Origin of the sequence: Microvirga sp. VF16, assembly GCF_016864375.1 — a bacterium.
Lineage (GTDB): Bacteria > Pseudomonadota > Alphaproteobacteria > Rhizobiales > Beijerinckiaceae > Microvirga.
The window spans coordinates 113582-169307 of record NZ_CP069358.1 but is presented as its reverse complement, the minus strand read 5'-3'; the positions used below and the strand labels follow the sequence as shown (position 1 = coordinate 169307).

56 protein-coding genes and 1 tRNA gene (1 of these 57 only partly in view) are annotated in these 55726 nt (G+C 61.0%); 33 read left to right on the top strand and 24 right to left on the bottom strand.

All coding sequences use genetic code 11. The annotated features are described in order from the left end of the window. Positions 1–12: 12 nt before the first annotated feature. Both JO965_RS43705 and JO965_RS43700 read right to left on the bottom strand, forming a co-directional pair. Positions 13–2715: a CoA-binding protein gene (locus tag JO965_RS43705; RefSeq protein ID WP_203447820.1), complete on the bottom strand. Its 2703-nt coding sequence runs from the start codon at positions 2713–2715 to the stop codon at positions 13–15. Between the two features lie 35 nt (positions 2716–2750). After that, positions 2751–4037, bottom strand: coding sequence for an ATP citrate lyase citrate-binding domain-containing protein (locus JO965_RS43700; protein ID WP_203447819.1), 1287 nt, complete (start codon positions 4035–4037; stop codon positions 2751–2753). Between the two features lie 219 nt (positions 4038–4256). Here JO965_RS43700 and JO965_RS43695 point away from each other — a divergent pair, with 219 nt between their 5' ends. The 3 genes from JO965_RS43695 to JO965_RS43685 all read left to right on the top strand — a co-directional run bounded on the left by JO965_RS43695 (position 4257) and on the right by JO965_RS43685 (position 7410). Beyond that, complete coding sequence (locus JO965_RS43695) at positions 4257–4922, top strand: response regulator transcription factor (protein WP_203447818.1); 666 nt, start codon at positions 4257–4259, stop codon at positions 4920–4922. After that, a complete protein-coding gene (locus JO965_RS43690; protein ID WP_203447817.1) occupies positions 4919–6322 on the top strand; it encodes a sensor histidine kinase in 1404 nt (467 codons plus the stop codon). Before JO965_RS43695 ends, JO965_RS43690 begins: the two co-directional genes overlap by 4 nt. Before the next feature lie 149 nt (positions 6323–6471). Then, entirely contained in the window at positions 6472–7410 is a 939-nt protein-coding gene (locus tag JO965_RS43685) for an ABC transporter substrate-binding protein (RefSeq protein WP_246777312.1), read from the top strand. A 17-nt stretch (positions 7411–7427) separates the two neighbouring features. On the opposite strand, the gene JO965_RS43680 is transcribed toward JO965_RS43685, so the two are convergent. The 3 genes from JO965_RS43680 to JO965_RS43670 form a co-directional block, all read right to left on the bottom strand. Continuing rightward, positions 7428–7805, bottom strand: coding sequence for an acyl-CoA thioesterase (locus JO965_RS43680; RefSeq protein ID WP_203447906.1), 378 nt, complete (start codon positions 7803–7805; stop codon positions 7428–7430). A 102-nt stretch (positions 7806–7907) separates the two neighbouring features. Continuing rightward, a complete protein-coding gene (locus JO965_RS43675) occupies positions 7908–9407 on the bottom strand; it encodes a tripartite tricarboxylate transporter permease (protein WP_203447816.1) in 1500 nt (499 codons plus the stop codon). Between the two features lie 8 nt (positions 9408–9415). Continuing rightward, a complete protein-coding gene (locus JO965_RS43670; protein WP_246777311.1) occupies positions 9416–9916 on the bottom strand; it encodes a tripartite tricarboxylate transporter TctB family protein in 501 nt (166 codons plus the stop codon). Positions 9917–10878: 962 nt separating this feature from the next. Between JO965_RS43670 and JO965_RS43665 the strand changes: the two genes are divergently transcribed. The 6 genes from JO965_RS43665 to JO965_RS43640 all read left to right on the top strand — a co-directional run bounded on the left by JO965_RS43665 (position 10879) and on the right by JO965_RS43640 (position 16747). Then, the gene (locus JO965_RS43665) at positions 10879–11205 is read left to right on the top strand and encodes an ATPase inhibitor subunit zeta (RefSeq protein ID WP_203447815.1); all 327 of its coding nucleotides are present in this window, start codon (positions 10879–10881) and stop codon (positions 11203–11205) included. A 237-nt stretch (positions 11206–11442) separates the two neighbouring features. After that, positions 11443–12615 (top strand): acetyl-CoA C-acetyltransferase, encoded by a 1173-nt coding sequence (locus JO965_RS43660; RefSeq protein ID WP_203447814.1) that lies wholly within the window; start codon positions 11443–11445, stop codon positions 12613–12615. 92 nt (positions 12616–12707) lie between these two features. Next, positions 12708–13433, top strand: coding sequence for an acetoacetyl-CoA reductase (gene phbB / locus JO965_RS43655; RefSeq protein WP_203447813.1), 726 nt, complete (start codon positions 12708–12710; stop codon positions 13431–13433). Positions 13434–13595: 162 nt separating this feature from the next. After that, positions 13596–14567: a tripartite tricarboxylate transporter substrate binding protein gene (locus tag JO965_RS43650; protein ID WP_203447812.1), complete on the top strand. Its 972-nt coding sequence runs from the start codon at positions 13596–13598 to the stop codon at positions 14565–14567. Positions 14568–14894: 327 nt separating this feature from the next. Next, entirely contained in the window at positions 14895–15374 is a 480-nt protein-coding gene (locus JO965_RS43645) for a nuclear transport factor 2 family protein (protein WP_203447811.1), read from the top strand. A 674-nt stretch (positions 15375–16048) separates the two neighbouring features. Next, positions 16049–16747: an IS6 family transposase gene (locus JO965_RS43640; protein WP_203447810.1), complete on the top strand. Its 699-nt coding sequence runs from the start codon at positions 16049–16051 to the stop codon at positions 16745–16747. A gap of 351 nt (positions 16748–17098) precedes the next feature. Here JO965_RS43640 and JO965_RS43635 read toward each other — a convergent pair whose 3' ends face one another. Both JO965_RS43635 and JO965_RS43630 read right to left on the bottom strand, forming a co-directional pair. Then, on the bottom strand, positions 17099–17356 hold the full coding sequence (locus JO965_RS43635) for a hypothetical protein (protein WP_203447809.1): 258 nt from the start codon (positions 17354–17356) through the stop codon (positions 17099–17101). Between the two features lie 151 nt (positions 17357–17507). Beyond that, entirely contained in the window at positions 17508–17876 is a 369-nt protein-coding gene (locus JO965_RS43630; protein WP_203447808.1) for a phasin family protein, read from the bottom strand. Positions 17877–18252: 376 nt separating this feature from the next. Between JO965_RS43630 and JO965_RS43625 the strand changes: the two genes are divergently transcribed. From JO965_RS43625 to JO965_RS43605, 6 genes are all read left to right on the top strand, one after another. Beyond that, complete coding sequence (locus JO965_RS43625; protein ID WP_203447807.1) at positions 18253–19203, top strand: phasin family protein; 951 nt, start codon at positions 18253–18255, stop codon at positions 19201–19203. A 142-nt stretch (positions 19204–19345) separates the two neighbouring features. Further along, positions 19346–19421, top strand: a tRNA-Arg gene (locus JO965_RS43620). Positions 19422–19492: 71 nt separating this feature from the next. Next, complete coding sequence (locus JO965_RS43615; protein WP_246777310.1) at positions 19493–19711, top strand: hypothetical protein; 219 nt, start codon at positions 19493–19495, stop codon at positions 19709–19711. Beyond that, positions 19708–19983, top strand: coding sequence for a hypothetical protein (locus JO965_RS43610; RefSeq protein ID WP_203447806.1), 276 nt, complete (start codon positions 19708–19710; stop codon positions 19981–19983). Before JO965_RS43615 ends, JO965_RS43610 begins: the two co-directional genes overlap by 4 nt. A 275-nt stretch (positions 19984–20258) precedes the next feature. After that, positions 20259–20387, top strand: coding sequence for a hypothetical protein (locus JO965_RS49125; RefSeq protein ID WP_256451958.1), 129 nt, complete (start codon positions 20259–20261; stop codon positions 20385–20387). Between the two features lie 551 nt (positions 20388–20938). Further along, complete coding sequence (locus tag JO965_RS43605; protein WP_203447805.1) at positions 20939–21352, top strand: hypothetical protein; 414 nt, start codon at positions 20939–20941, stop codon at positions 21350–21352. A 42-nt stretch (positions 21353–21394) separates the two neighbouring features. Here the strand turns inward: JO965_RS43605 and JO965_RS43600 are convergent, their stop codons facing one another. After that, positions 21395–22318: a sensor domain-containing diguanylate cyclase gene (locus JO965_RS43600; RefSeq protein ID WP_246777309.1), complete on the bottom strand. Its 924-nt coding sequence runs from the start codon at positions 22316–22318 to the stop codon at positions 21395–21397. Positions 22319–22741: 423 nt separating this feature from the next. Between JO965_RS43600 and JO965_RS43595 the strand changes: the two genes are divergently transcribed. From JO965_RS43595 to JO965_RS43585, 3 genes are all read left to right on the top strand, one after another. Continuing rightward, entirely contained in the window at positions 22742–23791 is a 1050-nt protein-coding gene (locus JO965_RS43595; protein ID WP_246777308.1) for a DMT family transporter, read from the top strand. Between the two features lie 540 nt (positions 23792–24331). Next, the gene (locus JO965_RS43590; protein ID WP_203447804.1) at positions 24332–25117 is read left to right on the top strand and encodes a Crp/Fnr family transcriptional regulator; all 786 of its coding nucleotides are present in this window, start codon (positions 24332–24334) and stop codon (positions 25115–25117) included. A gap of 94 nt (positions 25118–25211) precedes the next feature. Next, positions 25212–25430 (top strand): dodecin, encoded by a 219-nt coding sequence (locus tag JO965_RS43585; RefSeq protein WP_203447803.1) that lies wholly within the window; start codon positions 25212–25214, stop codon positions 25428–25430. Positions 25431–25474: 44 nt separating this feature from the next. Here JO965_RS43585 and JO965_RS43580 read toward each other — a convergent pair whose 3' ends face one another. The 5 genes from JO965_RS43580 to JO965_RS43560 form a co-directional block, all read right to left on the bottom strand. Further along, positions 25475–25741 (bottom strand): hypothetical protein, encoded by a 267-nt coding sequence (locus JO965_RS43580; RefSeq protein ID WP_203447802.1) that lies wholly within the window; start codon positions 25739–25741, stop codon positions 25475–25477. Positions 25742–25809: 68 nt separating this feature from the next. Next, the gene (locus JO965_RS43575) at positions 25810–26304 is read right to left on the bottom strand and encodes a c-type cytochrome (protein ID WP_203447801.1); all 495 of its coding nucleotides are present in this window, start codon (positions 26302–26304) and stop codon (positions 25810–25812) included. A gap of 127 nt (positions 26305–26431) precedes the next feature. Continuing rightward, positions 26432–26872 (bottom strand): hypothetical protein, encoded by a 441-nt coding sequence (locus JO965_RS43570; protein WP_203447800.1) that lies wholly within the window; start codon positions 26870–26872, stop codon positions 26432–26434. 1515 nt (positions 26873–28387) lie between these two features. Then, positions 28388–29053, bottom strand: a complete 666-nt coding sequence (locus tag JO965_RS43565; RefSeq protein WP_203447799.1) for a ParA family protein — start codon at positions 29051–29053, stop codon at positions 28388–28390. Positions 29054–29934: 881 nt separating this feature from the next. After that, positions 29935–30201, bottom strand: coding sequence for a hypothetical protein (locus JO965_RS43560; protein WP_246777307.1), 267 nt, complete (start codon positions 30199–30201; stop codon positions 29935–29937). A 293-nt stretch (positions 30202–30494) separates the two neighbouring features. Between JO965_RS43560 and JO965_RS43555 the strand changes: the two genes are divergently transcribed. Continuing rightward, a complete protein-coding gene (locus tag JO965_RS43555; protein ID WP_203447798.1) occupies positions 30495–31109 on the top strand; it encodes a polysaccharide lyase in 615 nt (204 codons plus the stop codon). Positions 31110–31190: 81 nt separating this feature from the next. Continuing rightward, positions 31191–31877 (top strand): IS6 family transposase, encoded by a 687-nt coding sequence (locus JO965_RS43550; protein WP_203447900.1) that lies wholly within the window; start codon positions 31191–31193, stop codon positions 31875–31877. Positions 31878–32056: 179 nt separating this feature from the next. Here the strand turns inward: JO965_RS43550 and JO965_RS43545 are convergent, their stop codons facing one another. The 6 genes from JO965_RS43545 to JO965_RS43520 form a co-directional block, all read right to left on the bottom strand. Beyond that, positions 32057–33028 (bottom strand): succinylglutamate desuccinylase/aspartoacylase family protein, encoded by a 972-nt coding sequence (locus JO965_RS43545; RefSeq protein ID WP_203447797.1) that lies wholly within the window; start codon positions 33026–33028, stop codon positions 32057–32059. Positions 33029–33120: 92 nt separating this feature from the next. Continuing rightward, positions 33121–34332, bottom strand: coding sequence for an FAD-binding oxidoreductase (locus JO965_RS43540; protein ID WP_203447796.1), 1212 nt, complete (start codon positions 34330–34332; stop codon positions 33121–33123). After that, entirely contained in the window at positions 34329–35453 is a 1125-nt protein-coding gene (locus tag JO965_RS43535) for an ABC transporter ATP-binding protein (RefSeq protein ID WP_203447795.1), read from the bottom strand. The genes JO965_RS43540 and JO965_RS43535 overlap by 4 nt, the downstream gene beginning before the upstream one ends. Then, on the bottom strand, positions 35434–37428 hold the full coding sequence (locus JO965_RS43530) for a dipeptide/oligopeptide/nickel ABC transporter permease/ATP-binding protein (protein ID WP_203447794.1): 1995 nt from the start codon (positions 37426–37428) through the stop codon (positions 35434–35436). Before JO965_RS43530 ends, JO965_RS43535 begins: the two co-directional genes overlap by 20 nt. A gap of 7 nt (positions 37429–37435) precedes the next feature. After that, on the bottom strand, positions 37436–38362 hold the full coding sequence (locus JO965_RS43525) for an ABC transporter permease (protein ID WP_203447793.1): 927 nt from the start codon (positions 38360–38362) through the stop codon (positions 37436–37438). Positions 38363–38389: 27 nt separating this feature from the next. Next, on the bottom strand, positions 38390–39922 hold the full coding sequence (locus tag JO965_RS43520) for an ABC transporter substrate-binding protein (RefSeq protein WP_203447792.1): 1533 nt from the start codon (positions 39920–39922) through the stop codon (positions 38390–38392). A 199-nt stretch (positions 39923–40121) separates the two neighbouring features. On the opposite strand from JO965_RS43520, the gene JO965_RS43515 reads away from it, so the two are divergent. Next, positions 40122–41033: a LysR substrate-binding domain-containing protein gene (locus JO965_RS43515; RefSeq protein WP_203447791.1), complete on the top strand. Its 912-nt coding sequence runs from the start codon at positions 40122–40124 to the stop codon at positions 41031–41033. Positions 41034–41175: 142 nt separating this feature from the next. Here JO965_RS43515 and JO965_RS43510 read toward each other — a convergent pair whose 3' ends face one another. Beyond that, entirely contained in the window at positions 41176–42129 is a 954-nt protein-coding gene (locus tag JO965_RS43510; RefSeq protein ID WP_203447790.1) for a LysR substrate-binding domain-containing protein, read from the bottom strand. A 165-nt stretch (positions 42130–42294) separates the two neighbouring features. Here JO965_RS43510 and JO965_RS43505 point away from each other — a divergent pair, with 165 nt between their 5' ends. From JO965_RS43505 to JO965_RS43455, 11 genes are all read left to right on the top strand, one after another. After that, a complete protein-coding gene (locus JO965_RS43505; RefSeq protein WP_203447789.1) occupies positions 42295–43332 on the top strand; it encodes an ABC transporter substrate-binding protein in 1038 nt (345 codons plus the stop codon). Positions 43333–43418: 86 nt separating this feature from the next. Beyond that, positions 43419–44471: an ABC transporter ATP-binding protein gene (locus JO965_RS43500; RefSeq protein ID WP_203447788.1), complete on the top strand. Its 1053-nt coding sequence runs from the start codon at positions 43419–43421 to the stop codon at positions 44469–44471. Between the two features lie 14 nt (positions 44472–44485). Next, positions 44486–45391 carry an ABC transporter permease gene (locus JO965_RS43495; protein ID WP_203447899.1) on the top strand — a complete coding sequence of 302 codons (906 nt, stop codon included), beginning with the start codon at positions 44486–44488 and terminating at the stop codon, positions 45389–45391. After that, the gene (locus JO965_RS43490) at positions 45388–46194 is read left to right on the top strand and encodes an ABC transporter permease (RefSeq protein ID WP_203447787.1); all 807 of its coding nucleotides are present in this window, start codon (positions 45388–45390) and stop codon (positions 46192–46194) included. The genes JO965_RS43495 and JO965_RS43490 overlap by 4 nt, the downstream gene beginning before the upstream one ends. An 11-nt stretch (positions 46195–46205) precedes the next feature. Then, positions 46206–47342: an FAD-binding oxidoreductase gene (locus JO965_RS43485; RefSeq protein ID WP_203447786.1), complete on the top strand. Its 1137-nt coding sequence runs from the start codon at positions 46206–46208 to the stop codon at positions 47340–47342. A gap of 42 nt (positions 47343–47384) precedes the next feature. Continuing rightward, entirely contained in the window at positions 47385–47681 is a 297-nt protein-coding gene (locus tag JO965_RS43480; RefSeq protein WP_203447785.1) for a (2Fe-2S)-binding protein, read from the top strand. Then, positions 47678–49099: a (2Fe-2S)-binding protein gene (locus tag JO965_RS43475; protein WP_203447784.1), complete on the top strand. Its 1422-nt coding sequence runs from the start codon at positions 47678–47680 to the stop codon at positions 49097–49099. The genes JO965_RS43480 and JO965_RS43475 overlap by 4 nt, the downstream gene beginning before the upstream one ends. Next, a complete protein-coding gene (locus JO965_RS43470) occupies positions 49096–50208 on the top strand; it encodes an FAD-binding oxidoreductase (RefSeq protein ID WP_203447783.1) in 1113 nt (370 codons plus the stop codon). Before JO965_RS43475 ends, JO965_RS43470 begins: the two co-directional genes overlap by 4 nt. Before the next feature lie 25 nt (positions 50209–50233). Then, entirely contained in the window at positions 50234–50578 is a 345-nt protein-coding gene (locus tag JO965_RS43465; RefSeq protein ID WP_114948521.1) for a RidA family protein, read from the top strand. 117 nt (positions 50579–50695) lie between these two features. Further along, positions 50696–51661 carry an IS5 family transposase gene (locus JO965_RS43460; RefSeq protein WP_203447782.1) on the top strand — a complete coding sequence of 322 codons (966 nt, stop codon included), beginning with the start codon at positions 50696–50698 and terminating at the stop codon, positions 51659–51661. A gap of 8 nt (positions 51662–51669) precedes the next feature. After that, positions 51670–52500, top strand: coding sequence for a Gfo/Idh/MocA family protein (locus tag JO965_RS43455; RefSeq protein WP_246777306.1), 831 nt, complete (start codon positions 51670–51672; stop codon positions 52498–52500). 202 nt (positions 52501–52702) lie between these two features. Here JO965_RS43455 and JO965_RS43450 read toward each other — a convergent pair whose 3' ends face one another. Then, the gene (locus tag JO965_RS43450) at positions 52703–52840 is read right to left on the bottom strand and encodes a DUF1127 domain-containing protein (RefSeq protein WP_203447781.1); all 138 of its coding nucleotides are present in this window, start codon (positions 52838–52840) and stop codon (positions 52703–52705) included. A gap of 197 nt (positions 52841–53037) precedes the next feature. Between JO965_RS43450 and JO965_RS43445 the strand changes: the two genes are divergently transcribed. Next, on the top strand, positions 53038–53751 hold the full coding sequence (locus JO965_RS43445; protein WP_203447780.1) for an IS6 family transposase: 714 nt from the start codon (positions 53038–53040) through the stop codon (positions 53749–53751). Positions 53752–53965: 214 nt separating this feature from the next. Here JO965_RS43445 and JO965_RS43440 read toward each other — a convergent pair whose 3' ends face one another. The 3 genes in view from JO965_RS43440 to JO965_RS43430 are tightly spaced (each overlapping or abutting the next) and all read right to left on the bottom strand, a layout consistent with a single transcriptional unit that may run on beyond the window. Beyond that, complete coding sequence (locus JO965_RS43440; protein WP_203447779.1) at positions 53966–54691, bottom strand: amino acid ABC transporter ATP-binding protein; 726 nt, start codon at positions 54689–54691, stop codon at positions 53966–53968. After that, the gene (locus JO965_RS43435) at positions 54669–55328 is read right to left on the bottom strand and encodes an amino acid ABC transporter permease (protein ID WP_203447778.1); all 660 of its coding nucleotides are present in this window, start codon (positions 55326–55328) and stop codon (positions 54669–54671) included. The genes JO965_RS43440 and JO965_RS43435 overlap by 23 nt, the downstream gene beginning before the upstream one ends. Next, positions 55325–55726: the 3' portion of an amino acid ABC transporter permease gene (locus JO965_RS43430; protein ID WP_203447777.1), read on the bottom strand. It continues 270 nt past the right edge of the window; 402 of the gene's 672 nt are visible here — the last part of the coding sequence; its start codon lies off the right edge, out of view — the gene reads right to left on this strand; it ends in the stop codon at positions 55325–55327. Before JO965_RS43430 ends, JO965_RS43435 begins: the two co-directional genes overlap by 4 nt.

Genomic DNA, 55726 nt, shown 5'->3' with positions numbered 1-55726 from the left:
TCTCAGCCACGGTCAGGATACGTACTGGCACTTCGATGCCGCCGTCCGGGTGTCCATGTTCCGGCCGCGGTTCAGGTGGTCGTCGATCTCGGCCGCGCAGCCGAGCATGCGGGCATAGAGGAAGAGCGTGAACGCGCTCGTCTCGAGGCTCTCCTTGCTCAGAGCCCCCTCGCGGTAGGGCTGCCACAGCATCTTCAGCAGCAGGGCCGCGATCACCGCATCGATGTTGACGCAGTAGACGTTGCGGGACACGCCAGTCTCGTACAGGGCCTTGACCAGTTCCTGGTAGTACGCGTGGAAGACGTTGTACTCCTCGCGCCGCTCAAACAGCTCCCGCACGAAGACCTCACGCGGATCGTGGTTCACGGGCTTGTCCTTGAACACCGGGTGGTTCACGCCCGGGATCTTCCGGATGTCGAGGCTGCCGGCCGTCTTCTTGCTCGCTTTGTAGGTGGCGTACTCGGCCGCATAGCGGTGGGCCAGCGCCGGCAGGTCGATGCCGTGATCCGGATCCCCCGGGTCGGCCAGATCGACGTCCTGGAACTGCTCGATCAGGAAGGCGATGCCTTCGTAGCCGTTGCCGCCATGGGCATAGCCGGAGTGGGTCAGGAAGCCGATCAGTGCCTTGTTGAGCTGCACCCGCTCGGGCGTCTCAGGACCGTCGGCCGAGACTGCACCCTTGGCGCCCTGAGCCGAGATGGTGCCAGGCCCGTTCGAGAGCAGCAAACCGACCAGTGTCTGGAAGGCAAACAGGTTGTCGGGAGAGGGCTCGGTGCCGACCAGGGCCGCGAACGCGACTTCGGTCAAGGAGCGGGACCCGATGACCTCCTCATTGGGAATATGACCGAAGGCATCTTCCCGATGCTGGCTGGCATCGGCCGAAGCGCCAATCAGGACGCCGAACAGCCGCAGCCACCAGGGCAGGGTCTCGACCGTCAGCAACGAGATGCGCTTACGCATCAACGGCTCCCACGCCAGCGTCGTGGCCACCGCGGCCAGAACGGCATCGGCTGATGGATGGCCGTTGAGCGTGCGCAGGTAACGCACGAACACCGACTTCACGCCACGGGCCTGCAGGCCGTCAAGCAGGGCTTCGGCCTTGGCGTCGGGGTGATCGGACACGAACAGACCTGCAGCGCCATCGAACTGCACCGAGCTCAGGTCGAAGCTCTCGTCGACGGCGCTCCGCAATCCAGCCTCTGCAAAGTGTTTGACCAGGGCCCGCACGGCCTGGCGTGCCTGGTCGGCAGACCTCGGGCCGAGGATGGTGCAGGCTGCCGCCAGGACCGTGTTGGGAGCATTACCTGCCTCCCGTGCCGCCTGGGCAGCGGCCAGAGCAGGCGTGCCGAACAGGTTGATCTCGGCTCCCACGGCAGCATTGACCAGCTCCCGGTCCTTCTCACTGCCAGGCTCCCGCAGGAGGGACAAGCAGATGTTGGACTCCACCGGAAACTGGGCGGCGTCCAGCATCGATGTGCCGTGCAGGGCCGTGATCTGGGTCTTCGGATCCATCTGCGAGGCGCCGGAGGCATCCTTCATCGCTTGCCGCGGAAACACAGCCCCGATCTGCCGGTTCAGGTGCTCGATCTGCTGGTCGTAGGGGCTTGCCGCCGTGACCACCGGCAGATCAAGCTCCGGCGGCAGCACGATACCCTGGCTTGAGCCGAACCACGGCTTGAGGGCTAGGCTGCCCTCTGGCTCGAAGTCGGGCCGGGCGGCATTGGCCTGCATCACGGCGGTGAGGGCCAGCGGGATATGGGCGATGTTCGTCACCACCGCGCCTTTGGACGAGAAGACCGGGTTTTCCGGCGTGAAGATGTCGTCGACGCCGAACTTGGCCATGAACCACTGTTCCTTGGCCTCTGCATCGTCGTGGCCGCCCGCCATGGCGCCGGCATGGCCGACCGCGCGGGTGAGCTTCGACTTCCAGCGCCCGACCACGCAGGCTACCACCGGCTTGGTGAAGTTGGCGTCGAGCTCGTAGTAGCCACCTGGCTCCGCATAGAGCACAGCGGCCTTGGTGCGGGCGTCGTTGGCCAGCGCAAAGGCGAACTCCGGGGCGGCGTAGTGGATGTACACGTCCTTGCCGCTCGAGATCAGCGTGGTGGTGCCCCAGCCGGCCATGCGCAGGTACGTGGCGATCGTGGTGGTGAAGTTGCCCGAGTTCGAGAAGATCGCGATCGAGCCCTTGCGCAGGGCCTCGGCCGGACTGTCGCCGCCCAAAGCTCCGCCGATGCGGACCTGGTTCCAGGCGTCGGCCACCCCGAGGCTGTTGCCGCCGAAGATGTCGATCCCGTTCTGCTGGCCCATGGCCCGGATCTCGCGCGAGTCGTGCACGGAGAGCTTCTCGGTGACGATGAAGATTTTCTTGAGCTCGGGGTTGACCCGGATCAGCTCGGCGACGCCGTCGCGGGCGCCGGAAGGCGGCAGGTAGATCACACCGCAGTTGAAGCGGTGCCCCGCCTCGAGCCCTTCGCGGACGTTGTTGTAGACCGGCACGTTCCCGACCGGCGTCTCCAGGACTTGGCCGCTGCGGCCTGGCGAGGTGCCGAACACCACGTTGCCGCCCGAGTAGGCATGCCCCACCGGGGTGACATCGCTGGACTCGCCGCCCAGGATGTTGAGCACGCAGACCCGATCATTGCGGGTGGCGATCTGGTCGAGGGAGCTGATGCCCACATGGTACTTGAAGCTGCCGACGCCCTGCTTGAACATTGTGTCTCCTCCAATCTATTCGTGCGTGGGCCGGCTCAGGCAGCAGCCGCCACCGGGATGCGCAGCTTCGCCGCGACCTCATCGCGTCCGCCGGCCTTCATCCAGGCATCCGCGGCACGGGCATGGTTGATGACCTCGCTCATGTCGGAGTCGAAGCCGAACAGCCGATAGGGAACACCGAGCGCCTCGAGCGTGTCGCGCAGGGCGCCCATGCCACGAATGAGGTTGGGCCCGCCGCGACCCGCAACGACGTAGAGGGGTGTCGGGCCATGCTGGCCGAAGTGCTCGCGCAGGGCATCGGCCATGGCGCGGAAGGTCTCGAAGATGTCGGTGTTGTTCGACTTGCCGCCGATGATGAACAGCACGTTCGACTGCTTGAGCCAGTGCTTGAAGCAGATCCGAGCCACCTCCTTCATCTTGGCGTACGGAGGGTTGCCCCCGAAGTCAGACGAGATGATCGCGTCGTCGCCCAGCATTTGGGTGACGAGGGAGTTGGCGCCGCCGCCGAAGGTGGGTGCCAGGATGGTGCCCTGCGGGTTGATGACATAGACGTCGCTCTGGCCCTGGTAGGTGCGAAGCTGGTTGATCTCCAGCTCGAAGTCCGAGTAGTCGACCGCGAACAGGTGGTTGGGCAGGTTGAGCCGCTCCCAGCGCGGGTCGTCCCGGTCGAAGCCGCACTTGAAGTCACAGGCCACCGGGGTCAGGCGCCCGTTCCGGTCCGGGCGCATGCGGATCGGGTTCAGCTCGAGCGTCGTCATGCCGAAGTTGTGGTAGAGCTCCCACAGCTTGGGCAATTGCTGGACGAGAGGGGAGATGATCTGCTTGGGGGCGTTGAGCTCCGAGAGGGCGTTGGCGACCACGAAAGCCTTGAGGCCGGTCAGCGCGTCGAAGGGGATCTGGGCCACGAGGCTCTTGTCGACCTCCTCGATGTCCATGCCGCCATGGTGGGTTAGGGTCATAGTGGGCGCTCGGAAACGGGTCGAGTCCGAGATCGAGAAGTAGACCTCGTGCTCGGCCGGCACGGCACCCTCGAAGGTCACCCCATTGGCCTTAGCCACCGTGGCGCCGACCCGATGCTCGACGAAGTAGAGCCGCTCCTTCTCCGCGAGAGCGGTCTTCAGGTCCGAGGCGCGGCCGAGGAGGCCGGCCTTGCCCTTCTTGCCGACGCCGCCCTTGAACACCGGCTTGATGAACACGCTGCCGCAGCGGTCGATGAGGGCCCGGATCTCCTCCTCGCTGGCGTCAGGGCCGAGCACCTCCGAGGTCGGGAACCCGGCGAACTGAAGCAGCTTGGCTCCGTGGAGCATGCCTGTAATCTGCATTTCATCCTACCTTAGACGGTTGCTCTTGCTCATGGAGGGTCATCGCCGATGGACCAGTTCCCTCGTTAGCCTGTTACAGCCCCGCTTGGCGGCTCATCGTTGGAGCACTTCGGGCGGCCTGTCGGGCGGAACGCACTCGCCTCTTGGCGGCCTCATGCGAGTTGCGTACCCTGTGAACCTGTCATCAACCTGACAGCCGGGAGTTGGTGAGGGACGGAGATGCGGATCCTGCTCGTGGAAGATACCGAGGACGTCGGGGAGGCGATCGTCGCCCGGTTCGAGCGGATCGGCCACACGGTTGATTGGGAGAAGGACGGGGGCGTGGCCGACGAGGTTCTGGAGGTCCAGGCCTATGATCTTCTGATCCTCGATGTGAACCTGCCGGCGCTCGACGGCTTCACAATCCTCAAACGCCTCAGGCAGCGAAAATCGAAAACCCCGGTTCTTGTCCTCACAGCCCGGTCGCAGGTCGACGACCGGGTCGACGCGCTCGATCTCGGGGCGGACGATTACCTGGTGAAGCCGTTCGACTACCGTGAGCTGGAGGCGAGGGCGCGAGCACTCCTCCGGCGCAGTGCTGGCGAGTCCACCAATCAGCTGGTCTGCGGGCAGGTGACCGTCGACCGGGGCTCACGAGCCGTGAGGATCAATGGCACTCCCATCGATCTGACCCGCCGGGAACTGACGCTGCTCGAGATCCTGGCGGCACGGCCGGGCCGGATCTTCGGCAAGGACGAACTTGTCGATCAGCTGTTCGGGTTTGATGACGAGCCCAGCCCGAATGCCGTGGAACAGTATGTCGCCCGGTTGCGAAAGAAACTGGCTGGGTCTGGCGCGGAAATCCGGACATTGCGGGGGCTTGGCTACCAGATCGTATGCCAATGATCAGATCAGGCCCTTCCCTCTACTCCCGCATCATTCTGGTCATTGCCCTTATCTTCGGTGCCGGATCGATCGTGCTGGGAACAGCCGCATGGTTCTATGCCCGAGTTGCGGCTGATGATGCCTATGATCGTCTTTTGGTGGGAGCCGCCCTCCAGATCGCGGAGAGTATCTATGCTCAAGAGGGTACGGTTTCGGTTGATCCTCCGTTTTCCGCGTTCGAAACGCTCTCGCTGTCGGCCAATGATCGCATCTTCTACAAGGTCGTCGCCCCACGCGGAGTTGTTCTAACCGGATACGATGATCTGATCCCTGCAGGATCTTCAGCTGAAACACGAACACCGGTGATCTTCGACGGTGAATACCGGGGTTTCCCCGTCAGGATCGCCACTGTCGGACGCCTCGTCTCGGATCCTGCGACACCGGGATGGGCTCAGGTTGTGGTTGCACAAACCCGTGAGGCTCGTACCAGTCTGGCACGAGATCTGACTTTCAAGGCTTTGCTGCTGGTGTTCGCTATGACCAGCCTTGCCTTCATGGCTGTCCTGTTTGCCGTCCGACGAGCTCTAGCTCCCCTGACACGTGTGGAGCGCGAACTGCGGTCACGGGATCCCAAGGATCTGACTCCGCTCGACCTTGAGATCCCGCGCGAGATCCAGACGCTCGTCACCACCATCAATCGTTTCATGGATCGGCTCTCCGGCCGCATTGCCCTGATGCAACGGTTCATTGCCGATGCCGCTCATCAGATCCGAACGCCTCTGGCAGGATTGGCATCCCAGGTCGATCTCCTCACCGAGGAGTCCAGGCCGGAGCGACGGGAGCAGCAACTCTCCCGGGTCAAGGAACGAACCGCCGAATTGGGGCGCCTGACGAACCAGCTTCTCAACCATGCCATGATTATTCATCGGGCGGAGGTTGCGGAGTTTGACACCATGGATCTGGCCGCCCTTGCCCGTCAGACCCTGATCAGCGCCGTGCCTCTCTCGCTCGATCGCGACGTCGACATCTCCTTCAGTGATCCGCAAGAACCGGTGCTCATCAGGGGCGACGCGGTCAGCTTGCGTGAAGCGCTATCGAACCTGATCCACAACGCCTTGAAGCATGGCGCCGAGACACGTCTGGAGGTTCGGGTTCTTACGGATGGGGATGCTGCTGTCGTCGAGGTTGTTGATGACGGGCCGGGGATTCCGGTTCCGGAATGGCAGCGGGTCCGGGAGCCATTTCATACAAAAAGTACGACTGGTTCCGGCCTGGGCCTCTCGATTGCTGGGGATGTCGTTCGGGCACATGGAGGCGAGCTTCGCTTTCGCAAGCGCTCCGATGATGGATTTGCAGTCATCATGCGCTTCAAGAGACACTATGAGACTCCCATGCCGATCGAGAGCGGAGATGCATCTTGATCAGGGGATTCAAGGCAGCATTGGCTGTAGCTGGCTTTTTGACCAGTCTTTCCATTCACATGGTAGAGGCTGCCGAGAAAGCCGTCTTTTCTGCTCCAAGCGAACAGCAAACAGTCCTGTCAGTTCATGGTGCGACGGACCTTTCCGCCATGGAGCCTTTGATCCGGGACTTTCAGGTGCTCGCACCAAATGTGACGATCGAATACAGTGAGTACGTTACCAATGATCTGTTCGATCAGGCATCAAAGGAATGCAATGCGAAGCAAGGGACCATGGATCTGGTCCTCTCGTCGTCCGTTGATCAGCTGGTTAAACTCGTCAATGACGGCTGTGGCACGAGTTATCGCTCGCCTCTGACCCTTCAGCTGCCATCCTGGACACGCTGGCGCGACGAGATCTTCGGCTTTACGTTCGAACCGGCTGTCATCGTGTTCAACCGCGACCTCGTTCCTCCGGAAGACGTACCGCGCACACGGGTGGAACTTCTCAATCTGCTTCGATCAAAGCCCGAAAAGTACAATGGGAAGATCGGGTCTTACGATATTGCCCAGTCGGGGATCGGCTATCTCTTTGCCTCCTATGATGCTCGAGGCACGGCCATCTTCGGGCGTCTTCTTGAGGCATTCGGACGGGCCGACTTGGTCATGCGGTGCTGTAGCAGCGATCTCCTGGCTGATCTCTCTGCCGGGCGCCTGGCCATCGGGTACAATCTGATCGGGTCCTATGCTGTCGGAGCTCAGAGACGTGGAGCCCACATAGGGATCGTCATTCCCCGGGACTACACCGTTGTTCTCAGCCGGGCGGCCTTCATCCCGCGCTCGTCCAGGAACCCTGCAATTGCCTTTCGATTGTTGGATTACCTGCTCTCCGATCGAGGCCAGAAGAAAAGCCGTGAAGCCTCGTTCTTCTTCAGCTTTGAGGGGACCCTTCCGGAGGAGGTGGACGGACCGCTCTGGTTGGGCACATCCGGACTTCTGCGGCCGATCACCATCGGGCCGGAACTGCTTGCTGTCCAAGATCGCGCCAAGCGCCAGCGTCTTTTGGGTGAATGGCGCCGTTCGACACAACCTGAAAGTGACATACCGTAAATCGCCCCCAGGTTTCATCAGGTCGGCGGGATAGGACGTGGACGGGAGCCGCTATCGATCGCCACGAAAGTAAAGACTGCCTCTGTCACCTTGACCTGCTCGTCGCCATCACGGGAGCGGCGCCAGGCCTCAACCTTGAACTTCATCGAGGTCCGACCAACCGACATCAGATCCGCGTAGACGGAAACCTCGTCTCCGACATGCACCGGACTGTGAAAGGTCATACCGTCGACTGCCACCGTCACGCATCGGCCGCGTGCCCGTCGTGCTGCGGCATTGCCCGCGGCGAGATCCATCTGCGACATCAGCCAGCCGCCAAAGATGTCGCCGGCCGGGTTCGTGTCGGAGGGCATTGCAATCGTCCGGATCACGGCCTCACGGACTGTCGACGTCATATCTTCCACGGGCTTGACCTCCTGCATTCCAGACGCTTCCGATCGTGACACGACCCAAACAGGATCCCCGGCTCCTGGGGAGTCGGGGATGTGACCTTTAGATCAGTCTTCGACCGCCTTAAAGCGCCCAAGTCCCTTGAGAACGAAGGGGGCCACGAGAGCGATCAACGCGATGACGAGGAGCGTCGCCGAAATCGGGCTCTGGAGCAGTACCATCGGGTCGCCGAGGCTGATCGAGAGGGCACGTCTGAGTTGGCTCTCGGCTACAGGACCCAGGATCAAGCCGACGACGACCGGAGCGATGGGGAAGTCGAACCGCCGCATCAGGAAACCGAGCACGCCGAAGATCGTCAGCATGATGAGCTCCACCGGCGACGGATTGGCCGCGATGGTGCCCATGGTGGCGAAGACCAGAATGCCCGCATAGAGCCAGGGCTGCGGAATCTTCAGGAGACGGACCCAGAGGCCGACCAGCGGCAGATTCAGCACCAGCAGCATGACGTTGGCGATGAACAGGCTGGCGATCAGGCCCCAGACCAGTTTCGGCTGGTCGGCGAAGAGCAGCGGACCTGGGTTGAGGCCGTATTGCTGGAAGCCCGCCAGCATCATGGCCGCCGTGGCCGAGGTGGGGAGGCCGAGCGTCAGCAGGGGCACGAGGGTGCCGGCGGCCGCCGCATTGTTGGCCGCTTCGGGGCCTGCCACGCCCTCAATGGCGCCCTTGCCGAATTCCTCCGGATGATTCGTCAGACGCTTCTCGGTCGAATAGGACAGGAAGGTCGGAATCTCTGCGCCACCGGCCGGAAGCGCACCGATGGGGAAGCCGAAGGCGGTTCCGCGCAGCCAGGGCTTCCACGAACGCTTCCAGTCCTCCTTTGTCATCCAGAGAGAGCCTCGGACGGCCTCGAGCTTCTCCTCGTGAACGTGGCGGCGGGAGGCCACATAGAGCGCCTCGCCCACAGCGAAGAGACCGACCGCCAGGGTCGTCACCTCGATGTTGTCGTAGAGCTCCGGCACGCCGAAGCTCAGGCGCGACTGGCCCGAGAGAATGTCGATGCCCACAAGCCCGAGCATCAGGCCGATGAAGAGGCTGGTAAGGCCTCGGACCGGAGAATCGCCAAAGGTGGCCGAGACGGTGACGAAGGCGACGACCATTAAGGCGAAGTAGTCTTCGGGGCCGAAGCTGACGGCGATGTCCACGAGATAGGGCGCCAGGAAGGTAAGACCGAGCGTGGCGATCGTGCCGGCCACGAAGGAGCCGACGGCAGCAGTGGCGAGCGCGGGACCGCCACGGCCGGACTTGGCCATCAGGTTGCCTTCGAGCGCGGTCGCCATGGAGGCGCTTTCACCCGGCGTGTTGATCAGGATGGCGGTGGTCGAGCCCCCATACATGCCGCCGTAATAGATGCCCGCGAACATGATGATCGAGCCCGTAGGATCGAGCTTGAAGGTGATCGGCAGGAGCAGCGCCACGGTGAGCGCCGGACCGATGCCAGGCAGAACGCCGACTGCCGTGCCGAGAAGGACGCCGATGAGCGCGAACAGCAGGCTCATCGGCTGGACCGCCACGGACAAACCGTGGGCAAGGGACATAAAGGCTTCCATGACAGGCCTCACAACAGACGTTCAAGCGGCCCGGCCGGAAGGGACAGGGCCAGGAGCTTGGCGAAGAGCAGGTAAACGACGACGGCGATCACGGCGCCGATCAGGAGATCGGTTAGGAATGCGCGACGACCGAAGGCCGCTGAGGTCGTGGCGAACAGGATCGCCGTACCGATCATGAAGCCGCCGCCAATGGCGATGAGGATGATCAGGCAGGCGAGCCCACCGAGGATCAGGGCAATCGGCTTCCAGTCGAGGCTGTCCCGGCGCGGGAGATCACCCCTGAAGGCGCTGATCCCGTTGCCGACCGCCAGAAGGGCAAGCCCGGACGAGACGATCACGGGCATGGCTTTCGGGCCGACATCATAGGGGGACAGAAGCTGGAGCTTGGTCATGTCCCACCAGACCAGGCCGGCCAGGGCCAGGAGAATGAGAGCGATGGCGAGGCCCGCGATGTCGATGTGCACGCGGGGCTGTGCTCCGGGCATCGTTATCTGCTGTACGTCTGACATTGGCATCTCCCTGACATCACAAGATCCGAGCGGGCGCTAAGGCTGAAGTGGCGAAAGGGACCGTCGCAGCAACGATCGATGCCTGTGACAGGCTCGGGCGGAAGTTGATCATGGGTCATCCTCCCAGGATGGCTGAGGTTCTCACCGGCTGCTTTGTGCAGTCGCGGGCAACGACCTATGGGATGAACCTGACAGCAACCTGACTAACTTCCGGGACAGGCAGCGCAGGCAAATGCAGGCAGCGCACAGGTTTGGCAGGATTCTCTGATGCGAGAGCCGGATCCGTCTTCGCAGGAAGGGCCCGATCAGACGGGGAGATCTTCAACCGCACTATCGTTGATACCGGGATCTACTTGTGCCTGCAGACTCGGCGGACGACACGAGCGAACGTTTCTGCCCGCAAGGCGCTCTTCAGCGACAAGCTTATAGCTTCCAACAACCTGCGCGGTCCTCGGGCTGTGCCTGAACGGCCAAGCTTTGATGAACCGATTGGGGTTCTGTTCTGCCGGCTTGTCGTCTCCTCGAGCCGTGCCGCGGTGACCGAGTCAAAGAAGCGTTGGATCGGAATGGCTGTATTCCGCCTGATGCCGGCGAGGACTTCGTCCACATCGTCGTCGGTCTGCTTCATCGGTTCACCTGACAATCCTGGAGCTGGATGGGTGCCCGAGCGCTTCCTTGAGCGTATGACCCGCTTGTCGGGTTCTCTTAATAAACAAAAGGCTTAGACCGATCATCGAATGCTTGGTGATCGGGCCAGAACGTCGCCCGTCTTGAAGCTACGACATATGCAACCTGGAGCTGGAGGCAAGCCTTTGAAACGTTGCGCCCACGCATGGCTCACCTGCAAGATTTCGCGGTTTTTGTCAGGTTCATGTCAGGTGAGGCGTGTACAGGCTCGTTGCGTGACACACCGGTTGTCAGGTCCAAGGGGCTGATGGCTGAACCTTTGAGGGAGAGCTTCGATGAATGTGACAGGCACAACGACTTTCAATCAGAGTTCGCCATCCTGGTGTCTCGATGCCGACACTCGTGACAGCGTGATCGCGCGTCGGAACGTTCTCGCCGGCCTCTGGGCTGGTCGCCTCCTTGGTTTGTCGAACGCCGATCTTTCCTCCTATGCCACTGAGGTTCACCAAGCCGACTTCGAGGTCGACGGTGATGATGACATTGTCGGAAAGATCACCCGTGATCTTTCAGCCCGCGGCCTACCTTTCTTCGAACGGCACGTCCGGGACAAGCTCCGCACCTATCACCGTGAAGCGTTTCGTCAGGTAGCAGTCACCGATTGAGCCTCAGGTGCGATGCAGCTGCCTTTCGCAAGGCGGCTTCTTGGACGGGACCGTGCTCTTAGCAGGGCGACCGTATGACAGCAAAAGCACGATCGGACGCACTGCCACGAGCAGACTTCAAGATGAACGATCCGCACCACTTCGCCAGCAGCATGGATCGTCTGGCCGAGGATATGTCCGACAGCTACGTGCGGGCACCATAAAGCAATCTCTGAGCGACACCACGAAAGAGGACCAATGACTAACATCGTCATCGTCGGCGCGGCGCGTACCCCCGTCGGCTCGTTCAACGGCGCCTTCGCCAACACGCCGGCCCATGAGCTCGGCGCGGTTGCCATCAGGGCGGCCCTCGAGCGCGCCAAGGTCGAAGGCGGGGACGTGGACGAGGTCATCCTCGGCCAGATCCTCACTGCCGGCCAGGGCCAGAACCCGGCCCGGCAGGCCGCCATGGCCGGTGGCGTGCCGCAGGACAAGACCGCCTGGGCGCTCAACCAGCTCTGCGGCTCCGGCCTGCGCACGGTCGCCATCGGCATGCAGCAGATCGCCAACGGCGATGCCAGCATCATCGTGGCCGGCGGCCAGGAATCGATGTCGCTGGCGCCGCACGCCGCGCATATGCGCGCCGGCACCAAGATGGGCGACTTCAAGCTCGTCGACACCATGCTGAAAGACGGCCTGATGGACGCCTTCAACGGCTACCACATGGGCAACACCGCCGAGAACGTGGCCCAGCGCTGGCAGCTCACCCGCGAGGAGCAGGATCAGTTTGCCACCGCCTCCCAGAACAAGGCCGAGGCGGCGCAGAAGGAAGGCCGCTTCAAGGACGAGATTACGCCGGTGACGATCGCGACCCGCAAGGGCGACATCGTGGTCGATCAGGACGAGTACATCCGCGCCGGCACCACCGTCGAGTCTCTCGCCAAGCTGCGGCCGGCTTTCTCGAAGGACGGCACGGTCACGGCCGGCAATGCCTCGGGCATCAATGACGGCGCGGCCGCCATCGTGCTGATGACGGAGGCCGAGGCCGAGAAGCGCGGCCTGACCCCGCTTGCCCGCATCGCCTCCTGGGCGACCGCCGGCGTCGATCCGGCGATCATGGGCACCGGCCCGATCCCGTCCTCGCGCAAGGCGCTGGAAAAGGCCGGCTGGAAGGTGTCCGATCTTGAGCTCGTCGAAGCGAACGAGGCCTTCGCGGCCCAGGCGCTCGCGGTCAACAAAGACATGGGCTGGGATCCGTCGATCGTGAACGTGAATGGCGGCGCCATCGCCATCGGCCATCCGATCGGCGCCTCGGGCGCCCGCGTGCTCGTGACCCTGTTGCACGAGATGGGCCGGCGCAACGCCAAGAAGGGCCTGGCCACTCTCTGCATCGGCGGCGGCATGGGCGTCGCCATGTGCCTCGAGCGGTAAGACCAACGATCAGCAGCCCGGGATCAACCCGGGCTGCTTTGACATGGGATCCAGAGCGATCCCCAGGGATGAACCGTCAGAAGGAGAATCACATGGCGCGCGTTGCATTGGTCACCGGTGGCACCCGCGGCATCGGTGCCGCGATCTCGAAAGGCTTGAAAGACGCAGGCTACACGGTTGCCGCGAATTACGGCGGCAATGACGAAGCCGCCAACCAGTTCAAAGCTGAGACCGGCATTCCGGTCTTCAAGTTCGACGTCTCCGACGCCGCCTCCTGCGAGAGCGGGATCAAGGCGGTGGCGGCCGAACTCGGACCGGTCGACATCCTGGTCAACAACGCCGGCATCACCCGCGACGGCATGTTCCACAAGATGACCTTCGATCAGTGGTCCGCCGTCATCCGCACCAATCTCGATTCCATGTTCACCTGCACGCGCCCGGTGATCGAGGGCATGCGCGAGCGCGGATTTGGGCGCATCATCATCATCTCATCCATCAACGGCCAGAAGGGCCAGATGGGACAGGCGAACTACTCCGCCGCCAAGGCCGGCGTGATCGGCTTCGCCAAGGCACTGGCGCAGGAGAATGCCAACAAGGGCGTCACCGTCAACGTGATCGCGCCGGGCTACATCGCCACCGAGATGGTGAAGGCGGTGCCCGAAGAGGTGCTCAAGGCGAAGATCCTGCCGCTCATCCCGGTCGGCCGCCTCGGCGAGGCGGAGGAGATCGCCCGCAGCGTGCTGTTCCTGGCCTCCGACGAGGCCGGCTTCGTCACCGGCTCGACCCTGTCCGTCAATGGCGGACAGTACATGGCCTGATCGGATGCGGCCCGCGAAAGCGTTGAACACGTAAGCCAGCACTCGAAAGCAGCGAATTCGCTGACTCGCCGGCTCTCCACCCACCCTCGCGGAGCACTGCCGCCCCTCGAGGGCATGATCAACCAACGTGATGTGCAGAACAAGAACCATGGGAGACGGGAAATGACCTTAGATCGTCGCAGCTTCAACAAAGCCCTCCTTGCCGCCGCGTCAGCCGGCTTTCTGCCGGCGTTGCCGGCATGGGCGCAAGAGCTCAAAAGCCTTAAGATCACCGCTCCTGCTGGTCCCGGCGGTGGATACGATCAGCTCGCCCGCGCGGTGCAGGATGTGCTGATGAAAGAAAAGATCGCCACCAGCGTGCAGGTCCAGAATGTGCCGGGCGCCGGCGGCACCATCGGCTTGGCCCAGTTCATCAACGCCAAGGATCGAGACCCCTCGGTGATGGTGGCCGGCTTCGGTCTCGTGGGTGCACCAGTCATCAACAAGTCCCCGGTGACCCTTGAGCAGACGACCCCTCTTGCCCGCCTTCAGGGCGAGTACCAGCCATTGTTCGTGGCCGCTGACTCGCCGATCAAGACCGTCACGGACCTGGTGAACAAGTTCAAGCAGGACCCCGGATCGGTCACCTGGGGCGGCTTCGCGCATGGCTCTCCCGACCACGTCCTGTGTGGCCTAGTCGCCAAGGCGGGCGGCGGTGATGTGAAGAAGATGAACTACATTCCCGTTGGGACCGGCGGCGAGATGCTGCCGCTGGTGATGAACGGCAAGATCACCGTTGCGACCGGCGGCCTCAACGAGGTCGCAAGCCAGTTCAAGGTGGGCAAGCTCCGGCCGATCGGCATCTCGTCACCGGAGCGCCTGCCCGGCGTCGACATTCCGACCTTCCGGGAACAGGGTGTTGACGCCACGCTGGTCAACTGGCGCGGCCTGATGGCTCCTCCGAACGTCAGTGCGGAGGACAAGCAAGCGCTCGAAGCGGCGGTCGCCAAGCTGGTGCAAAGCGCGTCGTGGAAGAAACTCCTCCAGGAACGGGAGTGGGTCGATCTCTACATGCCCTCCGCCCAGTTCGGGACCTTCATCAAGGAGGAGCAGGCCCGTATCACAGCGATCCTGAAAGAGCTTGGCCTTGGTTAGTGACTCGGTTGAAGCTAACTCATTCGATTGATGGATGAGCCACCTCGAACGATGCGCCTTGGCCTCAAGATGGCATGGGACCACTAGCGCTGCCGGTTCCATGCGAGAGGAGACGATCTTCCCGCATGGACCGTGAACGCATCAAGAGGCGAGGGGGAACACCCGCAAAAAGGATCCATAACGACGCCTCGTGCACTTCTGTGAATTCGACCGAATGTCCGCCGAGGCGGAGAGCCGCAGGCCTTCAGCAGGCGTCGTGAGCAGGCTCGACATGCAGTGATGGTACCTGCGCCAACCACTTTCGCTTCGCTACACAGGATGACAGGTATGAAAACCTTGGACGCTCTCGATCACATCGCGATCAACGATGTCCTGTGCCGCTTCTTCCTTGCCTTCGACGAGCGGGATTGGGCATCCATGCAGAGCTGCCTCTCGACCGAGGTCTTCATTGACTATGCCTCGTCAGGCCGTGAGCAGCCCAGCACCATGAGCAGCACCGAGTTCGTTCAACGCCGGCGGAATGCAGTCGACACCCTGGCCAAGCATCACAGCTTCTCCAACCTGCTTCTGTCGAGCGAACCGGAGGGCGTGCGGGGACGCTGCAACTACCTGATCCTGAGGTTCGACCGCGACTTCAAGGGGGAAGGTGAGGATTTCTATCATTCATGCGGGGCCTACGAGTTCCGGTTCGGCAAAGCCGAAGGTGCATGGAAGATTACTAGCATCACACAACGGGCGCTGCAGAGCTGGGGCAACCGTCAACTGCACGGCGGATCGCGGAAGCCCGAAGCCCAGGACAAGGTTTGAGGCAACGATTCATCAAAGAGGGAATGCTCGTACTATAAGGGCCGAGCAGAAGTGCGCTAGGTGCCAACACCTCCGAGGCTCCCGTCAGCCTAAAAAGTGCCGGTTCCTTTAGGAAGACGACTGTGCCGAGACGCCTTTAACGGCGATAGCCTCAGGGCAGTACGGGGGCCCGTTAGATCTCTGGCCCTCTGGCTAGCGATCTGTAGTTGTCGATGGAGTCTTCTGCGCCGACTTTACCGCCTTTACAGCATCAATGCGGAGATGAGGAGGGAACTAAAGCTGCTGTTCTTGCTCCCACCCGTACATCAGCGAAGCCTTGCTGAAATCTATGCCGCTTCTGCGGTGCTGATGAGAGTAGGGGAGGAGGCTGTTAACGGCCAGCGGAACATTCACGACAGTCGGAGAGCGGGCAGGTTAGGAGCGAAAAGCTGACTTTTACACGGCTAAGCTGAAGGGCTGCCCGTGACCCAGAGCCGACTCTAAGCTGTTTGACGCTGTAGCCGATCTCAGAGAGACGCGTCAGAACCCAATGTCATCCCTGAGTGGGTCGGCTATTCTGCGCCATTAGCATGCTCGCCTAGCTCGAGACTCAACAATTCGTGACGGTTCTGTCGCAACTCTTTCTTTCCTACCGCGAGGCTATGTCCTGCGATGGCGAGAGAGGGTGACGTGCGATGTTCAAGGGTAGGCAATTCGATCGGTCGGTGATCCCGCTCTGCGTCCGATGGTATCTCGCTTACAATCTGAGCCTGCGTGACCTTGAGGAAATGATGGCCGAGCGCGGCATCTCGGTGGACCATGCCACGATCCACCGCTGGACGGTACACTATGCGCCCCTGTTGCTCGAACGGTTCAACCGTCACAAGCGGGCGGTCAGCCCAAAATGGCATGTCGATGAAACCTACGTCAAAGTCAGAGGCCGGTGGATGTATCTCTACCGGGCGATCGACAGCAACGGCGACACGGTCGAGTTCTGGTTCAGCGAGCGGCGCAATCTGGCTGCTGCCAAGCGCTTCCTGAGCAAGGCGCTCAAGCGGCACGGCCGGCCCGAGAGGATCGTCATCGACGGCAGCCAGACCAATCGGGAAGCCATCCTGTCGTGTGATGCCGAGAGCCGTCTGCAGGATCGTTCAAGACATCGCCTCAAGCCGATCAGGATCCAGCAGAGTCAATACCTCAACAACCGTATCGAGCAGGATCACCGTGCCATCAAATGCCGCGTGCGTCCGATGCTCGGCTTCAAGTCGGCCGACAGCGCTCGGGTGATCCTGGGTGGCATCGAGCTGATCCATATGATGCGCAAACAGCAGGCGAAATATGCCTGCAATCAGCCGCTATTGCTCGCCGAGCAGTTTCACCTGCTCGCCGCATAAGTGCAGTACGATGCACCTGATGCTTTCTCGCCCCTGTTCCGGAGTTGCGACAGAACCCTTCTTCCTCCCGGCGCTGCCGTATCGGCCGTTCCCTCTGGAAGGTTTTGACTTTGTCGGACCTTAACTTTCGCCGGGCTTTGCGCCCGGCTTTTTTCTTGTCTCGGCTTCAACGGGCGCTGATGCGTTTTAGCGAAAAGCGAACGGCCGAGCATCGCAACTTTAGTCGGGGATTGGCTGAGGTATGCCACTCACGTGAATGGAACGTGTCGATGGAGTCGATAGCGCAGCCTTCATCGGCCAATGGGATCCCCACCAACAGCACCTAAAAATGCGTTCGCCGCCCATTGCTCCTCAAGTCAGTGTCAGACGCCATGCATTGGCTTGAACGCGTTTGCGGTAAACTCCCACAATCTCGTGGGCCGATCCACCAGTCGCAACAGCCGTCGCAGCGTCGACAAAGGCGAGCATCTTTTCGGTCGCCATCAACTGCACTTCAGCCGGAGAACTCTGGCCCGTCGCGATCTGCGACAGGCGCAGACCAATCACACTCTGCGCTTCGAGGGTGAGAAGGGTTGTATCCAGCGCCAACCGGAACCAAGGCCCTATCATCGGTTCTTTCCCCGTCCAACTGCGTGGTTCGCCAGCGGTTCGGTCAGGCTCGGCATGTGCGTGATTGGATCAGGACGACCGAACAGCGCAGCAAGAGGATGAGAACACCCAGCGGCGAGCCGGGTGTTCTGAACCAGCGGACGAGGAGTGGTTACTTTGCGCGCGATGCGGGCTTTGCAGGAGCGAAAGTCGACTGCGCGGCAGAGTAGAGGGCGCCAAACGGTGCAAAGCTGTCCTGGGCGAGCTTGGCGTAGAGCTCGCGGGTCTTCGTCGACTGGGCAACGAGCCCCTCATAGGTGCTCTTCACGTAGTCGGTCTGGATCTCGATCGCCTTGTCGAGCGCCCTGACGCCCACGAGCTTCTCGAAAGTCGCCGCGCTCTGCTCGAACGACTTCTTGGCGTAGTCGGCGGTCTCGGCAGCGATCGCCTGCGTCCCGCTGGACGCAACCTCGAATGCCTTCACGGTGGCGTCGAAACTATCCTTGCCGAGCTTCTGAACGGCATCGAACTGCTGATTCATGGGGGTCTCCTGGATGGGCATTGGCCCTGTGATGAGGGTGGTCGCTCGTAATTTCGGCCGCTCTCTTATTGTGCAAAGCACAATGGATGTCAAGATTTATTGTGCATCGCACAAATTGACTATTCTGGCTCCACCAAGCCATTTTCCCTGGTACTGGCGCAACCGTGCTTGCCACCCCATGCTGCGCTGCGATATGAACCGTAGCCCTTCGTGAGCACGAAGATGTCCTGCAGCATCGCCGATCTCACAAAGCCTGCCTGCCCAGTTCAGCGTACCTGTCCGGCCTTCTTTCACCACCCGAGGAGATCCAGGTCCCGTTTCCGCTGCAGACTCTGTGCAGCCGATGAGGCCGGATCCTCCGCCCTGTTTGCGAGGAATGATGACCAATCGAACCATCGGCCAAACTCCACCTGATCGCGCCAACGAACTCTTCGCCCAGCTGCTGGGCACCGCCAATGAGGCCCTCGAGACCCGTGAACAGCTGCTCGGAGCTTTGAGCCAGGAGCTGGCGCTTCTCGCCAATCTGCAGGAGCAGCACCTCTTTCCGGTGTTGGAGAACCATCCTGAGACCGCCGAACTCGTCCGTGGCGCGCGCGACGACAACCGGCAGACCCAGTCGCTTTTGGCCGAGCTCGGGACGGTGCCGAAGGACAGTGATGCATTCTTGGCCAAGGTCGCAGAGCTACGAGGGGTATTTCAGCAACATATCCGCAACGACAAGAACGAGTTGCTGCCTGTGGTGTTGAAGGTCCTCAACGAAGATGAGGTTGAAGCTGTGGTCGAGAAGGTCGAGGAGGACATCGCCGAGGCCGCTCGGAATGCCAACGACCAGGCGCCGGCGCGGCGCCCGAGGGCCAAACGGGCCCAGCGCACCAATGGCAACCTGCTCGCGGCGGTCGAGGCCGTCGAGCAGGAGATCGAAGCGACGGCTCAGGACAGCCTGCAGGCCGCCTCAGAGATCGTCGACCATGCCACCGCGATCTCGGCTCGTCACGGTCACGCGGCCACAAACCTGCTGGATCATGCATTGCAGAACCTGCAATCCATTGCCCGCTTCAACAGAATTCTGGCTCGTGGCACCGGCACGGTTGCGCTGGAATGGTTCGGTCTCAGGCGGGAGCGCCTGCTGAAGAACCTGGATGGCATGAATGATCTTCTGGCCTGCCGCTCCATCCCGGACTTCGTGAGCCTCCAGAGTTCTCTCGTGCGCCAGAATGTTGAGCAGATGCTCGGAAACAGCCAGCGTCTCGCGCAGATCTCGGCCCAGATTGCTCAAGAGGCCACCCAGACGATCAGGTCTCCTGAGGCTGCTCGGCCCAGCGCCTGAAGGCTCTGAATCGCATGCACTCCCGGCGCCAGAACCGGGAGTGCGGCAGGCCGCATCCGTCTGAGGACGAATACTCTCTTGCCCGATATTTCCTTCTTGGTGTAGCCGAAAGGCCAAGGGTCCGGTTTGGTTGTTCGGATCAGGGCCTGTCGCTCAAGGGTTAGAGCCGGCCGCTCCTACCGGTCTGGTTGGGGGTTCAAGTCCCTCCAGGCCCACCAACATTGATCCAGCCCATCGGGAAAGGGAGACGACGAGCCTGCGCGTCCCTCGCATAAAACAGAACTTGCCCATGATGATGACCGATCCACATCACCCTCAAGACGCCGATCTGGTGGAACACCAGGGTTATCACATCCGCCTGAGCGCAAGTGGGCTGGAGTGGATGGCGTTTGTGGCCCTGCCCAAGCAGCGCCCGACCCTGATCCTGGCTCCGGATCGTGAGGCTGTGCTCGCCAAGGCCCGTGAATGGATTGATCGACAACGTGCCTCTGCCAAGAATCCAGAATGACCTACCGCCTGATCCAGCTGGCGCCCGGCGCCTATGACCTCTTTCTGCACGACACCATCGTTGCCAGCGTTGTCAGGAACGGCTCGCGACAACCCTACACGTGGACTGCCGAGTTGCTGGACGATCTGCCCCGGAGCAAGCGGCCCTGGCCCTTCCTGGACATCGAGCACAACTTCCCATCGCTGGAAGAGCTGTGCGCCTGGCTCGGCCATCCAAACGTGACGACCAACAACCGAGGCACCGCGTCTCAGGGTGCGTATCAGGGTGCGTAAGAGAGAAGCGCCCCAGCCGCGACGCTGTCCGAAATCTCGACCGGGGCGCTGGTGTGCCAAGGGCATGACGCACGTCTGGGATGTCGGCCATCCTGAGCGCTCGGCAATGCTGCTTTCGACGGCCACCGGATCAGGCGCATCCAGACCCGCCGTGTGACCTGCCGGCGACAGACATCAGCGCAGAAATCGGACACATAGCGCGGGCCGCGCGACATGACGTGATCGCCTCTTCCGTCCATTTCCAGAACTCGCCAAATTCATCGAAGGTCTTCATCATGCCGCCGACAGAGGTCGCAGCGCCTGTCTTTGCGCCAGCCACCCCGACCTTTACCCAGGCCGCCATCCGGTTTGTCGTCTCGTTTACTGCCCTGATCGGCCTGAGCCTGCTGCTGGCCGGGCTCTGAGACTGCATCTTTCGGATGCCTGTGCCCATGGCGATACAGCCAAAGCGATCGACATCGGGCATTCTGGTGACGTCCTTGAAGGAACGGCTGGGGAGCCGATCTCCCTGGAAGGGAAGCGCCTCTGCCAGGCACGAGGCGCTTCTCTTTGCCAGAACAGGTCATATATCCCCGGATATGATCGGAAGTGCGGGGATGGCCGATCGACCCCACGAGGCGAGGCTATCCTGCCATTCATCAATCCGGCACCCATACCAAATCATTTCCAGTCCAAAGCCATTGATCAGATGAAGCGTCCCCAGAAGTCCTTTTCTGTCGAGATCAAGAAATCCCGCACCCAAGGCCAGCGTTCCCACCTTCCGCCACGGCGCCTGTTCGCAGTACCGCTGGACGAGACCTCAGCCGTGACCTAGACTGCGGAGTCTCAAACAGCTGCCGAACCAGTGACAACCCCGCGCATTCTGCCGAGCATTGTCGAACCCACGTGGAGTCGATCGGATTCTGCTGAGCCTGCCCGCCGCAAGGGCTCATCAGGGGAGACGACGCGCGAACAGATGGAGTTCGATTTGAGCGCTGCATCTGAAGACGTGAATGATGAACCTGCGGAACCGCCAGTGCATGCTGAAGCCGACTTGCCAACTGCCACCGCTGCCGCTGTTGAAAAGGTCCCACCGTCTACGCATGACACCCAGCCTGCTTCGGAAAAGAGTGCGAAGTCTCAGGCACGGAAAGTCAGGAAAAAGACCTCTGCAGTTGTCGAACCGGCACAAGCGCCCGAACCAGCGCCAGAAGTGAAGCCTGCACCCTATGCAGAGATGATTGAACCGTCGATGGAAGTCCCGTCGAGTTTAAGCGAGCGTAGGCTGACCAAGCGTCTGGCTGCCGCCGGTCAACTGCCGCGCAGCGAGCGCTGGAAGCGGCGCCTCCATCCCGCATCCTGGCGCCATCAGCGCTCACCGCCAGTTTGATACGGCTGCCATTTCGACAGCATAGCAGCTTCTTCATTCTGTCTACGTGATTCTCGTGCCGTTACGGCCGTCAGCTTTCGCAGCGTACAAAGCTCGATCCGCGCGCTGCAGAATGGAGCTTCTCGTATCCTGCGGCAGGGCTGCGGTTACTCCGGCGCTGAATGTGTACACGAGTTCAACCGCACACTCTCCGATGACGGCAGGTGGGAAGTCTGTCCTGAGTTGGTTGACGGCTCGGGCCGCCGCCCCAAGACTGGAAGCTGGTAACACGATCAGAAACTCCTCGCCTCCGGTTCGGCCGATCGAGATCTCGGGACTCAGCCTCTCGCGGCAGACCTGCGAGAAGTGCCGAAGCACCGCGTCGCCGACGTCATGGCCATAGCGATCATTGATCGCCTTGAACCAGTCAATGTCGATCAGCGCGACACACAGGCTGGAGCCCTCGTGCTTGTCCGCTCCAAGACGCTCATCAAGGATCTCAAGGATGTAGCGGCGGTTCGGCAGGCCTGTGAGAACATCGGTCCTGGACGCCAGAAGCGCCGCGTCGTGCGCCTGCCGCAGCGATCGCTCATCGTGCTTCAGCGCCGTGATGTCGGCCCCGACTGTCAGCAACCAGCCGTTCGGAAGGATGGTATGATCCATCCAGAACCAACGTCCGTTGACGAGGTCGGTCTGGAAGGACTTGCATGGAGCCGTCCGGCGCCGGGAGAGGGTTCTGGCGATGAAGGCCTCCACATCGCCATCGTCGATCCTCACGCCAAGGCCGTGCCGATGCGCATAACGGAGGATGTCCGGGAAGGTGAACGGGCCCTCATAGTCGCCCACGAACAGATCCTGGTAGGTCTTGTTGGCATATCGCAGCCGGTCTTCGGCATCATAGAGGCAGACCGCCTGTCCGCTTTCGGTCAGTGTCTCCACCAGGTGGCGAAGCATCTCATCGTCCAGATCGGCAACAAACCCAGGCATTCAATCAACCGTCACAGAATACTCCCAGATCACTATCAGATCATCGATGCCGGTCTATCCGTAAAAACCCTCATGGCAGTTGATCTGAGATGCATTGTTCCCCTGCTAATGGATGTAAAGGCTGTGTCTTGGTTCATCATAAGACCCAAGACACAGCCTGCCGGCCCGCAGTTGCCCCTAACGGGAAGCTGTTAACCTAAAGTTAACCTTGTCAGGAATGCGGCTCAGCTTCGAAGATTATGGGGCCAATTTGCCGGAACCGTGCCCCTGACAACGGCCGAAAGCCATACTGGGACCTGATCCATCCGACCGGCTATTTTGTCGTGGCGGTGGGGCTGCGGCGCGAGATTCATGCGCCCGGCGCGGGGGTGCCCCGCGCGAGGATCGAAGCCCAATTCACGCATGATTCAGCAGTGACGACTCATGTTGCTAGGGCAAAAAGAGCGCCTGAAACCCCAAGCTCTCGCCGAGATCCGCCAGGCCCACATGAGTCCTCCTCCCTCCGTCTCCGCTGTCGCGGACTGTCCATCCCTGGCCGACGGTGCTCCTGCAATTTCGGTTGCGAGGGGCGCCGCTCCTGCCAAGGACACGACCTTCGCCGCGATTGGCCTGGCCGTCATAGCGACCGTCTTCTTTGCCATGGGGGATGTCGCCGCGAAGGTCCTGACCGGTACGCTGCCTGCGATCGAGGTGACTTGGCTGCGCTACCTCGTCTTCTGCCTGGTGGTTGTGCCGACGGTCTTCGTTGCACGTGGCGTGAAGGCGCTGCACACGCCGCGCCTGCGCCTGCAGATCATTCGGGCGCTGGCCGTGGCCGGCTCAGCCGTGCTCTTCATCCTCGGACTGGGGCACCTCCCGGTGGCGGAGGCAACAGCAATCAATTTCATCTCACCGATCTTCATCACCGCCCTCTCGATCCCGCTTCTCGGCGAGACAGTCGGCCTCCGGCGCTGGGCCGCGGCAGCGGTGGGCTTTCTTGGCGTGATGCTCGTTGTCCAGCCCGGCGGCTCGGCCTTCCAGGTAGCCGCCCTGCTGCCGATCGGTGCGGCGCTCGCCTGGGCCGTGGCGGCCATCGCCACCCGCCTGATGAGCTCCGAAAAGCCCGAGGCGACCTTGGCATGGTCGGCGGTGATTGGGCTGCTCGCCCTGACCGCCTTCGTGCCGTTTCACTGGCGCACGCCCACGGCCGGGGAAATCGGCCTGGCCGTCCTGATGGGCAGCTGCTCGACCACAGGCCACTGGCTCATCATCCTGGCCTACCGCAAGGCCGCAGCGTCCATCATCGCACCGTTCTCCTACGTGCAGCTTCTGTTCGCCGGGCTGCTCGGCTTTGGCGTCTTCGGAACCGTTCCGGGCGGCATGACCCTCGCTGGCGGGACGGTCATTGCGGCGAGTGGCCTCTATACGGCCCACCGCGAGCGCATCAGGGCCCGGGAGGCGAGGCTGGCTGCCGCCGGGATCCACCGCTCCTAAGTTGCTGACGAGATCCCGTCCGAGAGCTGTCGCGACGCAGCTGAGATGGGCCGGCTGATGGATTGAAGGGTCAAGCGGCACGGATGGTGCGTGGCAGCGTGGTGCACGATCGGCTAGATCAGGCCTGAAAGAAAAACGCCCTGGCTAAGGGCTGTCTGAAACCTCAACCAGAGCGTTGAGCGGAGGGTAGAGCTCCGCACCGGATTGACATGGTTCGCGTCAGGCCCGGTGAAAGCATCCTGAGCCGCCAGAGTAAACATTTGGTGTGCTTGAATGGGATATCTCAGCTGAAGGCAGCACAACCCAATCTTCAGCCACAGAGCTGGTGGCTGTGATGGGTTTGTCTCGGAAGCTGATTGCGCCGGTCGCCAAAACCACCAAGTGACGGCTGTTCAACGTCGCTCGAACATCGGAGAGCATACCATGGTCGTGGCAATGCCCCTGTCGGAGGGATCGGAGCAGCCCATCGGGCGATGGCTTTGCTCACTCCCGTGTGATTTCTAGCTTTTCTTCAGGACCATCCGCTGCTTAGCTTGGAGCATGACATCTCATATCTTGGCCATTGCTCCAGCTCCACGCATCAATCACCGGGCCAACCGCCTCCTGGCAGCGCTGGAGCCTGATGACTATGCGGCGCTGGAGCCGCACCTGCACGCGGTCAGCCTGCAGCAGGATCAGGTGCTGTACGAGGCCGGCGATCCCCTGCGCCATGCCATCTTTCCCCATGACACGGTGGTGTCGCTGGTGGCCGTATTGAAGGACGGTCGCTCGGCCGAGATGGCGGTCTATGGCCGGGAAGGGGGCCTGGGCCTCGTCAGCTCCATGACCGCCCGCCAGTCCTTCGGGCGCTCCATCGTACAAGCTGACGGTACCGCCTCGCGGATCGAGCTGGAGTGCCTGCACGAGGTCATCAGCACCCGCCCGAAGGTGCGCCAGCTGGTACTGCATTTTACCGAAGCAATGATGGCCCGGGTGCTACAGAACGTGGCCTGCAATGCGGTCCACAGCGTCGAGGAGCGCTGCTGTCGTTGGATCCTGAGCATGCACGACCGGCTCGACCGGGACACCGTGCCGCTCACGCACGAGTTCCTGGCCGACATGCTGGGCGTACAGCGCTCCACGGTGAGCAGCATCACCAGATCGCTTCAGGAGGCGGGACTGATCCGGCAGGGCCGGGGCGTGATCACCGTGATCGATCGGGCCGGCCTGGAGAGAGCGTCCTGCGAGTGCTACGGCACGGTGCGCCGCAGCTTCGAGCGGCTGCTCCCTCACACCTATGGGAACATCTCGACCATGGAATTGCGCCAGCCGCGTCGATGCTCCTGATCGGCCTGCCTCGCCGACCGTTGAGAGCTGGGACGCCTCGCAGGCAGGGGTGTCCGCCCTAGCTGTGAGCTTGAACAGGGGAGGGGAGCCTACGATGTCCGACCACGTCTACAAAGTCGTTGAACTGGTGGGATCGTCGACGAACAGCATCGAGGATGTAATCCAAACGGCGATCAAGCGTGCCGACCAGACCCTGCGCAACCTGCGCTGGTTTGAGGTGGTGCAAACACGCGGGCACGTGGAGAACGGCGAGGTTCAGCATTACCAGGGCGTGCTCAAGGCCGGCTTCACGCTGGAGGGGGAATATCCATAGGGAAGAGAGGTCACGGACCCGCTCTGTCCCAAGCCACTATGGAGCTACCCTAGGGCTTCGATCTTTTCTTCTTGCGGAGCAAAGTCGGCTGCGAGCGTCTGTTGCAGGATCCTGTCACGGATCATCCGCTTCATGTTTCCCACCATGCGGGCCATGGCATAAACCTGATCCTGCAGGGCCGTCACATCCGCCATGACCTGAAACGGCGGCTCCGGTGGGAGCGGCAGTGCGAGGTGCGTCTCCAACTCGGTCAGCAGTGCCGCGATCACGGTGTTGTCGGCGCGCAGCCGCTGCAGTTCGGCCTCAAGCATATCTGATGTCTCCTGCGCCTTTCTGGGGACTGCCGGCTTTTGGATTTTGGGGGCTCTGCTCCAAGCGGCTACTGGGGCATGACAACGGTCAGGTAAGGCGCTGAGGGCTTCTCGTTGGCCCCGACCGGACCGGGCACCTGGTTCCTGACCGGCTTCAGGCTCTTGAGATAGCCTGCCAGAGCTTTGGCATCCCCATCCGTGAGCTTGCCGTAGGAATGATACGGCATGATCGGCACCAGCTGGCGACCGTCGGGTCTGACACCGGTCCGCACCGCCGTGATGATGTCGGCCTCGCTCCACCGGCCCAGCCCTGTCTCGGGATCAGGGGTCAGGTTAGGCGGGTAGAAGATGCCGAGGCCAGGAATCTGGAAGCCGACCTCCGAGCCGGCCAGGGGACGCTGCATGTCAGGCTTACCGAGGAAGGTGCCGGGTGTATGGCAGCCGGTGCAATCCATGATGGTCACCAAGTACTCGCCGCGCTGGGTCGCGCTCTGCGCGAAGGCCAACGGGGCAGACAGGAGGAGGCCGCAGGCTGCCAAAGCGGCGCAGATGAGTGGTCTCATGGAGCATCTCTGACTGAGGTTGAACCCCGCCAAAGTGCCAGATGCCCCGTGAGAGTGAAGTGCGCAGAAGGCGTAGACGGAACCGCCTGTGGCTGAAGCATGCCATCCACAACCGGCCTCAAAACACTCAGACACTGGACTTGGATGGCTCCCTTTCCGTCCGAGAACCGGAGGAGGACACGCTTGGATGTGAGCTGTCCTCCTGGAGCAGATAGGTATTGATGAGCGCTGTAACTCGTCGGCCCAGCGCCTGATCCTCTTCGAAGTTGTCCGTGTCGAGGATCTCAAGCCTGACTTCAAAATCCGGGTCGCAAATGAGAAGGGCCGGATCCTGCTCGTCGCCGTCGCTCAGACTATCCAGGAACCAGCCCTCGTCCGGGTCCGGGTCTTCCGGATCGAGACCCGCATTCAGGCTCTCAACAATGTACCTGGCGAGACGATCGTTGATCCGCGTGCCGTCATCTTCGCCAAAGAGAAGCCGGGGCTCGCCTTGCGGATCCCGGACGACATGCTGCCGATCTCTTCCGGGTCGGGCGAGGAACAAGGTCCATTGTGACGACGGGCTCATGGGCTTTTCCTCTCGTCATTGGACGGCCGGGGAGGTCCAGGATCACCCTCCGGCCGTCATGGAGCGAAAGTGATGGCGCATCACTGTGCTGCTGCGCCTCCGAACCTGCTTAGGTTTTGCTTCACAGAGTCAAGAACGACTTCTGGGCCTTTGCGAGCAATGGCTGATGACAATTCTCCCGCTTGTCCCCGTTCTCCACGGGATTCACAGGGATTGGCGTCTCTTCTGGGCGCTGATCAACGGCAAGAGCAGGCTCGCCCCGCAGCAATCTCCGCTCTTTCCCAGCACGTGCGGGCTCCGGCAGTGTCCGAATGGTCCCAGACGGGCCAGCCAGCGCTAGTCCAGGCTGATCTCCGTCGATCCGGGCGGCGTGACCTCGACGCCGACCGGGAGCTGAGTGGCACGTCGTCGACCCGGAAGCCCATCGCTTTGAGCTGGATGAGTAGAAACGCGGCATTGCGTTTGGGTCGGCACGAGCCGGGTGATCTGAATCACGCTGCCATCCGCGGAGCCCCACGGCGCCTGCTGGACTGGTTCTGCTTTGCCCCTAGTCGTGGGAGCGTCCCGACCAGAAGGACAAGGTTCTGCGCGACCTCCTCGCACGCAGGTCGCAGCTTGGGATCAGCCATCACCGAGTGGAACCGCATTCGATAGATGTGCTGGAGAAGGGAACAGGCATTAACCAAGTCATCCGCCATCTCGTAACAGGGCGAGTTCTCGATGAGGAATGTCCGGCATCTCTGCACGCTGCGCTGAAGATCATGATGCGCAGCATCCAGATCCTCAGTGCGCAAACCACGTCCACTTAGCGCATCTGACACACTAATGTTGAATCCATCTGACAGCATTCGGGCGACATGAATGAGAACATCGCCACAGGCCCGAGCCTTCTCTTTGCCCTGCTTGTCCAGCCGAACTCGAATAGAGATCAATGCGGATTTGGCTCGTGCCAAATCGTCCTCGACAACGTCGCGCGCGCGACGATCCGTCCACCAATTGCACATGCGGTTTTCCGGGAATCAATCTGAAGGCTGATGTTCCAGGAGTCGGATCGTTTGCCACCGGATGCAAGCAAGAACGACTGTGAAACCGACCTCTGCGACACCATGATCAAGCTCGCTTGAATGTGGCCTAAGCAGTTGCTTGTGTCTCTAATGACTTGTCCGGCAATGAAGCCCTTCAATTAAGTTGACGGTGTCTTCCGACGGTATCTCGATTAATGTGACTATGCCCCTGTGAGAGGGCTCTGCCATGGCACCGGCTACGAACTTCCTGTAAAGATTCTTATTCAGCCGCTTCGCTGGTTTTGTCGCGGATCCGGATCAAGGGCGAGAAAGCAACAGGTCCGTCGTGTCACACTCATGCGGTGAGCAGGTAAACTGCTCGACCGCCGGTGTCTGCCGTTTGTAGACCGAGATCGCCTGTTGCCTGTGCATTTGGTGAGTCATGGCAGCGCCGCCCAAGATCACGCGGGTCATCATAACGGACTAGGACCCGAGCATCGGCTGAACACGCTCAGGCGGATTGAGCGTGTTTGCCCGTCATAGCCTCAATTGCCTCAAAGCTCCTTGTGAGCGCTCGCCAAAGGTTGCCGATCTCCTCTGATGCGGGTGACGTGGAGCTGAACTCGTTAACACCGGCGCCGTGGGCTAGGGAGAGCGACAGTTCAGGGCTATGAGTAATCTGACCGCCCCATGTAGGAACATCGAGCGCCTGCATCGCCCCTCGAGCGTCCCTAACCATCGGGTCATCCGAGCCATTCTTGGCCGGCGCGGCGTTGATCACCACTGCATAAGGCTTCTTCAGCTCACGGCAGACCTGGATCGTTGCCTGAATGGCGTCGACATCGAACAGCCCCGGACGCATTGGAACCACGACAAGGTCTGCGTGCCAAATCGCCTCGGCCACTGCGGTTTCGGCATTGGGCGGCGTGTCGATCAAAACCCATTCGACTCCATCGCGCCGCGCCTTGGCCAATGTGGCCGCGAGATGCTTGGTGCCGACGTGGAGCGAAAGATCCCCTGTGTCCCGGACCTTATGCCAAAGGGCCAGAGATCCCTGCGGGTCTGCGTCAATCAGGAGCGTCGGCTGAGAATGCGCGGCCATATAGCTCCCCAAATGCGCGGCAAGGGTGCTCTTTCCAGAACCGCCCTTGCGGGAAGCAAAAACCAAAACATTCATGCCAGTTCTCCCACTCTGGGCAGATCGATGGTGGTCGTGATTACGAGGCTGTAACTGCGTTGGAACGCGTGCCGAAACCAAACGAGGCGCATGAGCGCGCCCCGCTTGTTGTCGTGGAAAGACCTGCTCGTTGTCCCAGATCGATCAGGCAATGCATAGTCGCGCGCGTATGGTTAACAGAGTATTGATCACGGCCGCGGACCGATGATCTCATTCCATAACCGCGTATCCAGCATTCTGTGTCCCTGAGGCGCTCACGACCAGCCAGGAGATCCGCCGACATACGGACAAAGGCCCGTCAGTGGCAGTCTAGAATCTAGTTCAAATATCCAGAAACGCCGGTGGTTTCGTTAAGTGTTCTTAACCACATCGAACCAGCGGTTCTCGAATCATAAAGCCGGATCGCGAATCGAACTTCGGTGCGAACACTAGGCGATCTCGAATTCAGTGCGTAACTTCGAATCGCCCGGAACCGGGCTTTTACATGCGAATTGATTCGGCCTTTTCAGCTAAATGATTCTGCGCAAAGAAGTTTCCCACCGCTGAATTGATCTATTGTGAATGGATTCTTGACGCGTGACTCCACAGCCAACTCAGAATCGGGCATCTCTCGGAAGGGGATGGCACATTAACTGAGTATAGCCATTGGGCTGGCCGACAAGGTCAGTTTTTGCACAGCCCAAGTCGTTGATTTCCCTCGGCGCGAGATTTTTCCTTGACGAGTACTGAGTAGTATTCGCCGTTAATGTGACATCCCCCCTTGGTTTGCTATTTGCGACCGGTCGCCGGGGCCGGGGCTGCGCTCGGGAGTTGCAACTCGTCAAGCCCGTCGGCGCGGCCGAATGGCGTCATGCTTTGCGCATAGCAACTTGTCATTACACTCATGGCCGTTTGTCCTTGATGACAAGCTTGCCGACCACAAGCTCGTCGATTTCAAGGCGGCCGACCCGCGCCTTTCCAATCACCAGCCGTCCAACGGCGAGAGCGCCAACTGCAAATGCACCCAAGGCCATGGCACCGAATGCCACGGCACCTACAGAGGAAACTCCTATCCTGACCGTTCCGAATGCTGCACTTCTGATGGTCGCCGAGCTGGCGGCGGTTCCGTTCCGGCTGACTTCAGGACGTTCTATGCGATCGCCCATCATTATCCCGGTCTCCTCAAGCTTTGGGAAGCTGGTTCAGGCGGAGATTACTCGGGTGCGGCCGTCCTCGATAAGAAACCATCTGGCGAGGCAGAATTCCGAGCACCCTGCTATGCTACGAAGTCTGGCACTCGAACAAACGCTCGTGAGGTCCGATGGTGAAGCTGCTCTCGATCGTTCTCATGCTCCTCGTAGCGAGTGCGACAGCTAGAGCCGAGGCATTTTCCCCTTTCAGGCGGAGTCTGAGTGATCGACCACACGGCGTCACAACGGTCCCGGGATCCAGGAGAGGGTCGGTGCAGAGGTTTGAGGTGCGCCCCGGAGATTGCACCTCGCGTGACTGCTTTAGGGATCGAGAACGCTCAGAGTTGGGGGAAGTCGACGCGTCGAGCCGTGTGGGAGACGAGTACTGGTATGAGTTTTCCTTCTACCTTCCAAAGGACTTCCCGAATATCTACCCGGCCAAGACAGCCCTGGGTCAGTTCCACCAGAAAGGCGTCACAAGCCCGCCTGTGCTGTTTCAGTACGGTATTCCGCAGGGCTCGAATACCTCAAGCTACTACCTCGATCTCAACCAGACTAAGCTTGGACACTTCCCCCTGATCAGTGAGCGGAACCTTCGAGGGCGCTGGCAGGACATCCGTGTTCATGCACGCTGGTCGATGGCCGCAGACGGGTTCATCCGGGTGTATGTCAACGGGCGCCTCACCGCTGACGTGGTGGGCCCAAATACGACGCACGCGAACCCGATCTACTTCAAGTATGGCGTGTATCGTTCCTTCCTGTCGCGATACAAAAGTGCCTATGGCTCATCAGAAGTGCCTGCTCAATCTGCCCTGTTCCGCTCGGTCCGCAAAAGTAAGACGATGAGGGGCCTTCTAGGTGCGGCGTCAGAGCCTATGCAGCCCTGACTTGCTCATCATGCGACTTGGAACGGCGTTGTCACGGGAAGGCGTGACGGGCTGGGCCGAAGGGCAGTAGGGTAGCAGCTCATATCGTATCACCGTCTCCAGTTCCCGCCTGAGATCATCCGGCACGCCGTCTGGCTCTACCTGCGGTTCACGCTCAGCTATCGAGATGTCGAGGAACTCCTGGCCGAACGTGGGCTGGATCTTTCCTACGAGACGGTGCGGCGATGGGTGCTCAAGTTCGGCCCCGCCTTCGCCTGCAACCTGCGACGGCGGCGATCTCGTCCGACAGACATCTGGCACCTGGATGAGATGGTGGTCTCGATCCAGGGTCGACGCATGTTTTTGTGGCGAGCGGTCGACAGCGAAGGCGAGATCCTGGACGCTCTTGTTCAGCCCAAGCGCGATAAAGCCGCGGCCATGAGGCTCATGCGCCGGCTGCTAAAGAAGCAAGGCTATGCTCCGAGCGTGCTCGTGACCGATAAGCTGGCTTCCTATGGAGCAGCGCGTCGGGAGCTGGGCCTCTCAGCTCGCCATGAGAAGGGCTTACGGAAGAACAACCGTGCCGAGGCCTCGCATCAGGTGGTGCGCCGACAAGAGCGCAAGATGCAGGGCTTCAAGTCGGCTGGCTCAGCCCAGCGATTTCTCTCTGCTCATTCCGCCGCCTACAACACCTTCAACCTCCAGCGCCATCTCATCTCCCGCCGCACGCTGCGCCTCTTTCGAGCCGAGGCGGCGGAGCAATGGCAAGCTGCGGCCGTGGCCGCTTGAATGAGGCTGGCCATCGGCCCTTTTGCTGCTCCGCTCCAGTTCCTGTGACAACGCCCATGTCGATGCATCAGAGCCCCCCGTATCGAGGAGGCGAGGCTTCAGTTGCTGCAAGTGAAGATCTCTTATAGGCTCACGACCCTGTCACAAGCAGACGCGCCACGTGTCAGGCGCTGCCAGCGTCACTGGGTTCGGGCCGTACCCGTATTGCCGATCAGTTCGCCTTTGCGCACAAACGCTCGTGCTCTTTGGCGCAGGATATATCCTGCTTTTGATGCATGAATCTTGATCGGTTCGGCCGATGCGCCAGCAACCGGATGCAACAATGCAACAACATGCCCTTCATGGACGGCAGCGCCCAGGTCGACACGATGTTCAATGATGCCGTCCGTAGGGGCCATATACTGATTGGCATCAGTTACGTCGACCCGGATAACATCCTTGGAAACTGCTCCTTCTGATCCGGCTAATACGCCGAAATTTTTGAGACCGCGCACAATACCGGAATACATGATTTCTACATCGCGTTCAGTGATGTCGCCACCCGACCCACCTTCGATCTCCACCGAGGCTACTCCAGCCGATGGCGAAGATCCCGCTGATGTCGAGGCGATTCCGTCCACATACTGAATGAAACGGTAGCCCCAGCCTTCCATCACCCTTTCCAGCTCACTGTCGCCCACACGACAGCCAGGTGCCGTGAAACCGAAGATCATCGGGACCACCTTGAAGTCACCGCCGCCTGAATGGACGTCCACCAGCAGGTCGAACGAGGGAAAGACCTCTCTGTATAGGAATGCAGCGAGTCTCTCCGTGGCGGTTCCATCCGGCTTTCCGGGGAAGACACGGTTCATGTTATGGCCGTCTAGCGGTGAAAGCCTGCTGCCTTTCTGCGACGCAGGAAAGTTCAGTGTCGGGATGATGGCGAGCCGTCCTCGAATATCCGAGGGGGAGAGTTCATCAATGAGCCGCCGGAGCACGATCTGAGGTTCATACTCGTCTCCGTGGATGCCGCCACACAGGATAACGCTGGGGCCGGGTCCGTTATTGATGCTGACGAGAACATCTTCGGCAAGCCCATCAGGCCTCTCCAAGAGAGTGCGAAGATCGAAGACGGACTTTCCCCTGGAATCGAGATCAAGTCTTTTGCTCATTTAGATTTTCCGGTCGGTTGGAGGATTACGATTAGCAGCAGCTCGGCGGAGTGTTGCCTGGGCCGCATCGCGGCGGTCCAGACGACCAGAGCTCATGCAGAAAGCGCCATGGATTGCAGTGTGGCGGATTTCGACGCCGTCGATGCCAGAGTAAACCGGGTCGGAGAGAACGGTTCAAGCTCGGGGGGCTTGCGACCGCTCGCGACCCAATCCGCAAAAAGCTTCGTAAATCCTAGTGATATCGCAAAGCCATGGCCGGACCAGGCATAGCCGAAGTAGATATTCTCGGCCGCTTCAGGCTGTCCGATCACCGGAACGGCATCAAGAGCGACGGTCTCGACTCGAGTCGCGTCAACCTTCAGGAACTCCGACCTGTCGAGGAATGGCAGAGTCGCAATCGCGTCGGTTAGATTGATGGCGGTAGAGCTGAGGGAGCCCTGCGCGACCCTGCCGTTTTCATGCGTGACACTAACTCCTCCCGAGAGCATGACGGTGCCATCCGGCAATTGCTTGACGGCAAGCCGGCGATGCGCATGCGACAACAGGTGATTGACCGTTCGGTTCTCAGGGTTCGTCACGTACATCATCTGTGGCATCAAATTCCACACGTGGGGCACCTCGTGTGGGTTGAGAATGGGCGACAACAGTTTCGGAACGCCAGCGTTGCACAGCAGGAAAAGCTTGCTGCCGACGGTGATCACCTCGCCGTTCTCGATGCGAACTGCCTTTGCCGTAGATCCCTGCTTGATGATCTCGATCACCCTTGCCTTTGATCGGATAGTGACACCGACGCGCTCGGCTGCCGTAGCGAACTGGCGTGTCGCAAAAGTATGGTCACCAACGCCATCATTGGGGCAATAGAGTCCGCCAATGATGCTGCGCGTCATTTCCGGCTCCCTCTCCAGGACCTCATCTCTGGAGAGAACGCTAGTTGGTGTTCCTAATTGTGTCTGGATGGCCGCCTGAGCCTCCATGCGGCCACGGATTTCGTGCTCGCGGTAGCCGTAAGGCGCATCATACACCTGCAAGCCGCCGACCCGCCGGTAGCCGACACCTCCTTCGATCTCGGATTCGAACTTCTGCCAGCGTTCCAGAGCCTGCGAGATGACGGGTAATTCGCGGATGTCCCGACCATTGGCACGAACACCGCGTTCTCCGGGTCCGCCCGATGCGCCAGAGGCGATTTCATGGGCTTCCAGGAGGATGACACTGTATCCGCGACTGCCCAATTCGAAGGCAAGGCTCGTACCATAAATTCCTCCGCCGACGATCACGATATCGGCAGCGGTTGCTCCAGTCGTCATGACTTTCTCCTGTTTGATGGAAGCGGGTGTGAGTTCTCATCGCGGGCACATCGACGACCTGCGAAATGGCAGGTCACAAGAGTACCTTCATCCGGAATCGCCTGTTGAACCGGCACCTCGGTCACGCACCGGGACGGAAGCCGTCCGAATGGCCTCTGTACAGCGTCGACGCCGGCTGCTTCGCCAAGCCTCCGGGCAAGGGGACAGCGGGTGTGGAAGGAGCAGCCACTCGGAATAGACGAAGGGCTCGGCACCATACCCTCGAGGATCATGAGATCACGGGTCTTCTCGATCCGCGGATCCGTCGTTGCGACTACTGAAAGCAGGCTTTGCGTATAGGGATGATGCGGCCTCGATGAGATGGCTGCGGCAGGGCCGATTTCGACAAACCTGCCCAGGTACATCACGCCGACCGCGTCGGCCATGTGCCCTACAAGCGCCAGATCGTGCGTAATCACGATATAGGTCAGCCCAAGCTGTTCCTGCAGGTCCATAAGCAGATTGATGATCTGCGCCTGAACCGAAACATCAAGGGCACTGACAGGTTCATCCAGAACAAGGATCTCCGGCTCACAGATGATGGCCCGCGCGATGGCGACCCGTTGCCGTTGCCCACCGGAAAGTTCATTTGGATAGCGGTCAAGGTGATCTGGGGTGAGGCCGACCTGACGGATCACGGTCATGATACGACTCTGGCGCTCGCCTCGGGTTGCGCCGATGTTATGGACGTGGAGTGCTTCCTCAAGCACCGCATGGACGCGCATGCGTGGATCGAGGGAGGCACGAGGGTCCTGAAGCACAAGCTGCACCTTCCTGCGCATAACCCGCAGTTCGGCCTCGCCGCACGCACCCAGAGACTGACCATCGATCTTGACATCGCCGACCGTCGGTCGAAGCAGCCCAACGATGAGTCGAGCCAGTGTGCTCTTGCCAGAGCCGGACTCACCGACTACTGCAAAGCAGCTGCCACGAGGAATATGAAAGCTGACGCCGTCTACGGCGCGGATGGGCTTGCCGGTGTTTCGGGAGAAGAGACCCGTCGTGACGGGAAAGTGCTTGCTGATATCCTGCGCGACGATGACCTCTTCAGGGAGTTCGTCCTCAACGAGATGCGGGCGCATTGACCAACTCCTCTGCAAAATGGCAGGCAACCATTCTCCCCAGAACAAGGCGGGGCTTGGGGCTCTTGCTGCGGCAGCGGCCACGGTTGCGTGAAAAATGACACCGCGGTTCGAAGGGGCACCCCTCGGGGACACGGTCCACGGAAGGCGGCTCTCCGGAGATCGCCTGCAGCCGGACGCGATTTCCGTGTTCGGAGAGCCCCGGCGAGGACTGCTTCAACGCAACGGTGTAGGGATGGGCTGGAGTCACCAGAACCTCATCGACCGTTCCGAACTCTACCAGTTCGCCCGCGTACATCACTCCGACGTCGTCGGCATAACGTGCGACCAGGCCGAGGTCGTGCGTCACAAGCAGCATCGTCATGCCGCGACTGCGCTGTAGCTCGCGCAGCAGGACGAGGATCTGCTGCTGGACGGTGACGTCGAGGGCACTGGTCGGCTCATCAGCGAGAAGCACATCGGGATCTTGAGCAAGCGCCATGGCGATGACGATGCGCTGCTTCATGCCGCCTGAGAACTGATGGGGATACATATCCAAGCGGCGTTCTGGATCGGCGATCTTGACGTCCTGGAGCAACGCTATGGCGCGGGAGCGGGCCTCGGCGGAGGAACGCGAGGTGCCTTGCCGAATAGCCTCCTCGAGCTGCTGGCCGACCGTCAGGACTGGGTTCAGTGCACTCGCCGCATCCTGAAAGACGACCCCGATCTTTTTGCGACGCAGCTCCTGTACCTCTTTCGGCGAGAGGCCGCGAAGCTCAGTACCGGAAATCGAAGCGCTGCCGCCGATGATCCCGGCTTGACGTGGCAACAACGTCGCAACAGCACGCAGCAGTGTGCTCTTGCCGGATCCGGACTCGCCCACGATGGCTAGGGTTCGCCCCTTCTCGACGGCGAGACTGATGCCCCGGACGACTTGGATCGGGTTTGTTGATGGGAGGAAGGCGACCCGGAGATCCTTCGTTTCAATGGGCTTGAGTGCCGGGTCGGTGTCGGAGTGATCCCGAACCGGGTTTGGGTGGGCTGGTCTTGCTCTGCCGATCAGATCGGAGAAGATGGAGCCGAATTTCGATCGGCTGTGCACGGCTGTAGGGTCATAGACAGTACGTAGAGCCTCTCCCAGAAGATTGAAGCCCAGCGCAGAGAGGGCAAGACAGAGCCCTGGGAACGTTGCAAGGTGCGGATGGGAGCGCAGGTAGGATCGGCTCTCGCCCAGCATGGTTCCCCATTCCGGCTCCGGCGGTTGGGTTCCCAGGCCGAGAAACGAGAGCCCCGATGCTGAAAGGAGCGTCGTCGCGAACAGGAGGCTTGCGAGAGTAAGCAGGATGCCTGCGATATTCGGCAGCACATGCCGTATCATGACTCGCAAGGGCGAGCAGCCCAGAGAGACGCTTCCCTCGACATAGGGTTCGGCTAGGGTGCTCTGTGTGACGGCGCGAGCCGTGCGGGCGAAAACAGGGACGGAAACGATCCCGACAGCCAAGATGACATTCTGCGTATTTGCACCCAGGATGGCCACGATGGCCAAGGCGAACACGATGTCGGGAAAGCTGAGCATGATGTCGATGCCGCGCATCAGCAGAAAATCGAGCCGCCCGCCGCGATAGGCCGCGAGCATTCCAAGCGGCACACCAATCAGGAACGCGAACACGACACCTCCAATCCCGATGCCGAGGGAGGTTCTTGCTCCTGTTAAGACCCGGCTGAACACGTCTCGTCCCAGCTGATCGGTGCCGAACCAGTGGGCCGCGGACGGGCCTTTCAGCGTCTGAGCGAAATTCTGGCCATAGGGATCCAGCGGTGCGATCCAGGGACCGGCGATGGCCAGCACCATGCATAGTCCGACAATCGCCAGGCCGAGGAGGCCTTTGGGTTGCATGGCGAGGGCCGCAAGAAGGCCCATGCCGCGCCGACTGCCAGCTGCTTCTCGAGTGGAGCTCACGATGGCGGTTCCGGGTTCAGCTGTGGATGTCATCATTCCCTCCCTACGCTGCGCCAGCGCTTTGCCGGGTCCGCGGATCAAGCCATTGCGTAGCAATGTCGGTCAGGAGATTGATCATCACGAAGAAGAACGCGAACATCAGGATCGCATACTGAATGACGGGGTAGTCGGCGCGCGTGACGGCGTCGACGAGCATCCGACCGACGCCCGGAATGCCGAACACGGTTTCCGTGACGACGGAGCCGCCAAGCATTGCGCCGAATTGCACGCCCGCAACAGAAACCGAGGCGACCAGCGAATTTCTCAAGGCATGGCGAAGCAGCACCTGCACCTCGCTCAATCCTTTCGACCGAGCAGTGTCGAGGTAATCCTTGCCGACGACCTCCAGCAGGCTGGCCGTTACTAAGCGGCTGAACATAGCTGCAGGGCGCGTTGCCACTGCCAGGATCGGAAGAACGAAGTGCGCCCATGTCTGCGCGCCGGCCGCCGGCAGCCAGCCGAGATAGACGGCGAACAGCCATATGCACAGCAATCCGAGCCAGTAGATTGGCATGGATATGCCAGCGAGAGTAATCGCCGTGATCAGGGTATCTGTCCAGGTGCCCTGGCAGAGCGCAGAGGCGAGTCCTGCAATGGTCCCGAGCAGGACGCCTACGATAAGGCCGCCGATGGCGATGATCAGTGTATTGGGAAGCCGCTCGCTAATCTCGATTGAGATTGGGCGACCGGTCCGCAGCGACACCGCAACCTCAGGGTTGACGATGCCCTCCAGGAAGTGGGCGTAACGGGTGAGAGCCGGCAGGTTCAGCCCCATGCGTTCGCGGATGACCTCTACCTCTTCAGGCGTGGCCATAGGACCCGCCTGAATGCGCGCAGGGTCGCCCGGAATGAGATCGACAAACCAGAACACCAGGAGCGAGACGATCACGAGTGTCGGAATAGCCGCTATCATACGCTTGAACACGAACATGGGCCTGGGCTCTCACCTTGAGGGACGTTACTGCAGCGAAATCTTGTCGAACTGCATCGTCTCGTTGGGCTGAACCTGGAAGCCCTTCACCCGGTCAGAAACCCCAACCGCCTGGGTCTGGTACCAGAGGAAGACGAAGGGGCGATCCTCCCAGATCTGCTTCTGGATCTCGGCATAGATTTCCTTCTGCTTCTTCAGGTCAGTGGTTGCGCGGCCTTCGGCCAGCAACTTGTCGATCTTTGGGCTCGAGTAGCCGGTGGTATTGGCTCCGACGCCTGTCTTAAACAGGCGGTAAAGCGTGAAGTCCATTCCCGCGGTTGCGCGGCCGACCATACCCATATTGTCTTCGCGCTTGTCCGGCTTGCGACCTATGATCTCGCTCCAAGTTCCACGATCCACGACCTTTGCGTTGGCATTGATTCCGATCGCCTGGAACGAACCCTGGAGGGCTTGGCAGACCATGGCATCCTTGATGTAACGACCGTTGGGACAAACCATCGTGATGCTCAACTGGCCGGGGCCATATCCAGCTTCCTGCAGGAGTGCTTTTGCGCGCTGGGGGTCATAGGGGATCGGATCAAACGTCACGCGGAGCTCATTCTGGGTTCCGGGTCCGGGCATCGTGACGGAAGGGGTGCCGAGTCCGCCGAGAATGCCTTCTACCATGCCTTTTCGGTCCACAGCCAGGTTGAGCGCTTCCCGAACCTTGGGATTCTCCATTGCGCCGCGCAACACGATCTCCATGTTGATGGAGAACATGCTCGGTGGCTTCATGACGGATGCCTTGTCGAGAGCATCGATCGCCGCAATGGATTCCGGCGGCACGCGCTCGACGATATCGACTTCGCCCGTTTCCATGAGAGCCATGCGCGATCCGTCCTCGGGAACCACGAGAAACTCGATGGCCTCGAGCTTCGCCGGAAACTTGCCCTGATAGCTCGGGTTGGGGACAAGCCGGTATCGCTCTCCGCCGACGAAGCTTTCGACCTTGTAAGGTCCGCTCCCGACCGGCTTGCGGCTGTGCTCCGGTCCCATTTTCTCGATGGCTGAGACATTGACGATCGTTGCCGTCGTCGACGCTAGCAGGAGCAGAATGTGGCCGTTCGGCTCCGCCGTGTGAAACTGGATGGTCTCATCATCTGTTGCGGTCACGCGCTGGATCGACGAATAGAGGCCGCGGTAGATTGAGGCGACCTTCGGATCGAGCAGCCGATTGAACGATGCCGCCACAGCTTGCGCGTTCAAAGGATCGCCGTTGCTGAATTTCCGACCCTTCTCGATCTTGACGGTAAAGACCTTGCCGTCGTCCGAGTAGCTGTAGTCCGTTGCAAGCTCTTTGACGACGTTGTTTTCGGCGTCGAGGCGGAAGAGCCCCTCAAGGACATGCAGGTCGACCGTGTTGCCGGTCGGCAGATCATTGAAATGCGGGTCGAATGTTTCTGGGTCAGCTCCGACAGCAATCTTCAATACGCCTGAAGGAGCAGCATAGACAATTGCGGTTGTAGATAGAAATAACGTAAGGCTCGCTGTCAATGTATTCAGCAGAACATATTTGCGCATCACATTCTCCCTTGTTTCTGTCGACTATGGTCGGCACTAAGAGCAGGGATGAATACTTCATCGCTGCTGAACAACTCTGGAGACCCGCTGTTATTTCGTTAAGGAGCGTGCGGGTTTATTTTTGACAACATTCAGCTTACGTGGCATCCATCCTGCGTCAAATTCATAAAGTTCGGGCGGTCATAACCGGAGGTTATCCATGCGCTTGACTTACCGGCAGATGGAGTTCTTCAAAGCGATCATGGAGCGTGGCACCATTACGGAAGCCGCCAATGCACTTCGGGTATCGCAGCCTGCCGTCAGCAAGGCATTGAAGGCTCTTGAGGACGAACTGGGCCTCAAGCTGTTCGAGCGAACCCAGAGCGGCCTGATGCCGACATTTGAAGCCCGCACCTTCTACAAGGAGGTCGCCCGCAGTTTCATAGGGTTGGAAATCCTTTCGGGAATTGGGCGCGAGCTGCACGAGTTGAAGCACGGCCGCCTTGTGGTCGGCGTCATTCCGGCGCTATCCATGGGCTGGATGCCCAAGCTCGTCGCAAGATTCCTTCAGCATTTCCCGAATGCCAATCTGACCCTCGAGACGTTTTCCTCGCCGGATATCGCCCAGATGGTAGGGCAGGGGCGCCTCGACATAGGGATCGCGCAGGCATCGACGAACGACGTGTCGATCAAGCGCACCGACCTGTTCAGCATCGACACCGTCTGCGTCATGCCGAAGGATCACCCGCTTGCCCGGAAGGACTGCGTCACGCCGCGTGATTTGACGTCCGTCTACCTTATCAGCCTTTCTCGCCCCGATATCATCCGGAAGCAGGTCGAAGCGGTGCTAGCTGAACATGGCATCGCCTTGCCGCAGCGGCTGGAGGTAACCGTCGGCAGTGCCTTGTGCAAGCTGGTCAGCGAAGGTGTCGGCGTCGGGCTGGTCGACCTCGAAACTGCCACGAACTTTACGTCAGGCATGATAGAGGTGAGGCGATTTGAGCCTCAGATCAAGATGCCGATCTCATTGCTGCAGTCGTTGCGTCGTCCGGAATCAGAACTGGAGCGGAAATTTACCGCGTTCGTTAGGGACACTGCACCGCTGAGTATCGCCGGGCTGACAACCCATTGATGCGGCAGTCAAGGAGCCATGACCTAGTGCCCGAGGTCTGCTGAAGCTGCCAAAGCTCGCGACGTTGACCTGAGCGCACTCGGGGTCGGCCAATGTTGAAACCCATCCGGCCCGAAAGCTCCGCCGCTGCCAGATAGTGAGGCTACAGGCTTGGCTTACGCTTTTTCCGCACTGGTTTCGGTGGGGCAGAGAGGATTGACGTTTCCATTGCCCGCACGTGTGCCGAGAAAGCTTCAACGAATTCTTCTGCGACAGGCGAAGGACGGCGCTGCGGTGGGAAGACTGCCGCAAACTCGAAGTCGATGCGCGGTATAAAGGGACGGGAGACGACGCCGCGCGATGCAAATTCTGCGGCTGTGAAAGGATCGCAGATAGAGACACCGAGTCCTGAGGAAACCATGCCGCACATGATCTCCGACAGAGTCGTCTCGATCCGAAGAACGCGTGAGATGCCGTGCTTGGTGAAAACGCTGTCGATCAAGTGCCTGCTGCTGCTGCCTGGCGTCAGCGAAATGAATGTTTCGCCCTCGAAATCGCGGGGGCGCAGCACCGACTTGGCGCAAAGATGATGTCCTTCCGGGAGGATGGCAACACGTGGCAGTGTCGGCATGCGCATGGAGGGGAGGCCTGCATGCGCCATCGGCGCCTCTGCGAAGCCGAGGTCGCACTGGAGGTTCAGCACCCAATCGATCACGAGTGGCGAAATCACGCCAAAGAGGGAGAAGCTAAGGTTGGGCCTGTCCCTGAGAAAATGGCCGGCGAAGCGCGGCATGAAGCCGTTGGCCAACGCCGGCAGAGCGGCGACGCGCAGCATACCGGTGCGTCGTGTTCGGATTTCCTCCGCCGCAGCGGAGATGCGGTCGAGGCCAGAGAAAGAGCGCTCGACTTCGGCGTAGAGGGCCGTCGCTGCTGCAGTCGGCACGAGGCCGGTGCCTCGTTTTTCAAACAGCGGCATTTTCAACACTGACTGAAGGTCACGCAGCAGGCGGCTCGCCGCCGGCTGGGTGATCCCCATTATGCTGGCCGCAGCGGTCACGCTGCCTGAGAGCATGACCGCTCGGAACGCCTCTACCTGCCTCAGATTGATTGCTGGCATGCGGTCTCCATTCATAACATTCAGGCATGAAGATAATGCCATTATGCATTTGACGATCAATATACGAGTTGGGATCGTTGGCCACCGTCGCGGCTCGTCGGCGGACTAATAAGAGGGACATCTTCGTCAGTTTACTGACGATTCAAAGAAGAGGAACAGAATTACATGAAGATTTCCGGCTTGTTTACCGCAGTGAGCCTCGCGGCGCTCGTCGTCTCTGCAACTCCGGCAATGGCACAGCAGAAGACCTTGTATGTCGCAGGATATGGTGGGTCGTTCGAGAAGACGATGCGCGACGAAGTCATCTCGGACTTCGAGAAGAAGCATGGCGTCAAGGTCGAATATGTCGCTGGTAATTCCACCGACACCCTGGCCAAGCTGCAGGCGCAGAAAGGCAATCAACAAATCGACGTCGCCATCGTCGATGACGGCCCGATGTACCAAGCCATCGAACTTGGCTTCTGCGGGCAGGTTCAGAACCTTCCGACAGCCGATCTGTACGACACTGCGCGGTTCAAGGACGACCGTGCCGTCGCTGTCGGCTTTGTTGCAACCGGCCTGATGTACAACAAGAAATTCTTCGAAGAGAAAGGCTGGGCCGCGCCGACGTCATGGAATGATCTCAAGGACCCCAAATACAAGGGCTTGATCGTCATTCCGCCGATCAACAACACCTACGGTCTCTACACGCTCCTCATGTTCGCGAAGATGAATGGCGGCGGTGAGAAGAACGTCGAGGCCGGCTTCGATATCATGAAGAAGGACGTCAATCCGAACGTGCTCGCCTACGAGCCGTCACCTGGCAAGATGACGGAACTCTTCCAGTCCGGACAGGCTGCCCTCGCCGTGTGGGGCACGGGCCGCGTGCAGTCCTTTGCCAATACCGGATTCCCGGTCGATTTCGTCTACCCCAAAGAGGGTGCGGTGTCGCTGCTTGCTTCAGCCTGTCCGATCGAGAAACCGAACGCCTCGCCGATCGCCTCCGAATTCATCAAGGCGATGCTGGAGCCGAAGATTCAGCTTATCCTGCTCAAGGATTACGGTTACGGCCCCGTCAACAAGAAGGTCGAGGTGCCGGCCGAACTCGGAAAGATGGCGCCGATCGGCGAGCGTGCCGCCAGCCTGTACAATCCCGACTGGACCAGCATCAACGCCAAGCGTGACGAATGGACGAAGCGCTGGAACCGTGAGGTCGAGCGCTGATACGCGCAGCGCCCTGACTTGCCGTCCGGCCTCGGTGGAAACCGGGGTCGGACCTCCTTCAAGCTCCAGAGGGTCTGACCGAGCGCATGTCCATTCTTGAACTCAACCGCGTCTCCAAACGCTTCGGCGATCATGTGGCCGTCGAAGACATATCCCTTACCGTTGCCAAGGGTGAATTCATCTCGCTGCTCGGGCCATCGGGCTGTGGCAAGACTACCACGCTGCAGATGATTGCCGGCTTCGTGGATCCGTCTGCTGGAGCCATCAGTCTGAACGGCCGCAACCTTGTGAGCGTGAAGCCCGCAAAGCGCGGTCTCGGCATCGTGTTTCAGAGTTACGCTTTGTTCCCCCACATGACGGCTGCAGAGAACATCGCCTTCGGGCTCGAGATGCGGGCCGTGCCCCGGGCCGAGCGTGAGGTGCGCGTGCGTGATGCGTTGGCCATGGTTGGGCTCGATGGATTCGCGGATCGTTACCCACGCCGCATGTCCGGCGGACAGCAGCAGCGCGTTGCCCTGGCGCGTGCACTTGTCATCAAACCCGATGTGCTCCTGCTCGATGAGCCGCTCTCCAACCTCGATGCGAAGCTGCGCGAGGACATGCAGATCGAGCTGCGTCAAATTCAGCGCAGCATCGGCACCACCACCGTTCTGGTGACTCACGATCAGACCGAAGCCATGGCGCTCTCGGATCGCATCGTCGTGATGAGCAAGGGCCGCATCGAGCAGATCGGCACACCACACGAGGCCTACGAGAGGCCGGCCTCTGCATTCGTTTCTCAATTCCTCGGTAAGACCAACGAATTTCCAGGAGAGATCGACCGGCACGCCGCCTCGCCGCGTCTCGTCGCCGGCTCCTGTCAGTGGCCGGCGCCCGCTGGGGCTTCCGGTCCCGTGATGGTCACTGTACGTCCGGAGAAGGTCGGCTTCGGCAGCGAATCCGACAGCGGACTCAAGGCCCGGATCACAAACCGCATTTTTCAGGGCAATCATTGGCTGTTCCAGTGTGAAACCGAGTGCGGCCCCGCGATCATCGTGCGCCAGAACACGGGCGAGGCACAACCAGCCGAGGGCGAGAACGTTCGCCTTGTCTGGCGCCCCGAGGACATGGTGATCCGTCCGGGAGGAGGGGGCCGATGAGCAGTTCCGCCTCCATGACATCAGTGCAGGAGCCGGCTGCTCCCGCGCCCGCCAAGCAGGAGCGCTCCGGCGCACGGGCGCCGTGGCCGCTGCTGCTGCCTGCGCTCATTCTCTTCATTGCCATCGTAATCGTGCCACTCGCCATGACGGTTCTGCTCTCATTTCACAACTGGGGACAGTACACAGGCATTCAGTTTGTGATCACCCTCAAGAACTGGCAGGAGATCTGGTCGGACCCGTACTTCTATGAAATGTTTGCCCGGACTTTCCGGGTCGCGGCGCTGGCGACCCTCGCGGCTGCCATTATTGGCGCGCCCGAAGCTTACATCCTGAACCGTATGCGCGCGCCCTGGAAAGGTTTCTTCCTGCTCATCATCCTCGGGCCGCTCCTCATTTCGGTTGTCGCGCGCACGCTCGGATGGGCTTTGCTCTTCGGCGGGAACAACGGGGTCGTCAACAAGGCCCTGATGTCGGTTGGGCTGATCGGCTCTCCCATTCCGTTCATGTTCACGGAAACCGGCGTCGTCATCGCGCTCGCCCACGTTATGATGCCGTTCATGGTTCTGTCGGTGTGGGCCGCGTTGCAGCGGGTCGATCCCCAGATCGAGAATGCAGCGCTCTCGCTCGGTGCTGGGCAGATCACGATCATGCGCCGGATCATCCTGCCGCAGATCATGCCGGGTGTGTTGTCCGGCGGGATTATCGTGTTTGCGCTCTCTGCAAGCGCCTTCGCAACCCCGTCGATCATCGGCGGCCGGCGTCTCAAGGTTGCGGCCACGCTTGCCTATGACGAGTTCCTCAACACGCTCAACTGGCCGCTTGGCGCGGCTGTGGCTGTTCTCCTTCTCGTTGCGCTCGTGCTCATCATCGTCGGCAGCAACGCGCTCATCGAGCGGCGCTATTCGGAGGTGTTCAGATGAGTCGCAATGGACCTATCGCGCTGATTTTCCACACCCTCTTCGTGATCTTCATGGTCGCGCCAATCGTTGTGGTCTGCCTTGTCGCTTTCACGCCAGAAGGCTACCTGTCCCTGCCCACGAGCAGCTTCTCGCTCCGATGGTTCCGCACCATCGCTGCTTACCCTGAGTTCATCAACGCCTTCTGGGTCAGCCTGTGGATCGGCGCAGTCTCCTCTGTCGTCGCGCTCCTGTTCGCAGTGCCTGCGGCTCTTGCAATCGCACGCCACCAGTTCCGTGGCCGCGAGGCATTGTCGGCCCTGTTCCTGTCTCCGTTAATGATCCCGCATGTCGTGCTCGGCATCGCGTTCCTGCGGTTCTTTACTCAGACGGGGCTTAGCGGCACTTTCACGGCGCTTCTCATCGCCCACGTCGTCGTGGTGTTCCCGTTCGCTCTGCGCCTGACCCTGGCCGCTGCAACAGGCATGGACCGCTCGGTCGAAATGGCGGCCGTGTCTCTCGGTGCCAACAACTGGACGCTGTTCCGCCGGGTGACCCTCCCGCTTATCCTCCCCGGAGTTGTGAGTGGCTGGGCGCTCGCCTTCATTCAGTCGTTCGATGAGGTCACCATGACGGTGTTCCTTGCTGCGCCGGGCGTCGAGACGCTTCCGGTGCGCATGTTCCTCTACATCCAAGACAATATCGACCCACTCGTGACCTCGGTATCCGCAAGCGTGATCGTGATCACGATGCTCGCACTCATCCTGCTCGATCGGTTCTACGGCCTCGAGCGGGTGCTCGCCGGACATAGCGACCGCGGGCGGTAAGGAATAGCTCAATGCGTAACAGTTATGACATCGTCGTGGTCGGTGGTGGCCTCTTGGGGTCCGCCATTGCCTGGGGGCTCGGCCGTATCGGCCAGAAAGTCTGCGTGCTCGACGAGGGAGACATTGCCAAGCGGGCGTCGCGAGCGAACTTCGCCCTGGTCTGGGTGCAGAGCAAGGGACTCGGCATGCCGGCCTATACGGGCTGGACCATGCAGGCATCGGACAGTTGGCCGAAGCTCGCAGCGGAACTGCGCGAGCAGACCGGCCTGGACGTCTGCTTCCAGCGCAATGGCGGCTTTCATCTCACGCTCGGAGAAGAGGAGCTGGAGCAGCGCTCGGTGCTTCTGAAGCGCCTGCATAACCAGCCCGGCGCTGTCGACTACAAAATGGAAATTCTCGGCCGCGATCAGGTCGCAAAGATGTTGCCGCATATCGGTCCAGAGGTGTCGGGTGGAAGCTTCTGCCCCTACGACGGACACGTGAACTCGCTGCGTACGTTCCGTGCGTTGCATACGGGCATGGCGAAGTTCGGGGTCGATTACCGACCAGAGCATCCTGTCTCCGACATCAAGTACGTGCAGGGTGAGTTCCGGCTCACGAGCGCGAAGGGTGAGATCCGGGCCGGGAAGATCATTCTTGCGGCAGGCAATGCGAACCAGACGCTCGCCCCGATGGTCGGACTCGAAGCGTCCATGGGCCCCACGCGCGGGCAGATCGTCGTGACCGAACGGACGATGCCCTTCCTGCCGCATCCCCTGACGACGGTTCGGCAGACGGACGAAGGTACGGTCATGATCGGCGACAGCAAGGAAGACTTGCTGGACGACACCGTCCTGAACCTCCCGATAAGTTCCGTTATGGCCGACCGGGCGCAGCGTATGTTCCCGCTGCTCGGTCGGTTGAACGTCGTGCGATCCTGGTCCGGCATTCGCGTAATGCCGAAGGATGGATTCCCCATTTACGACCAGTCCGAGACGTGCCCCGGCGCGTTCGTCACCTGCTGCCACTCCGGCGTGACGCTCGCTTCCAATCACGCTTTTGAAATTGCCCCAATGGTGGCAGCGGGCGCGCTCGACAAGAACAAGCTCGGCGCGTTCTCGGCCAAGCGCTTTCAGCAGTCGGACGTACGGACCAGCGGGTACTACTGAGCCGTAAGGGAAAGGGCTGACGCAAGGCCTGGGAGACGATGAATGTTCAAGCGATTTGATGATGACACCAGGAAGCCGGTCGAGATCTTCGTTGACGGCCGCCCGGTTATGGCGCGAGAAGGCGATACTGTTTCAGCGGCTTTGCTGGCATCCGGCCTCGATGTGCGAAGGGAGACGGCGGTGAGCGGGGCGCCACGCCTGCCGTATTGCATGATGGGCGTATGCTTCGATTGTCTCGTGACCATCGACGGGATGGGTAACCGACAGGGCTGTCTCGTTCCCGTGCGTTCCGGCATGCAGGTTGAAATCCAGAAGGGCAAGAGAGAGATCGGCCGATGACCAACAATCGTCCAATGCGCGATGAGTACGACGTCGCCGTCATCGGCGCGGGGCCCGCAGGACTTGCGGCTGCAAGCCTGGCCGCGCAGTCAGGTCTTTCTACCCTGCTGCTCGATGAGAACCAGGGGCCTGGCGGGCAGGTCTGGCGGGGCGTCACGTCGACGCCGGTGAAGGAGACGCGCTTGCTCGGTGACGACTACTGGGCAGGCTCGAAGCTCGTCGAGGAGGTGCGCGCGAGCGGTGCTGAAATTCTGCAGGGCGCGACGGTGTGGAGCCTCGACCGGCACCTGGAGATCGGCATTTCGATCGGCGGCGGATCGCAGTTCATCCGAGCCAAGCGTGTGATCCTCGCAACGGGCGCTCTCGAACGCCCGTTCCCGATCCCCGGCTGGACATTGCCGGGCGTGATGACCGCGGGCGCGGTACAGACTGCGCTCAAATCCTCCGGGCTGATACCCGATGGCAAGACGGTCGTTGCGGGGCAGGGACCTCTCTTCTGGTTGCTGACGGCGCAAATCCTGCGCATGGGCGGGCGCATCGATCTTGTGTTGAACACAACGGAGCGCCGCAACTATCTCCGGGCCCTGCCACACGCGGCGGCGTTTCTGACATCGCCTTACTTCCGCAAAGGTCTCGCGATGATGCGGGAGGTCCGGTCCAAGGTGCGGGTCGTGGGTGGCGTCACAAAGATCGAGGCCACTGGTCAGGGCCGGCTCGAAAGCGTCACCTATGAGGCAGGAGGCCGCAATGCCCGTGTTCCGGCGGACCTGTTGCTTCTGCATCAAGGCGTTGTGCCGAACGTCAATCTGGCCATGTCCGCTGGGGTCAAGCACCGGTGGGATGATATCCAGCTCTGCTGGTCGCCCGTTCTCGACGCCAATGGCGGCACTTCGGTCGAAGGCATTGCCATCGCGGGCGACGGTGCCGGGATCGGCGGTGCGCTTGCCGCTGTGGAACGGGGCCGGATCGCCGCGCGGGCCGCTGTCGAGGCCCTCAGGCCGCAAGCCGGCGCAAAGGCACCGAGCATGGAAATCCTCAGGGCTGCCTTGGCAAAGGCTGAGCGTGGGCGGACTTTCCTCGACATCCTGTTCCGGCCGTCGAAGCAGTTCCGGGTTCCTGGAGGCGATACGATCGTCTGTCGCTGCGAGGAGGTCACGGCGCAGGACATCCTGGATTCCGTGGCAATCGGCGCTACCGGTCCGAACCAGCTCAAGGCCTATCGCCGCACAGGCATGGGCCCGTGCCAGGGGCGCCTTTGTGGGCTCACGGTGACGGAGCTGATGGCCGAAGCCCGCGGTAAGGCTCCCCAGGAGATCGGGTACTATCGTCTTCGGGCGCCGGTGAAGCCCATCACGCTGTCGGAGCTTGCCTCCCTTCCCAAAAACGAGAGCGCAACGAAGGCCGTGGTGCGCGGATGACCGTGAGGGCAGACGCGATCGTTGTCGGTGGCGGTATTCACGGGTGTTCAACGGCCCTGCACCTCTGTCTGCGTGGTCTCCGGCCCGTCCTAATCGAGAAAGACTATGCAGGCCGGCATGCCTCAGGCGTGAATGCCGGCGGGGTGCGTCAGCTAGCCCGGCATGTCGCGGAGATCCCTCTCTCGATCCGCTCCATGGATGTGTGGGAGGGAATCCAGGAGCTTGTCGGTGACGACTGTGGCTTCGACAGTCATGGTCAGGTGCTTGTCGCCGAAGACGATGAGGAGCTTGAGGCCTGCCGTTCCCGCGTCGCTGATCTGAACCTGCGCGGCTTTACTCATGAAGAGCTGATCGACGCAAAGGAGTTGCGTCGTCTCGTTCCTGCCGTCGCTGAGACATGTCCTGGTGGGGTCGTGTCACGGCGCGACGGTGCGGCTAATCCGGCACAGACGACAACCGCCTTCCGCCGCAGGGCGGAGCAGCTCGGAACCATCGTGCGCGAGGGAGTTGCGGCGACCAATATCCGCAAGGACGGTCAGCTCTGGCGCGTCGACGCGGGGGGCGAGACGTACGAGGCTCCCGTGCTCGTCAATGCCGCCGGCGCGTGGGGAGGGCACATTGCCGCTGCCTTGGGCGAGCCGGTGCCGGTCGAGACGGTTGCGCCCATGCTGATGATCACATCGCGCGTGCCCGAGTTCATCAGGCCGGTGGTGATCCTGCGAGGACGCAAGCTCTCGTTCAAGCAATTTGCGAATGGAACCGTGTTGATCGGCGGCGGATACCTCGCAACGCCCTACCTGGACACCGGCGAGACAGTTCTGGACTGGCGCAAGCTCCAGGAGAGCGCCCGCACCGTGTGGGAGCTTTTCCCGGTCATGCGCAATGCGACAGTCGTCCGGGCCTGGGCCGGGATCGAGGCGCGGACGGCGGACGACCTTCCCGTCCTCGGCCCGAGTGCCAAGCATGAGGGACTTTTCCACCAGTTCGGATTCTCGCTGCACGGGTTCCAGCTGGGACCAGGAACCGGTGCGGTCATGGCGGAACTCATTGCCATTGGAAACACGAACACACCGATCGACGGCCTGCGCATAGAGCGCTTCGCCACCTGATTTTTTAACCTGAGAGGATAAGACGATGATCCAGAGAAACATCCGCACACCGATCATGCATCGCGCGGTCGAGGCGAATGGCTTCGTTTATATCGGCGGCACGATCGCTGACGACACGAGCGTTTCGATGGGCGAGCAAACCCGCAACATCCTGGGAAAGATCGCCGGATACCTGAAGGAGGCCGGTACGGACGCGACGAAGGTCGTCGCGGCGTCGATCTTCGTCACCGACCTTTCGCAGAAGAAGGAAATGGATGCGGTCTGGACCGAGTTCTTCGGCGACAATCTGCCGGCACGGGCCACAGTCGGCGTTGCGGATCTTGGAGGCGGCGCCTTGATTGAGGTCGTCGTGACCGCGATCAAGGGCTGAGACGGTCGAAGGATTGGAAGAAACGCTTCGGCGGCGCCTTGTTGCACGGATAGGCGATTTGGCTGCCGAGACTGGATCGCATAGGAGAACTGTGCCTTCCAGATCTCGGATTCGACCGTGCCGTTCAAGTCCAATGTCGATCGCCGTCACCACATCCCGAAGCAGCGGCACCGAGTGACGAATTGGGCGGAGTACGACGCTGCCTTGCGCCAACGGGGCAGCCTCACGGTCTGGTTCTCTGAGGAGGCGATTGCCGCTTGGCGGGCCGAGCCCCGGATGACACGAGGTGGACAACCCTCCTATTCGGCCCTGGCCATCGGGACGGCATTGACCCTGCGGGCGGTGTTCCGGCTGGCGCTGCGCCAGACGGAGGGCTTGATCGGTTCGATTCTCCAACTCCTTGGTCTGAATCTCGCTGTCCCGGATCATTCGACCCTGAGCCGGCGAGCCGAAACTCTGGAGGTGCCACGGCCGCAGTCATGCACTGGGCCCATCCATTTGCTGGTGGACAGCACTGGGCTGCGGCTGTGTGGGGCCGGCGAGTGGTTGGTCGAGAAGCATGGCACCCGCAGACGCCGATCCTGGCGCAAGCTGCACATCGGGGTCGACGCCGAGACCGGGCAGATCCTCGCTTCAGAGTTGACAACCAGCGAAGTCGATGACGGCTCGCAGGTCGAGCCTCTGCTCGACCAAGTGAAAGGCTCGCTCGCCTCCTTCATTGGTGATGGAGCCTATGATCAGGAGGGCATCTATAGCACTGTCACCCAGCGCCATCCCGAGGCTGACCTGATCGTTCCACCACGAGCAACGGCAGTGCTGAGCGATGATGTGGAGTCCACTCCGACCCAGCGCGATCGACATCTCCAAAGCATCGCGGAGCATGGACGCATAGGCTGGCAGAAGAGGTCCGGGTACACTCGTCGGGCTCTGGTGGAGGCCGCCATCAGCCGGCTGAAACGAGTGATTGGGAACGGCTTGCGCTCACGGACGGAACAGCGTCGCATGACGGAGGTCGCGATCACTGTTCATGTCCTGAACCGTATGCTCGAATTTGGACGCCCGAAGTCCGTCCGCATCGCTTAAGCAAAGGCTTGGGGCGGGCTCAGTGCGTTCACCAACCGATCCGTGCAACACGGTCTCTTCACGCTCCTCTCACCATTAAGGCACTGGAGGCGGGCAAGCATGTCTTGTGCGAGAAGCCGATCGCGCTGAATGCCAAGGAGGCACAGCAGATCGCAGCGGCTCAGAAGAGGAGCGGCAAGCTCGTTGCCGAGGCCTTCATGGTCCGCTTCCATCCGCAATGGCAGCGGGCGCGGGAGATCGCACGCAGCGGCCACCTCGGCGATGTTCGAGCCGTCCATACGTTCTTCTCGTATCATCTCACCGACCCCGACAACATCCGCAACCAGGCCGAGATCGGCGGCGGCGGCCTCTACGATGTCGGCTGCTACGCGGTTGCGACCGCTCGCTTCATCTTTGGCGCAGATCCCGAACGGGTGATCGGCGTGTTCGACCGGGACCCCACCATGCGAACGGACCGGCTTGCAAGCGGTCTTGCCGAGTTTCCGAATGGACGGCATCTGGCCTTCACCTGCGCCACCCAGCTCGTGCCCACTCAGCGGGTGCAGATCGTCGGCACGAAGGGGCGGCTGGAGATCCAAGTACCGTTCAACCCGAAGCGCGACCAGCCGACGCGTTTGGTAATCGACGATGGCCGGGATCTGATTGGCAGCGGGGCAGAGACGGAAGAGTTTCCCCCCACCGATCAGTATCAATGCCAGGGCGATGCGTTCTCCCGCGCGATCCTGGAGGGGAGCAGCCTCGAATTCCCAGTGGCCGACGCGATCATGAACATGCGGGTTCTCGATGCGCTCTTTCGGTCCGAGGAGTCCAAGGCCTGGGAGACGGTTGCAGCCGAATGATCTCATCCCGAGCGATTCTTGATAAAGCCGCTCCAGCCTGCTGTTCGAAACAAGCAATCAACAAACACAAGAGCCGGTTCCATGACAATGGAACCGGCTCCTTTTTAACGGACGCATCATCCAGCTCGGACTGGATCGATCTTGACGACGAATGCCCGCCGAGGCGCGGGCAAGGATCTTCGGTCGTGAACCGTGACTGCTTTTAGGCGAATGCAGCCTGCCGAGCGACGACGGCAATCTGGAAGCGCGAGATGCCGAGATCGGCCAACTCATGATCGGAGAGCTGCGACAGCTCGCGGACTGTGGCGCGGGTGGGTACATCCGTCGAGAAATGAATCATCTAGGGCGAGATCAAACCACAAGGGCCATCGCAAAGGATGAATACATATGGCTGAACTTAACGACCGTCATGGGATAAAAAAGCGCCCCAAGAGGGGCGCTCAAGGATCCAGCTTGAGGAACAGCGCCGGATACCATTGCTTAGCTGGGCATCGTCACATTAACGGAATGGGATCGGGTGTCGCCGTATGAGGGGATATGAAGAAGTCCCGTCCTGCATTGTATGCCCGCCACCGTTTCCCTGGCGAGGTGATCGGCCTCGCAGTCTGGTTGTACTTCCGCTTTCCCCTGAGCCTGCGCATGGTCGAAGAGATGCTGGCGGCCCGCGGGATTGAGGTCAGCCATGAGACGGTGCGACGCTGGGCCGAGAAGTTCGGCCGCGAGTTCGCCAACCGCATCCGCCGGCGTGCTCCTCGGCCGGGCGATCGGTGGCATCTCGACGAGGTGGTGATCACGATTGCGGGGAAGAAGCATTGGCTCTGGCGGGCCGTGGATCAGGACGGCTTTGTTCTCGATGTGCTGGTCCAGAGCCGTCGCGATCGCAAAGCCGCCCAGCGCCTGCTGCGCAAGCTGTTGAAGAAGAGCGCCATGGCTCCGCGGGTGATGGTCACAGACAAACTCGGGTCCTACGGTGCGGCTCGCAAGGACATGGGCCTGCGCATCGAGCATCGGCAGCACAAAGGGTTAAATAACCGGGTGGAAAACTCCCGCCAACCCACCCGCCGACGAGAGCGCCAGATGAAGCGCTTCAAGTCGGCCGGGCAGGCGCAACGTTTTCTCTCGATTCATGATCCGATCAGCAATCTATTTCACCTGCGGCGTCATCAGTTGACTGCCACCACCTATCGCAGTGCTCGAAAGGAAGCCTTCGAGGCATGGGCGGATATCAGCTATGCGGCACTCGCCGTCTGAAATCGAGGCTCATCTCGTCCTGAATGCTGTTGAACGCTGGTTAATGTGACGATGCCCTCGCCTGAAAGCAACCCGAGAGGGCTCACTGGAGCCGCGTCGAGTTAATGTGACAGCCCCATCTGAGGAGCTCCCATGGCTGAGATCGACAGGCCCGATTGAACTTTCATGCGGCAGGAACGGCAACCCACCGCCTGTTCCTGAACGGTCGAATCGGTCAGATCATACCGAGGAACTGTCTCAGCTCTGAAGTGCGTGGTTCAGCAAAGACTTGCTCCGGCGGGCCAATCTCATGAGCGCGGCCCTGGTGCATGAAGACAACACGGCTGCACACATCACGCGCAAAGCGCATCTCATGGGTGACCATCATCAAGGTCATCCCGTCTGCGGCGAGTTCCCTGACGACGGCAAGTACTTCGTTGACTAGTTCGGGATCGAGCGCCGACGTGATCTCATCGCACAGCAGCGCGATCGGCTGCATCGCAAGCGCGCGGGCGATCGCCACCCGCTGCTGCTGACCGCCCGACAACTGGTCGGGATACGCGTCGAACTTATGGCCGAGCCCGACGCGATCGAGCATCTTGCGGGCAATCACCTCGGCTTCCGCCCTCGGCATCCCCTTCACCACCATCTGCGCGAGCATGACGTTGCCGCCAGCAGTGTGGTGTGGGAACAGGTTGAACTGCTGAAAGATCATGCCGACCTTCAGGCGCAGTGCCTTGAGATTCACGTCGTTCGGAAGAAGCTGCGCCCCGGCGACAAGGATCGAGCCTTCATCAATCGTCTCGAGCCCGTTGACACAGCGCAGCAGGGTTGACTTACCGGATCCGCTCTTGCCGATGATGGCGATGACCTCGCCCCGATCAACATCCAGATTGATCCCCTTCAGCACTTCGTTGTCCCCGAAGCGCTTTTTCACCTCAGTGATGGCGATGAGCGACATTGAGCTTCCTTTCGAGGATCTGGCTGCTCTTCGAGAGCGGCCAGCACAGGGCGAAATAGATCAGGGCGACGAAGCCATAGACCGTGAAAGGCTGGAACGTGGCGTTCGTCACAACGGTGCCGGCCTTCGACAACTCCACGAAGCCAATGATCGATGTCAGTGCCGTTCCCTTCATCACTTGGACGGAAAAGCCGACGGTCGGCGGAACGGCAATTCTGAGAGCCTGGGGAAGAATGACGTAACGCATCTGCTGGAGATAGCCCATGCCAAGGCTTCCTGCTGCCTCCCACTGCCCAAGTGCAACGGCCTCGACGCAGCCCCTCCAGGTCTCGGTAAGGAAAGCTGCGCTCCAGAGGATCAGCGTAAGCCCCGCCGCGAGCCACGCCGGCACCTCGACCCCGAGCAGACCAAGGCCGAAGAAGGCCAGGAAGAGCTGCATGAGCAGCGGGGTTCCCTGGAAGAGCTCCACATAGCCCTTTGCGAAGGCTCGTCCAGCTCTCAGCTTGCCGATCCGCAAGAACAGGATCACCAAGCCCACGATACTGCCACCAACGAAGGACGCGAGAGAAAGGACGACAGTCCAGCGGGTTGCAAGGAGCAGGTTGCGCAGGATGTCCCAGGTGCTGAACTCCATCATCGCACCGACCTCTTCGGGAACAGAACCCAACCGACACTGCGGAGGGCTTGGCGCAGGACGATCGCCAGCATGAGGTAAATGAGTGTCGACACAATGTAGGTCTCGAAGGCCCTGAAGTTGCGCGACTGGATGAAGTTGGCCGCAAAGGTGAGATCCTCTGCGGCAATCTGGGAGACCACGGCCGAACCCAGCATCACGATGACAACCTGTGATGAGAGTGCAGGCCAGATCCGCTGCAGGGCCGAGATCAGGACGACGTGCCAGAACGTTTCAAAACGGCTCATGGCCAGACTGGCGCCGGCTTCGAACTGGCCACGCGGCGTCGATTGGATGCCAGCCCGGATGATCTCGCAGCTGTACGCCCCAAGATTGATCACCATAGCGAGGTTGGCAGCCTG

Excerpts from the sequence above, each read along its gene's own strand:
- JO965_RS43705 (WP_203447820.1), bottom strand. The coding sequence starts at position 2,715 with ATGTTCAAGCAGGGCGTCGGCAGCTTCAAGTACCATGTGGGCATCAGC.
- JO965_RS43700 (WP_203447819.1), bottom strand. The coding sequence starts at position 4,037 with ATGCAGATTACAGGCATGCTCCACGGAGCCAAGCTGCTTCAGTTCGCC.
- JO965_RS43695 (WP_203447818.1), top strand. The coding sequence starts at position 4,257 with ATGCGGATCCTGCTCGTGGAAGATACCGAGGACGTCGGGGAGGCGATC.
- JO965_RS43690 (WP_203447817.1), top strand. The coding sequence starts at position 4,919 with ATGATCAGATCAGGCCCTTCCCTCTACTCCCGCATCATTCTGGTCATT.
- JO965_RS43685 (WP_246777312.1), top strand. The coding sequence starts at position 6,472 with ATGGAGCCTTTGATCCGGGACTTTCAGGTGCTCGCACCAAATGTGACG.
- JO965_RS43680 (WP_203447906.1), bottom strand. The coding sequence starts at position 7,805 with ATGACGTCGACAGTCCGTGAGGCCGTGATCCGGACGATTGCAATGCCC.
- JO965_RS43675 (WP_203447816.1), bottom strand. The coding sequence starts at position 9,407 with ATGGAAGCCTTTATGTCCCTTGCCCACGGTTTGTCCGTGGCGGTCCAG.
- JO965_RS43670 (WP_246777311.1), bottom strand. The coding sequence starts at position 9,916 with ATGTCAGACGTACAGCAGATAACGATGCCCGGAGCACAGCCCCGCGTG.
- JO965_RS43665 (WP_203447815.1), top strand. The coding sequence starts at position 10,879 with ATGAATGTGACAGGCACAACGACTTTCAATCAGAGTTCGCCATCCTGG.
- JO965_RS43660 (WP_203447814.1), top strand. The coding sequence starts at position 11,443 with ATGACTAACATCGTCATCGTCGGCGCGGCGCGTACCCCCGTCGGCTCG.
- phbB (WP_203447813.1), top strand. The coding sequence starts at position 12,708 with ATGGCGCGCGTTGCATTGGTCACCGGTGGCACCCGCGGCATCGGTGCC.
- JO965_RS43650 (WP_203447812.1), top strand. The coding sequence starts at position 13,596 with ATGACCTTAGATCGTCGCAGCTTCAACAAAGCCCTCCTTGCCGCCGCG.
- JO965_RS43645 (WP_203447811.1), top strand. The coding sequence starts at position 14,895 with ATGAAAACCTTGGACGCTCTCGATCACATCGCGATCAACGATGTCCTG.
- JO965_RS43640 (WP_203447810.1), top strand. The coding sequence starts at position 16,049 with ATGTTCAAGGGTAGGCAATTCGATCGGTCGGTGATCCCGCTCTGCGTC.
- JO965_RS43635 (WP_203447809.1), bottom strand. The coding sequence starts at position 17,356 with ATGATAGGGCCTTGGTTCCGGTTGGCGCTGGATACAACCCTTCTCACC.
- JO965_RS43630 (WP_203447808.1), bottom strand. The coding sequence starts at position 17,876 with ATGAATCAGCAGTTCGATGCCGTTCAGAAGCTCGGCAAGGATAGTTTC.
- JO965_RS43625 (WP_203447807.1), top strand. The coding sequence starts at position 18,253 with ATGATGACCAATCGAACCATCGGCCAAACTCCACCTGATCGCGCCAAC.
- JO965_RS43615 (WP_246777310.1), top strand. The coding sequence starts at position 19,493 with ATGATGATGACCGATCCACATCACCCTCAAGACGCCGATCTGGTGGAA.
- JO965_RS43610 (WP_203447806.1), top strand. The coding sequence starts at position 19,708 with ATGACCTACCGCCTGATCCAGCTGGCGCCCGGCGCCTATGACCTCTTT.
- JO965_RS49125 (WP_256451958.1), top strand. The coding sequence starts at position 20,259 with ATGCCGCCGACAGAGGTCGCAGCGCCTGTCTTTGCGCCAGCCACCCCG.
- JO965_RS43605 (WP_203447805.1), top strand. The coding sequence starts at position 20,939 with ATGGAGTTCGATTTGAGCGCTGCATCTGAAGACGTGAATGATGAACCT.
- JO965_RS43600 (WP_246777309.1), bottom strand. The coding sequence starts at position 22,318 with ATGCCTGGGTTTGTTGCCGATCTGGACGATGAGATGCTTCGCCACCTG.
- JO965_RS43595 (WP_246777308.1), top strand. The coding sequence starts at position 22,742 with ATGTTGCTAGGGCAAAAAGAGCGCCTGAAACCCCAAGCTCTCGCCGAG.
- JO965_RS43590 (WP_203447804.1), top strand. The coding sequence starts at position 24,332 with ATGACATCTCATATCTTGGCCATTGCTCCAGCTCCACGCATCAATCAC.
- JO965_RS43585 (WP_203447803.1), top strand. The coding sequence starts at position 25,212 with ATGTCCGACCACGTCTACAAAGTCGTTGAACTGGTGGGATCGTCGACG.
- JO965_RS43580 (WP_203447802.1), bottom strand. The coding sequence starts at position 25,741 with ATGCTTGAGGCCGAACTGCAGCGGCTGCGCGCCGACAACACCGTGATC.
- JO965_RS43575 (WP_203447801.1), bottom strand. The coding sequence starts at position 26,304 with ATGAGACCACTCATCTGCGCCGCTTTGGCAGCCTGCGGCCTCCTCCTG.
- JO965_RS43570 (WP_203447800.1), bottom strand. The coding sequence starts at position 26,872 with ATGAGCCCGTCGTCACAATGGACCTTGTTCCTCGCCCGACCCGGAAGA.
- JO965_RS43565 (WP_203447799.1), bottom strand. The coding sequence starts at position 29,053 with ATGAATGTTTTGGTTTTTGCTTCCCGCAAGGGCGGTTCTGGAAAGAGC.
- JO965_RS43560 (WP_246777307.1), bottom strand. The coding sequence starts at position 30,201 with ATGATGGGCGATCGCATAGAACGTCCTGAAGTCAGCCGGAACGGAACC.
- JO965_RS43545 (WP_203447797.1), bottom strand. The coding sequence starts at position 33,028 with ATGAGCAAAAGACTTGATCTCGATTCCAGGGGAAAGTCCGTCTTCGAT.
- JO965_RS43540 (WP_203447796.1), bottom strand. The coding sequence starts at position 34,332 with ATGACGACTGGAGCAACCGCTGCCGATATCGTGATCGTCGGCGGAGGA.
- JO965_RS43535 (WP_203447795.1), bottom strand. The coding sequence starts at position 35,453 with ATGCGCCCGCATCTCGTTGAGGACGAACTCCCTGAAGAGGTCATCGTC.
- JO965_RS43530 (WP_203447794.1), bottom strand. The coding sequence starts at position 37,428 with ATGATGACATCCACAGCTGAACCCGGAACCGCCATCGTGAGCTCCACT.
- JO965_RS43525 (WP_203447793.1), bottom strand. The coding sequence starts at position 38,362 with ATGTTCGTGTTCAAGCGTATGATAGCGGCTATTCCGACACTCGTGATC.
- JO965_RS43520 (WP_203447792.1), bottom strand. The coding sequence starts at position 39,922 with ATGCGCAAATATGTTCTGCTGAATACATTGACAGCGAGCCTTACGTTA.
- JO965_RS43515 (WP_203447791.1), top strand. The coding sequence starts at position 40,122 with ATGCGCTTGACTTACCGGCAGATGGAGTTCTTCAAAGCGATCATGGAG.
- JO965_RS43510 (WP_203447790.1), bottom strand. The coding sequence starts at position 42,129 with ATGCCAGCAATCAATCTGAGGCAGGTAGAGGCGTTCCGAGCGGTCATG.
- JO965_RS43505 (WP_203447789.1), top strand. The coding sequence starts at position 42,295 with ATGAAGATTTCCGGCTTGTTTACCGCAGTGAGCCTCGCGGCGCTCGTC.
- JO965_RS43500 (WP_203447788.1), top strand. The coding sequence starts at position 43,419 with ATGTCCATTCTTGAACTCAACCGCGTCTCCAAACGCTTCGGCGATCAT.
- JO965_RS43495 (WP_203447899.1), top strand. The coding sequence starts at position 44,486 with ATGACATCAGTGCAGGAGCCGGCTGCTCCCGCGCCCGCCAAGCAGGAG.
- JO965_RS43490 (WP_203447787.1), top strand. The coding sequence starts at position 45,388 with ATGAGTCGCAATGGACCTATCGCGCTGATTTTCCACACCCTCTTCGTG.
- JO965_RS43485 (WP_203447786.1), top strand. The coding sequence starts at position 46,206 with ATGCGTAACAGTTATGACATCGTCGTGGTCGGTGGTGGCCTCTTGGGG.
- JO965_RS43480 (WP_203447785.1), top strand. The coding sequence starts at position 47,385 with ATGTTCAAGCGATTTGATGATGACACCAGGAAGCCGGTCGAGATCTTC.
- JO965_RS43475 (WP_203447784.1), top strand. The coding sequence starts at position 47,678 with ATGACCAACAATCGTCCAATGCGCGATGAGTACGACGTCGCCGTCATC.
- JO965_RS43470 (WP_203447783.1), top strand. The coding sequence starts at position 49,096 with ATGACCGTGAGGGCAGACGCGATCGTTGTCGGTGGCGGTATTCACGGG.
- JO965_RS43465 (WP_114948521.1), top strand. The coding sequence starts at position 50,234 with ATGATCCAGAGAAACATCCGCACACCGATCATGCATCGCGCGGTCGAG.
- JO965_RS43450 (WP_203447781.1), bottom strand. The coding sequence starts at position 52,840 with ATGATTCATTTCTCGACGGATGTACCCACCCGCGCCACAGTCCGCGAG.
- JO965_RS43445 (WP_203447780.1), top strand. The coding sequence starts at position 53,038 with ATGAAGAAGTCCCGTCCTGCATTGTATGCCCGCCACCGTTTCCCTGGC.
- JO965_RS43440 (WP_203447779.1), bottom strand. The coding sequence starts at position 54,691 with ATGTCGCTCATCGCCATCACTGAGGTGAAAAAGCGCTTCGGGGACAAC.
- JO965_RS43435 (WP_203447778.1), bottom strand. The coding sequence starts at position 55,328 with ATGATGGAGTTCAGCACCTGGGACATCCTGCGCAACCTGCTCCTTGCA.